This is a genomic window from Bacillus cereus group sp. BfR-BA-01524, from assembly GCF_022662595.1.
GTDB classification, from domain to species: domain Bacteria; phylum Bacillota; class Bacilli; order Bacillales; family Bacillaceae_G; genus Bacillus_A; species Bacillus_A thuringiensis_S.
The window spans coordinates 1-49,346 of the sequence record NZ_JAKUDW010000039.1; the positions used below are offsets into that span (position 1 = coordinate 1).

Sequence of the window (49,346 nt, forward strand, 5' to 3'; positions counted from 1 at the left end):
CCATATCAAATGCCATATCAGCAAGGAGCGCCGTTTGGACCACAATATACGTCTATGCCAAATCCGAATATGATGCCAATGGATAATAATATGCCGCCGCTTGTGCAGGGTGAGGAAGATTGTGGATGTGGAGGAGAAAGTAGACTATATAGTCCACAACCAGGTGGTCCGCAATATGCGAATCCTTTATATTATCAACCAACTCAGTCTGCATATGCACCGCAGCCAGGAACGATGTATTATCAACCAGATCCACCAAATGTATTTGGAGAGCCCGTTTCAGAAGAAGAGGACGAAGAAGAAGTTTAAAAAGGCGGGAGTATTCCCGCCTTTTTTGCATGCGTGTTAATTAAGAAAATGAAGTTTTTTTATGAAGTGCTAGAAAATTCCCAGTGAAATATTAACAGTGTAAAAACCTTCTCTGTTACTCATCATAAGAGGGAGCTTTTCAGTAGAGAAGCTCATTCTAACAGAGGGGGTTTTTGTATTGAATACGAAAGTAAAAGTAATTGCTGCTTCTTTGTTAGTTACCAGTGCATTAGCTGCATGTGGTACACCAAAAGATAACAATGCAATGGATGGACGTAACTACAATTACGAGCGTACATCTTATAATGATACACACCAGTATCGTGATAATGTAACGCGTAATGATCGTTATACAGATTATGTAACATATAGAAATGGTCGTAACGATACAGGATATAATAATTATTACCGCGATGTAAATTACAATGGACAAATTGCTAATCCACATCCAACACGTAATATTACAATGAACAATTCATACATTAACAATGATGGTAAAACAGCAGAAAGAATTACAAATCGTGTGAAACGTATGAATAACGTAGACCGTGTGTCTACAGTTGTATATGGAAACGATGTAGCGATTGCGGTAAAACCACGTAATCCAGTATCGAATGAAACAGCGCTTGCAAATGAAGTTCGTCAAGCTGTTGCAAATGAAGTTGGAAACAGAAACGTATATGTTTCTGTAAGAAATGATATGTTTACTCGTGTCGATGCAATGAGTACTCGTCTACGTAACGGTACAGTTACAAACGATTTTAATCGTGACATAGTGAATATGTTCCGAGACATTCGTTACGGTTTAACTGGTACAGTACGATAGCGAAATAAAAGAGGAAGGGATAGCCCTTCCTCTTTATTCATCGTTGTCTTGTAAACGACGTTTTTTAATAAAATAACTAACGGAGTAAGAAACTAAAAAGCATATGAAAAGAATACTACCTGTTAAAATAGCTTCAAACAGAGGTCTTTCTGGACTGAAAATAATATAAATAATAGCCATAACAATTCCTACAATAAGGGAGCGGAAGACAAGTTTATAATAAGGAGTTAACTTTATTTCCTTTTCACTTTCTTCTACATCAATTGAAACACTTAACTGTAAATAACTAAGGACGATACTTGTAAGAATAAATAATAGCCATAATGGAGATTTCGTAATTTGGTCCATTCCTTCAGTGAATCCGATATAACCTAAAATGCCAATTATACCAAGCGATTGAAAAAGAAAGGCAATACGTATGTTTTTTAATGTTTTCAGAATGAGACGTTCATCCTTTATTTTTTTCATAATATCCATCTCCTGTTTTATGATGATTTCGCTGTTACATTAATTGTAACATATATGTTACTTTTATCAATTTATAATTTACATATCGTTCGTTTGGATAACAAAGGAAATAAAATATTTTTATAAACATGTTGCACTTACACTTTATTAATGTTATATTAACAAAGCGATGAGCTAATTTACGTAAGACGAGAGATATGCTTAAGTGCTAAACACGCGAATGTGGTCGCCTGGTCTCTCGCCGTAAACGCATCAAGACGCCTGCTTTGCAGGCGTCTTTCATTTTGTATAAAAGTGAATGATACATGCAGATGAGGTAAACCCTTATCTGCATTTTTTATTTTTCGAAAGAAATGTAATATGGATAAAACCCCCATTTCCGGAAAAACTACTAATGAAAGTATGATCTTGCCTAAAAGAGGTGAACGGAAATGAAATGGATACTGATTGCGATGCAAGCTTTCGTTATGATGTTTTGTTTCGTTTATGGAACGAATGCGAAGGCGGAAGGGCCAGTACCAGAAGTAACGGAAAAAGAACCTGAGGTTACAATTTTATTAGAGCGTATGTATGTTGATGGCGAAGTAAGCGAAGAAATACTTACAGAAAAAGTGGCGTATTTAGAAAAGTTTTTACAGCAATATAAAGAATGGCAACTTGTTGATCGTGATGATGTACAAATTGTATTGCAAAAGAAAGTTGATGATATTTCTCCGTTATTGAAAACAAGTGGATATTTTGGTGTTTCAGAGGAAGGGATATTACAAATTTTCAAAGGTGTGCCGAAAAGTGATAATGCGATCCATTCTTTCTTTCAAATTGATATGAAAAAGCTTGAGAGTTATGAGCGTGCGAAATTGAAACGTGGTATTCGTATCAAATCAAAAGAAGGTTTTGTGAAGACGATTGAAAAAATGAAACAATACGCAGTGCAAAATAAGAAAAAAAGCAGCTCATGGTGAGCTGCTTTTTTCTTATTTATTCTTAGCTAAAATTTCTTTTGCGATTTCATCAATTAGCATATCTTTTCCAATTGGATTGAATGCTTTCGTATTGAAGACTTCATTTGATACTTCATATACGTGATTGTTCTTAACCGCTTTATTGTCTTTCCAAACAGCACTATTTTTGTAGTCTTCGTAAACTTTATCAGCTTCGCCGCCAAAGTTTACAATAAACATTTGGTCAGGCTGGAATGCAACTAGGCCTTCTAGTGATACTTGCGCCATTGTTTGTTTTAAATCCGTACCTTTTGTTGCAGGAAGTTTTAAGTCGTTAAAGATGATGTCACCGTATCCGAAGCTGCCGTATACACGGAAGTTTTGCGGTGTAACTGCAACGAACATAAAGTTCTCATCTTTTGTTTTCTCTTTAATTTTTTTAGATAAAGAGTCTGCTTTCTTATCGTAGTCTGCAATCCATTTGTCTGCTTTCTTCTCTTCGTCAAATAGCTTACCTACTTCTTTAAACTTACCACGCCAGTCTTCTAAGTTTGTTTCTAGAACAACTGTAGGTGCAACTTTTTCTAGTTGATCATAAATTTTTAATTGACGGTTGTTTAAAATAATTAAGTCTGGTTTTAAAGCAGTAACAGCTTCTAAATCAACTTTAGGTGCCCAGTACCAACCAACTGCTTTTACTCCATCTAACTTGTCTGTTAAATGATTTTGGATTTTATCTTTATATGTATTTGCTGTACCAACAGGTTTGTGTCCAAGAAGTAATAGTTCTTCTGTTGATCCAGATAAGTCAACAATTCTCTTTGGATTTACTGGAATTGTAGCTTCACCTTTAGCATGTTTTACAACTTTTGTTTTCGGTTGTTCTTTTACTTTCGATTCTTCTTTTTGAGAAGAACATCCAACGATAGAAAGAACAACAAGCATAATAGTAAATAAAATAAATAGTTTACGTTTCATCCTGATGTAACCCCTTTAATTAGTATTGATAATCATTATCGACTTCTGTATATTAAGGTGCTTTAAACTTTCTGTCAATGGAAAATAACAGAAGTTTCAAGTGGAGAACATTTGTTGGGGCAGTCTCGCTTTTCTATCATTAAATATGTTAAAATGGAATACATGATTTAAGAGGGAGAGATCGTATTTTGTTTGAATATGTTACAGGTTACGTGGAGCATGTAGGGCCGGAATATGTCGTAATTGATCATAATGGAATTGGTTATCAAATTTTCACACCGAATCCGTATGTATTTCAAAGAAGTAAGCAAGAAATCCGTGTCTATACATATCATTATGTGAGAGAAGATATTATGGCACTTTACGGGTTTAAAACACGTGAAGAGCGTTTATTATTTACAAAGTTGTTAGGCGTGTCCGGCATTGGGCCAAAAGGCGCTCTTGCAATTTTAGCTTCTGGTCAAACAGGACAGGTCGTTCAAGCGATTGAGCATGAAGATGAGAAGTTTTTAGTGAAATTCCCAGGCGTCGGAAAGAAAACAGCACGCCAAATGATTTTAGATTTAAAAGGAAAACTAGCAGATGTCGTACCAGATGCATTTGTTGATTTATTCTCAGATACAGAACGTTTTGATGAGAAGAAAGGTTCATCAGCGGAGCTTGATGAGGCACTGGAAGCTCTGCGCGCACTTGGATACGCAGAACGCGAGGTTTCTCGCGTTGTACCAGAGTTATTAAAAGAATCATTAACGACGGATCAGTATATTAAAAAGGCACTTAGTCTTTTACTAAATGGTAAGAGGTGAGTATAATGGACGAACGTCTCCTTTCAGGGGAATCTGCATATGAAGATTCGGATTTAGAATATTCATTACGGCCACAGACGCTCCGTCAGTATATTGGCCAAGATAAAGCGAAACATAATTTAGAAGTATTTATTGAAGCGGCGAAAATGCGTGAAGAAACGTTAGATCACGTGCTTTTATATGGACCACCAGGTCTTGGTAAAACGACGCTTGCGAATATTATTGCAAATGAGATGGGCGTTAATGTTAGAACAACTTCAGGTCCGGCAATTGAAAGACCAGGAGATTTAGCTGCTGTATTAACAGCGCTTCAGCCAGGGGATGTATTATTTATTGATGAAATTCATCGTTTGCATAGATCAATTGAAGAAGTATTGTACCCTGCGATGGAAGACTTTTGTCTTGATATCGTAATTGGAAAAGGGCCTTCAGCACGTTCTGTACGCCTAGATTTACCGCCATTTACATTAGTTGGAGCAACGACACGTGCTGGAGCATTATCGGCACCGCTTCGTGACCGCTTCGGTGTACTTTCAAGGTTAGAGTACTACACAGTAGATCAGCTTTCTGCGATTGTTGAACGTACAGCAGAAGTATTTGAAGTTGAAATCGATTCGTTAGCTGCATTAGAAATTGCAAGACGTGCTCGTGGTACACCTCGTATTGCGAATCGTCTTTTAAGACGTGTACGTGATTTCGCACAAGTTCGTGGTAACGGAACGGTTACGATGGAAATTACGCAAATGGCATTAGAGCTACTGCAAGTAGATAAATTAGGTCTAGATCATATTGATCATAAATTACTGCTTGGTATTATTGAGAAATTCCGTGGTGGTCCAGTTGGGTTAGAAACGGTTTCAGCAACAATTGGAGAAGAATCTCATACAATTGAAGATGTGTATGAGCCGTATTTATTACAAATTGGCTTTTTACAACGAACGCCACGGGGCCGAATTGTAACGCCGCTTGCGTATGAACATTTCGGAATGGAGATACCAAAAGCATGACGGAGATGCCCAAATTACTTATTACAGCGGGAATCTTGCTCATCGTTGTTGGATTAGCTTGGAAGTTCATTGGAAGGCTTCCAGGCGATATTTTTGTGAAAAAAGGAAACGTTACCTTTTATTTTCCTATCATTACATGTATTGTGTTAAGTATTGTATTATCTTTTATTATGTATATAATAAATCGATTTAAATAAGAAATAGGTGGATATAGCTATGGATATAAATCTGTTTGATTTTCATTTACCAGAAGAACTTATTGCGCAAGTCCCGTTAGAAGATCGTGAAACATCAAGATTAATGGTGTTAGACCGTGAAACAGGTGATATTGAGCATAAACATTTTACGGACATTCTTTCTTACTTACATGAGGGGGATTGCTTAGTTTTAAATGAAACGAAAGTTATGCCTGCTCGTTTGCATGGTGTGAAAGAAGATACAGGCGCGCACATTGAAGTACTTCTTTTAAAACAAGAAGAAGGCGATAAGTGGGAAACGCTTGTAAAGCCAGCGAAACGTGTAAAAGAAGGAACTGTTATCTCTTTTGGCGAAGGGAAATTAAAAGCAACTTGCACAGGAACTGCAGATCAAGGTGGACGTCAGCTTGAATTTTCATATGACGGCATCTTCTATGAAATTTTAGATGAACTTGGGGAAATGCCACTTCCTCCATATATTAAAGAGACGCTAGAAGATCGCGATCGCTATCAAACAGTATATGCGAAAGAAATCGGTTCAGCGGCAGCGCCGACTGCGGGACTTCACTTTACAGAAGAGTTACTTGAGAAGTTAAAGCAAAAAGGCGTTCAGTTAGCATTCATTACCCTTCACGTAGGACTTGGAACATTTAGACCAGTTTCTGCAGACACGATTGAAGAACACCATATGCACGCAGAATATTACCATATGTCTGAAGAGACAGCTGCATTATTAAATCGTGTGAAAGAGAATGGTGGACGTATTATTACTGTAGGTACGACATCAACTCGTACGTTAGAAACAATTGCAACAGATCATGACGGTAAGCTTTGCGCCGCTTCTGGATGGACAGATATTTTCATGTATCCGGGATATGAATTTAAAGCAATTGATGGTTTAATTACAAACTTCCACTTGCCGAAATCAACATTAATTATGCTTGTAAGTGCATTTGCAAATAGAGATAATGTACTTCATGCTTATAATGAAGCAGTAAAAGAAAAATATCGTTTCTTTAGCTTCGGTGATGCAATGTTCGTTGCATCTCACGCTAAAATGAGAAACAAATAAAAGGAGTAAGTTATGACAGCAATTCGTTATGAATTTATTAAGACATGTAAACAAACGGGTGCCCGTTTAGGTCGTGTGCATACACCGCACGGTTCATTTGATACACCAACATTTATGCCAGTTGGTACACTTGCGACAGTTAAGACAATGTCACCAGAAGAATTAAAAGCAATGGATTCTGGCATTATTTTAAGTAATACGTATCATTTATGGCTACGTCCAGGTCATGAAATTATTCGTGAAGCAGGCGGCTTGCATAAATTTATGAACTGGGATCGTGCAATCTTAACAGACTCTGGTGGTTTCCAAGTATTCAGTTTAAGTGACTTCCGTCGTATTGAAGAAGAAGGCGTTCACTTCCGTAATCACTTAAATGGAGATAAATTATTCTTATCACCAGAAAAAGCGATGGAAATCCAAAATGCATTAGGTTCAGATATTATGATGGCATTTGATGAGTGTCCACCATTCCCGGCTACTTTTGAATATATGAAGAAATCTGTAGAGCGTACAAGCCGTTGGGCAGAACGTTGCTTAAAAGCGCATGAACGTCCGCAAGATCAAGGTTTATTCGGTATTGTACAGGGCGGGGAGTACGAAGAGCTTCGTCGTCAAAGTGCTAAAGACCTTGTTTCAATGGACTTCCCTGGTTACGCTGTAGGTGGTTTATCTGTTGGTGAACCGAAAGATATTATGAACCGTGTGCTTGAGTTTACAACACCACTTCTTCCAGATAATAAGCCTCGTTACTTAATGGGTGTAGGTTCTCCTGACTCGTTAATCGATGGCGCAATTCGTGGTATTGATATGTTTGACTGCGTACTTCCAACTCGTATCGCTCGAAATGGTACATGTATGACAAGTGAAGGTCGCCTCGTTGTGAAAAATGCGAAATTCGCAAGAGACTTCGGTCCGCTTGATCCAAACTGTGATTGCTACACATGTAAAAATTACTCTCGTGCGTACATCCGTCACTTAATGAAATGTGATGAAACGTTCGGAATTCGTTTAACGTCTTATCACAACCTTCATTTTCTGTTAAACTTAATGGAGCAGGTGAGACAAGCTATTCGTGAAGACCGTCTTGGCGATTTCCGCGAAGAGTTCTTTGAACAGTATGGCTTTAATAAACCGAATGCTAAAAACTTCTAATACATAATTTAAAAGGAGGAACAAAAGATGAATGCAGGTATGATGAATATCGTTATGATTGTTGCGATGTTTGCGATTTTCTATTTCTTATTAATTCGCCCGCAACAAAAGCGTCAAAAAGCAGTTGCTCAAATGCAAAACGAATTAGCAAAAGGTGATGCTATCATAACAATTGGTGGTTTACACGGTACAATCGAATCAGTAGATGAGACGAAAATTGTTATTAAATCTGGTGGTTCACACTTAACTTTCGATCGCAATGCGATTCGTGAAGTTGTGAAAAACTAATGTGGAAGGCCCTGCATGAAATGTGCAGGGCCTTTTTTAGTTACTTTGCTTTGACATATTTACACCGAAAATACCACCGAGTGTACTCGCTCCCATTAATGCTAATTGATAAAGTAATTGTGAGTTCGATAAAGTTTGAGAAAAGCCTAAATAGTTAACTAGAAAAACGAGTATAGTGAATGTGAGACCTGTTGTGAGACCTACTAGCCACCCTTTCCCCTGCGCTTTTTTGCCAGCGATAAAACCAGACATAAGCATAGATAAAAGAGCGAGTATAAAAATAGTAACGGCTAATGTCCCTTCGTTTATATTCGTAAACTTTAATAAAAGAGCCATAATCATGCTAGTAAGAGATGCGAGAATTAATAGTGTAATAATACCGAAGCCGATTGCAGTGGATAATTTTTTCGTTCCATCCATTTATACATTCCCCCTTTTTAATACAAGCATATTTTCCTTTTGTCTAAGTTAGACTAGTTTCTTTTTTATAGGGGAGTCTATACGTAAAAAAGGAGATGTAGAAATGGAATGGATATCAATAATTGGACGAACAATGCTTTTGTATATCATCATCTTAATTATTTTTCGTCTTATGGGTAAACGTGAGATAGGAGAGCTAAGTGTATTAGATTTAGTCGTATTTATTATGCTTGGAGAAATGGCCGTAGTAGCAATTGAAAATACAGATAAATCACTTTGGCATCAATTAGTTCCGATGACTTTTCTTATGTGCATCCAAATTATTTTGTCAGTCATTTCCCTAAAGTATCAACGCTTTCGGCATTTAATAGAAGGTGAGCCGGCTATTCTTGTAAACGCGGGAAAGATTGATGAAAAGAAGATGAGAAAGCAACGTTATAATATAGATGATTTAATGATGCAATTAAGGGAACAAGGAGTTGGGGATATTCGGGATGTAGAATATGCTATTTTGGAACCGTCTGGGAAGTTATCTGTCTTTCAAAAACAAAAAAATAAACAAGATGCATTGCAGTTTACTCTTCCTCTTATTATTGATGGAGAAATTCAATCTAGTCATTTACAAATGATTGAACATACAGATGAATGGCTTATTGAGAAATTAAAAAACTTAGGTTATAACGATGTAAAACAAATTTTATACTGTAGTTTTCAAAACGGACAATTTTTTGTTGATGTAAAAGAAAATTAGAGATTTATCCTTTGAAAGAGTAAGAATGATTGGTTTAACTAATAATCAGTGGAGATTACCCCACTGATTAAAGTTTCAACTTATTTCAAAAATGAAAGTTTACGAATGATAGGGAGACGACTTAACTCTTCTTTTCGAATGAGTTTGAAAGTGAAGAGAAGTACGATATAAACAATTGTTGTTAAAGTGATTTCCCATAATGTTTGTATGCCAAGGGAATGAGAGAAAATAATATATTTATGAAGATAAAAACCGAAGGCGCCTGCGATACCGATGGCAAGTCCGCCGAAAATATAGTCTTTTGCGTAAATGGTAAATGTAATCTTTTTTAAAACAGTAGCGTAGTGAAGAAATGTTACTGTTACAATATTTGCAGCGATAGCAAGTGCAACTCCCATCATTTGAAATTCTGGCCTTGAGGCTAGTACAAAAATAACGATTAATTTCACGATGGCGCCAATAAATGTATTCATCATTGCAGCTCTTGCTAAGTTTAAAGCTTGCAAAACAGAGGTAAGTGGACTTTGGAAATAATGAAATAAAAAGCAAGGCGCAAGAAGTTGAATGAATGCTGTTGCGCTGTCTGATCCGTACATAAGAGTTAAAATAGGAGAAGCGAATACGTATAATATAACGACAGACCATCCGCCGGTAATTAATGAAATTCGAAGTGCTTGTTGTAAACGGTGCTCCACTAATTTATGTTGTCTTTTTGCCATTGCTTCACTAATAGAAGGGACGAGCGCTGTAGAAAGAGCGTATGTAATAAAGGCGGGTAGTGATAGAAGCGGGAATGCATAACCGTTTAATATACCGTATTGCTGGGTTGCAACAGAAGCAGCGACACCAGCGATTGCTAAGCTTTGCATAACGACAATAGGTTCAAAAAAATATGAAACGGAGCCGATTAAACGACTTCCTGTAGTTGGAAGGGCAATATCCATCAGAGAATAAAATGTCCCTTTGCTTTCCTTTACAGTAGTGAAAAATCCAGAGCGTATTGATAAATGTTTTTCTCGCTGAAATAACGTGAGTAAAAATAATAAGGATGCAACTTCACCGAGAACAGCTGATAACATAGCGCCGGCGGCAGCGTATTCTATGCCGTAAGGTAAAAATAATTGAATGCATATAGCGATAATGGTAATGCGGACGACTTGTTCTAGAACTTGCGCATAAGCGCTAGGTTTCATGTTTTGTTTCCCTTGAAAGTAACCACGCAAAACAGAAGAAACAGCAATAACGGGAACGACGGGCAAAATGGCCATTAATGGATAGTACGTTCTTTCGTCGGTTAATAATGTTTTTGCTAAAATAGGTGTGAGGAACATAATTCCGATTGTTAAAATGATACTAATAACGGATGTAACAGCTAGTGATACGGTTAATATTTTTTTAACTCTTTGTTTATCGTTCACAGCTTCCGCTTCTGCTACAAATTTTGCGATTGCGACAGGAAGACCAATTTGTGTCAATGTAATTGCTAAAATGAATGTAGGAACGGCCATCATATAAAGACCAACGCCTTCTTCTCCTAAAATACGTGCCATTACTATGCGGTTGATAAAGCCGAGTATTTTTGTAATAAAGCCGGCTATCATTAAAATAAATGCGCCTTTTAAAAAGCTTTGTCTCGTCATGTTCTTCTCCTACCTTCTCAAAATCAATGGAATGATTTACAATAATTTATATGCACGTACGAGACAAGAATGACAAGCATTTAAGAGAGTGAAGTATGATAGTGCTCTTGAAAGTAGTTATTGCTGTCCATTAGAGCGGGATTAAAGCGACTTTTTCGTGCTGAAATAAGAAGGAGATGTTATAGATGTTAGATAGAGAGGCTTTGGTAGAATCATACCGCGGACAGTTACAAGTCGTTTTAGAAAGTAAAGTAGAAGAGTTTCAAATGTTCGGTTACGACCGAGTGACAGATGATGACATTTGGAAGTTTCTTAAAGTGAAAAAGTGGAAGAAGTTAGACAGCGATGTTAGATTGTATGAATTAGTTAATGACGTATTAACAGTAAGTACTAATGAATATATGACATATTTAACTGTTGAAGCTTATCAAGCACCGCTTTGGTCATTTGATGAGTACGAAAATAAATAACCGACTGCAATTGGTTTGTTCTTCCTTTTGCAGTATAATGATATGTATTGATAAAGAGGAAATAATTGTGTCTAAGATTATATATAAAGGAGGTCGTGAAGAGGAAAATAAATGATGAAAGTGTAGGTAGTGTAAAAGCTTACCTATACAGCTAGTGATGAACTAGCAAAAATTATAGAAAGGAAGTCTACTAACTAGGCGTATGCACACGTATAGCAGTGAATCGTAAAAGATTTATTGAAAGTGTTAGTAGCAGAAAGAGGGTACATATGGCAAAGCGTGGTACGAGAATTGCCGCCTTTTTCCTCATCGTCTTATTAATCGGTGGAGTAATTGGTGCGGCAGGAAAAGACATAGCAAAAGGAATTAGTCTAGGACTAGACCTTCGCGGTGGTTTTGAAATTCTGTATGAAGTAAAACCAGCCAAAAAAGGTGATAAAATCGATCGAGACGTACTTGTAAGTACAGTAGGTGCTCTTGAAAATCGTGTCAATGTTCTCGGTGTAAGTGAGCCGAACATTCAAATCGAAGGGCAAGATCGAATTCGTGTACAGCTTGCTGGTGTACAAGATCAGCAAAAAGCACGTGAAATGTTATCAACACAAGCGAAATTAACATTCCGTGATGTGGATGATAACCTTCTTATGGATGGAACGGATTTAAAAGGCGGCGGAGCGAAACAAACGTTTGATGAGCAAGGCCGTGCGAGCGTAGGTCTTACACTGAAAAGCGCTGAAAAATTCCGTGCAGTAACTGAAAAGATTTCAAAAATGCCACCACCAACGAATTTAATGGTAATTTGGCTTGACTTTGAAGAAGGAAAAGATTCATATAAAGCAGAATCTGCAAAACCGAATCCGAAGTTCTTATCAGCGGCAACAGTAAGCCAAGTATTTAACCAAGCTGAAGTATCTATCGTAGGTGGAAACTTCACAGTTGAAAGTGCGAAACAACTTTCATCTTTATTAAATGCAGGTGCACTTCCTGTTGATTTAAAAGAAATGTATTCAACATCTGTTGGAGCGAAATTTGGTCAACAAGCGTTAGAGCAAACGATTTTCGCTAGTGCGATTGGTATCGCTCTTATCTTCTTATTTATGCTTGTATTCTACCGTTTACCAGGACTTGTAGCGGTTATTATGTTAGGTTTATACATTTTCGTTACATTACTTGTCTTTAACTGGATGCATGCTGTTCTTACGTTGCCAGGTATTGCGGCGTTAGTGCTCGGAGTAGGTATCGCAGTTGATGCGAATATTATTACGTACGAGAGACTGAAAGAAGAGCTGAAAATTGGTAAGTCAATGATGTCGGCATTCCGAGCTGGTAACCATCGTTCCTTAGCAACAATTCTAGATGCAAACGTTACGACTCTTGCAGCAGCTGGTGTGTTATTCGTTTATGGTAATAGCTCTGTAAAAGGATTCGCAACAAGTTTAATCGTAAGTATTTTAGTTGGTTTCATTACGAACGTATTCGGTACTCGTTTCTTACTAGGTTTACTTGTAAAGAGCCGTAACTTCGATAAAAAACCAGGGTATTTTGGTGTGAAACAAAAGGATATTATTCCATTAACAAAAGGTGTAGTACATCCGCCAACGAGATTTGATCGTATTAACTTCGTAAATATTGGTCATAAATTCCTTATCTTCTCGATTGTAGTTGTAATTGCGGGTGCAATTATCCTACCAATTTTCAAATTGAATCTTGGTATTGATTTTGCAAGTGGTACACGTATCGACTTGCAATCAAAACAAGCAGTCACTGTTGCTGATGTTCATAAAGATTTTAAAGAGTTGAACATTGATGTGAAGGAAGAAAATATTGTACCGACCGGGGATGACAATAAAGGTTTCGCAGTTCGTACATTAGGCGTCCTATCAAAAGATGAGATTGCGAAGACAAAAACATTCTTCCACGACAAATATGGTACAGATCCAAATATAAGCACAGTTTCGCCGACAATTGGGAAAGAAATTGCACGAAATGCATTTATCGCAGTATTAATTGCTTCTGCGGTTATCATTTTATACGTAAGTATTCGTTTCCGATTTACGTATGCGTTATCTGCAGTACTTGCATTATTACATGACGCATTCGTTATGGTTGTTATGTTTAGTATTTTCCAATTAGAGGTAGACTTAACGTTTATCGCTGCGGTGTTAACAATCATCGGTTATTCTATTAATGACTCGATTGTTACATTTGATAGAAACCGTGAATTATACAAACAGAAAAAACGAGTGCGCGATATAAAAGACCTAGAAGAAATCGTAAATGCAAGTATTCGCCAAACGCTTGGTCGCTCGATTAACACCGTATTAACAGTGTTATTCCCAGTAATTGCACTGCTTATCTTCGGTAGTGAGTCACTACGTAACTTCTCGTTTGCGTTACTTGTTGGATTAATTGTAGGTACGTACTCTTCTGTTTTCGTTGCCTCTCAAATTTGGTTAATGCTTGAAAACCGTCGTTTGAAAAGAGGTAAAAACAAGAAGAAGGTTGAGAAAGTAGAATCTGAACCGCAAGTATAGAAAAGATGATGTCTCTTTATGAGGCATCTCTTTTTTCGTTTGTGGATACAATAAGATAGCAACTTTTTGATGGGAAGAAGATGGAAGAAAGTGGTGGTGTTATCGCTGTTTTTGTTAAAATAAAAAGATAGGTTAAGAAAAGAAGGGATTTTAATTATGGAAAAAGATGAACGTTTTAAACAGGCCGAGTTTGGTGCTATTGTCGGGATCGTTGGTAATATTATATTAGCAATTGTAAAGGCGGTAATTGGTTATATTGGGAACAGTAAAGCACTGTTAGCAGATGCGGTGCATTCTGCATCAGATGTAATTGGTTCGCTAGCTGTACTTTTTGGATTGCGAGCGGCAAAGCAGCCACCTGATGAAGATCATCCGTATGGTCATGGTAAAGCGGAATCGATTTCAGCGATTATTGTTGCGGTATTATTATTTATTGTGGGACTTGAAATCGCGATTTCATCTATAAAAGCTTTTTCGCAAGAACTAGAACCGCCGAAAGGAATTACGATTTTTGCTGTTGTTCTTTCAATCGTCGTGAAAGAAGGAATGTTTCAATATAAATTCCGATTAGGGAAAAGGGTAAATAGTGATGCAATTATTGCAAATGCATATGAGCACCGTTCGGATGTATTTTCTTCAATTGCAGCTTTAATCGGTATTTGTGCAGCTATACTAGGTGGTAAGCTTGGTATAGACTGGCTTGTATATGCTGATCCGATTGCAGGATTAGTTGTTTCACTACTTGTTGTAAAAATGGCATGGAGCATTGGAGCGGAAGCAATTCATGCAACGCTTGACCATGTTCTTCATGAGGAGGATGTTATTCCGCTTAGAGAAGCGGTTCTTCAAGTAGATGGTGTGAAAAAAATTGGTTCTTTATATGCACGGGAGCATGGTCATTATGTTATTGTCGATATTAAAGTGTCTGTAGATCCATACATTACTGTAGAAGAAGGACACCGCATTGGAAAACATGTGAAAGAAATGCTTATGAAACAAGATAATGTACAAAATGTATTCGTACATATAAATCCGTATTCTCCAAATTAAACATCATTAACATTTTAGTATGTAGATATTGCATCATAGTTTGCATTATATTGTCACCCCTTAATCTGTCTTGTATAATGAACAGGTTAAGGGGTGATTTCGTGTTACAACCGAAGACGCGTTGGAAAGAAAAAGAATATAATGAAGAGCGAGTGAGTGAATTAGCAAGTAAATTACAGTTGTCGCCACTTGTCGTTTCATTATTCCTCGGTAGAGGACTAGATACAGAAGATAAGATTTTAGATTTTTTAAATACAGAAAATCAAGAATTTCATGATCCATTTTTATTAGAAGGAATGGATAGAACGGTAGAACGTGTAAATAAGGCGATTCAAAATGGAGAGCAAATATTAATATTTGGTGATTACGATGCGGACGGAGTAAGTAGTACGACGGTTTTATATCTTGCTCTTCAAGAATTAGGTGCAGAAGTAGAATTTTACATTCCAAATCGTTTTACAGAAGGGTATGGACCGAACGAAGAAGCGTTTCGTTGGGCGCATAGCGCAGGGTTCTCACTGATTATTACTGTCGACACTGGCATCGCAGCAGTACATGAAGCGAATGTAGCGAAAGAGCTTGGAATAGATCTAATTATTACAGATCACCATGAGCCACCGCCAGAATTGCCAGAAGCACTTGCGATTATACATCCGAAATTAGATGGCGGTGTATATCCGTTTCACTATTTAGCTGGTGTAGGTGTTGCGTTTAAAGTTGCGCATGCACTATTAGGCCGTGTACCAGAACATTTATTAGAGATTGCAGTAATCGGTACGGTAGCCGATTTAGTGTCACTTCATGGTGAAAATAGGTTGCTAGTGAAACGCGGTTTAAAACATATGCGTATGACGAAAAATATTGGTTTAAAGGCATTGTTTAAAGTTGCTAACGTTTCGCAAAGTGAAATTACAGAAGAGAGTATTGGCTTCTCAATTGCACCGCGTATTAATGCGGTCGGGCGTTTAGAAGATGCAACGCCGGCTGTACACCTTTTATTATCAGATGATCCTGAGGAAGCGAAAGAGTTGGCCGAAGAAATTGATGAGCTGAACAAACTGCGAAAAGATATTGTAAAGCAAATTACCGAAGAGGCTATCGCTGAAGTTGAAAATAACTTTCCGCCAGAAGAAAACAAAGTATTAGTACTTGCAAAAGAAGGTTGGAATCCAGGTGTAATTGGGATTGTCGCTTCTAAATTAGTTGAACGTTTTTATCGTCCGACTATTGTATTATGCATTGATCCTATAAAAGAAACAGCAAAAGGCTCAGCGCGTAGTATTGCAGGATTTGATTTGTTTGCAAATTTATCAGATTGTAGAGAGTTATTGCCGCACTTCGGAGGGCATCCGATGGCAGCTGGGATGACGCTACATATGAATGATGTAGATGAATTACGCCGTCGCTTAAATGAACAAGCAGATGCAATTTTAACAGAAGAAGATTTTATTCCAATTACAGCAGTTGATGTTTTTTGTAAAGTGGAGGATGTAACGCTAGCGGCAATTGAAGATATGCAGAAGTTAGCACCATTTGGTGTTGGAAATCCGAAACCACGTATTGCAGTGAAAGATGCAGAGTTAGAAAGTATTCGCGCAATCGGATCAGATGGCTCTCATTTAAAAATGGCTCTTCGTGATGGACAAGCAACACTGGATACAATTGGATTTGGTTTTGGTGCATATGCGAAAGAAATCTCTCCAGTTGCAAAAGTATCTGTAATAGGAGAAGCATCCATCAATGAATGGAACAATTTTAAGAAGCCACAATTAATGGTACAAGATATTGCTGTAGAGGCGTGGCAACTATTTGATTGGCGTAGTATGCGTAATGCGGAAGCAAATTTAGCAGAACTTCCGAAAGAAAAAATAACAATGGTGTATTTTTCTGAAGAGGTATTGAATAAATTTTCTTTAGAGGACTATAAAGAAAAGCTTATGCATGCGTCAGAAGTAACGCATTTAGATGATCAATACATCGTGTTACTCGATTTGCCAAACGGAACAGATGAATTACGTGAGTTATTTAAAGTAGGATTCCCAGCGCGAATTTATACGCTGTTTTATCAAGAAAATAACCATCTATTTAGTACAGTTCCTACGAGAGAACACTTTAAATGGTACTATTCTTTCTTAAGCCAAAAAACACCATTTTCTTTAAGACAATATGGAGAACAACTATGTCGCCATAAAGGCTGGTCAAAAGATACAGTAAATTTCATGACACAGGTGTTTTTTGAGTTAGAATTTGTTACAATAAAAGATGGCGTCATTTTTATGGCAGACAAAAAACAAAAGCGTGATTTAATTGAATCGAACACATATCGTGAGAAAATGAACCACTTACAATTAGAAAAAGAATTGGTTTATAGCACATATCAGCAACTATATACATGGTTTGAAACGATTCGTAATCATAAAGAAGTAGAACAGTTAGGGTAAAGGATTTGTATTTACAAACCTTTTAGATCTGAGGAGGATTCAGAAATATGGATTTCAAGCAACATATCGCAATTGTACCGGATTATCCGAAAGAAGGTATTGTGTTTAAAGACATTACACCTTTAATGAATGACGGTAAAGCATACAAAGCAGCAACAGATGCAATCGTTGAGTACGCAAAAGAAAGAGATATCGATGTTGTAGTAGGACCAGAAGCTCGTGGTTTCATTATCGGTTGCCCAGTTTCTTATGCGTTAGAAGTAGGATTTGCGCCAGTTCGTAAATTAGGAAAATTACCACGTGAAGTAATTACAGTTGATTACGGTAAAGAATATGGAACGGATGTTTTAACAATCCATAAAGATGCAATTAAGCCAGGTCAACGCGTATTAATTACAGATGATCTATTAGCTACAGGTGGAACAATCGAAGCGACAATTAAGTTGGTTGAAGAGCTAGGCGGAGTTGTAGCAGGGATTGCATTCTTAGTAGAGCTTACTTACTTAGATGGTCGTAAAATGTTAGATGGTTACGATGTATTAGTATTAGAAAAATACTAATCACTATATAGGTAAAACTACGGTGATAAAAAGTACCCGTGAATCTCTTGGAGAGGAGCGGGTACTTTTGTATAATTGAACAAAAAATCATGGTGAAATGTCAGTAAAATCTTTTCCTTTTCACAATTCACAATCATTGGGTTATAATGATAGAATATAATTTATTCTATTAAATAAAGATAAAGTCAATTTTCAATAAAAGGTGATTCGATGGCAAATGAGCAGGTACTAACAGCTGAACAGGTACTCGAGAAAGCAAGTCAATATTTAGCGGATGAAGATATTGAGCTAGTGGCACGTGCCTATGAATATGCACGTGATGCGCATAGCGAACAATATAGAAAATCGGGTGAACCGTATATTATTCATCCGATTCAAGTTGCAGGTATTTTAGTTGATTTACACATGGATCCAGCTACGGTATCAGCAGGTTTCTTACATGATGTAGTGGAAGATACAGAGATTACGTTAGAAGATATTGAACGGGAATTTAACAAAGAAATTGCTATGCTTGTTGATGGTGTTACAAAGCTTGGGAAGATTAAATATAAATCTCATGAACAACAACAAGCCGAAAACCATCGCAAAATGTTTATTGCAATGGCTCAAGATATTCGAGTTATTTTAATTAAACTAGCTGATCGTCTTCATAACATGCGTACATTGAAACATTTGCCTCAAGAGAAGCAGCGTCGCATTGCGAATGAAACGTTAGAAATCTTTGCACCTTTAGCACATAGACTCGGAATTAGTACTATTAAATGGGAGCTAGAGGATACGTCACTTCGCTATTTAAATCCACAGCAATATTACCGTATTGTAAATTTAATGAAGCGTAAACGTGCAGAACGTGAAGAATACTTAGACGAAGTAATGACTGGTATTCGTGAGAAATTAAAAGAAGTTGCAATTCAACCTGAGATTTCTGGAAGACCGAAACATATTTATAGTATTTATCGTAAAATGGCACTGCAAAATAAGCAGTTCAATGAAATTTACGATTTATTAGCTGTACGTGTCGTTGTAAATAGTATTAAAGATTGTTATGCGGTGCTTGGAATTATTCATACGTGCTGGAAGCCGATGCCAGGTCGTTTTAAAGATTATATTGCAATGCCAAAAGCAAATCTATATCAATCTCTTCATACGACTGTAATTGGACCGAAAGGTGATCCACTTGAAGTGCAAATTCGTACGAAAGAAATGCACGAAATTGCAGAATTCGGGATCGCGGCACACTGGGCGTACAAAGAAGGAAAAACAGCAGAAACAACAGGTACATTAGAGAAGAAACTCACATGGTTCCGTCAAATATTAGAATGGCAAAATGAAGCTTCTAATGCAGAGGAATTTATGGAGTCATTAAAAATTGATTTATTCTCTGACATGGTATTCGTCTTTACACCGAAAGGCGATGTAATGGAATTACCACTTGGATCGGTTCCGATTGATTTCTCGTATCGTGTCCATTCGGAAATTGGGAATAAAACAATTGGTGCAAAAGTAAACGGTAAAATGGTGACGCTGGATTATAAATTAAAAACAGGCGACATCATTGAAATTTTAACGTCGAAACATTCATATGGACCAAGTCAAGATTGGGTAAAACTTGCTCAAACATCTCATGCGAAAAATAAAATTCGTCAATTCTTTAAGAAACAACGTAGAGACGAAAATATTGAAAAAGGCCGTGAACTTGTTGAAAAGGAAGTACGTGGTCTAGAGTATGAGATGAAAGAAGTATTAGCGCCTGATAACTTAAAACGCGTCGCTGAGAAATTTAACTTTGCAAATGAAGAAGATATGTTTGCAGCAGTTGGGTATAGCGGAATTACAGCTTCGCAAATTGTTACGCGACTAACGGACAAGTTCCGCAAACAACGCGAAGAAGAAGAAATTGTTGAAGTTAAAGAAGTTCGTAAACCGATGAAAATTCGAAAATGGGATTCTGGTGTAAAGGTAAGCGGTGCTGATAATTTATTAATTCGTTTATCGAAATGCTGTAACCCAGTTCCGGGCGATGATATCGTTGGGTATATTACGAAAGGCCGAGGTGTATCGATTCACCGCCGTGATTGTGTAAATGTTCATACAGAAGAAGCTGTAGAACGATTATTAGAAGTAGAGTGGGAAGGTAGCCCTGAAAAAGAAATTGAGTATAACGTTGATATTGAAATTTCAGGTTACGATCGCCGTGGTTTATTAAATGAAGTACTGCAAGCTGTTACAGAGACGAAAACGTACATTTCAGCTGTTTCTGGTAGAAGTGACCGTAATAAGATGGCAACAATTAATATGTCAATCTCGATTCGTAACTTACAACACTTGAAAAAAGTAGTAGAACGCATTAAACGCGTTCCAGAAATTTATGCAGTACGACGCATGATGCATTAATAGGGAGTGTAGAAAGATGAGAGTTGTTTTACAACGATCAAAGGAAGCGTCTGTCACAGTAAATGGTGAGATTGTAGGGCAAATTCCGTTCGGTCTAACATTGCTAGTTGGCATTACGCACGAAGATACAGAAAAAGATGCAACTTACATTGCAGAAAAAATTGCGAACTTACGTATTTTTGAAGATGAGAGCGGAAAGATGAATCATTCTGTACTTGATGTAGAAGGACAAGTTCTATCTATTTCGCAATTTACATTATACGGAGATTGTCGCAAGGGAAGACGTCCAAACTTTATGGATGCTGCGAAACCTGACTACGCAGAGCGTTTATACGATTTCTTTAATGAAGAAGTTCGCAAACAAGGATTGCATGTGGAAACAGGGAAGTTCGGAGCAATGATGGACGTTTCTTTAATCAATGATGGTCCGGTGACCTTAATTGTAGAAAGTAAATAGTGTTGATAAAAAAAGAGAGGGTTATATAATCCTCTCTTTTTTTATACATTGTTGTATGTTTTGTTCATTTATCCCGCATTAACGGGCAGTAAGACCCTCCACCTCAAAATTCAGCGGAAGCAAAGAAGTTAGGTGAGGATCAACTGCCCGTAAAAGCCCGATTGGTTCAACTAATAATCAGTGGCGGATGAACAAAACCCCCACTGATTAAAGTTTCACTTTATCATAGGATTAATTTAAAGGGGAATAAAAGGAAAAGAAGGTGTAGTATGCTTCAAGAATTTAATATAGCTTTACGTTTTATGCTAGAGTTATGTATTCTTGGGATTGTTGGATACTGGGGATTTCGAGTAGGAACAACAACAGCTATAAAAATTACACTTGCTATTATTATTCCAATTGTTGTTGCTGTCATTTGGGGGCTATTTGGAGCTCCGCATGCAGAATGGGAAGTACAAGGTATATTACATGTATTACTAGAAATTATCGTATTTGGAGTAGGTGTTGCAGCGTTATATCATTTGAAGCATCATATGCTCGCAAGTGGACTGGCTATTGTTATTGTTGTAAATCGAATACTAATGTTTATTTGGAATCAATAGCAGTTTCGGTTATGTATAACTCTCTCATCAATATGGAACAATAAAAAGTAAAACATCCATATTGAATGTGAGGGATATACGTATGCGTATGAATGAAAAAGGGCATTCTGTTACAAATGGTGCAAATCAACTGTTTAACGTGAATTTTCATGATTTTATTTCAAAAGAGCAAAACAATACTTCAATGGAGCTTGCTTCCGAGTTTGGGATTTCTCTTCAAGATGTAAAGCGTTTAAAGAAGCAGATTGAACGTTCTTAGAGCACTTGACAATCCTACTTAACAAACGTATAGTAATTTTATATTTACATATGAATATAACCGTTGATAGAGAAGAGTAAATGAGACACACATGGAAAGAGAAGGAATGTCTTAGGCTGAAAACATTTCTGCATGATGACTGATTGAATGACACTCTAGAGGTTTCAACTTGAACGGCATATATGCTTAGTAGGGATGAACGCATATTTAAGCGTTATTAAAAAAGTGGAAGCATACGTGCTTCAATTAGGGTGGCACCACGGGTATAATACTCTCGTCCCTACTGTTTAAACAGTAGAGGCGGGAGTTTTTTATTTTTATTAAGATTAAAACAATTTGAGGAGGAACTGAATATGTCTATTCAAATCCCACGCGGAACGCAAGATATTCTTCCAGGCACTGTTGAGTTATGGCAGTATATCGAAGGGCAAGCACGCGAAATTTGCCGTCGTTACAATTATAAAGAAATTCGTACACCAATTTTTGAGCACACTGAGCTATTTTTACGCGGTGTTGGTGATACGACAGATATCGTACAAAAAGAAATGTACTCATTCCAAGATCGTGGAGAGCGCAGTTTAACATTACGTCCAGAAGGTACTGCACCTGTTGTACGTTCTTACGTTGAAAATAAAATGTTTGGTGATGCAACACAACCAACGAAATTATACTATATCGGTCAAATGTTCCGTTATGAAAGACCACAAGCAGGTCGCTATCGTCAATTCGTACAATTCGGTATCGAAGCAATCGGCAGTAATGACCCTGCAATTGATGCAGAAGTAATTGCACTTGCTGTTGAATTTTACCGCGGCATGGGCTTGAAAAATATTAAAGTTGTATTAAACAGTTTAGGTGACGCAGCGAGCCGTCAAGCACACCGTGATGCATTAATCGCACACTTTGAGCCACGTATCGGCGAATTCTGTTCTGACTGTCAATCTCGCTTAGAAAAGAACCCACTTCGAATTTTAGACTGTAAGAAGGACCGTAACCATGAATTAATGGCAACAGCACCATCTATTACAGAATACTTAAACGAAGATTCAGCAGTATACTACGACAAAGTTCAAGAACTATTAACGATGATGGATGTTCCATTTGAAAAAGATCCGAACTTAGTGCGTGGTTTAGACTACTACCAACACACTGTTTTTGAAATTATGAGTGAGGCAGAAGGTTTCGGTGCGATCACTACATTAAGCGGTGGTGGCCGTTATAACGGACTTGTACAAGAAATCGGTGGACCAGAAATGCCAGGTATCGGTTTTGCAATGAGTATTGAACGTTTAATTATGGCACTAAAAGCTGAAAACATTGAATTACCACTTGAACATAGCATTGATTGTTACGTTGTAGCGCTTGGTGAAAAAGCGAAAGACCATGCTGCAAAAGTTGCGTTCGATCTTCGTAAAGCTGGGTTATCAGTTGAAAAAGATTATTTAGATCGCAAAATGAAAGCACAATTTAAATCAGCAGATCGTCTAAAGGCGAAATTTGTAGCTGTATTAGGAGAAGATGAGCTAGATAAAGGCATCATTAACTTAAAAGATATGGCAACAGGTGAACAAGAAGAAGTAGCGTTAGATGTATTTGCTTCATACGTAGCAGAGAAATTAATATAGGGGGAACTTACAGTGGCTGAAAGAACACATGCATGTGGAAAAGTAACAGTAGAAGCTGTTGGACAAACAGTTCAATTAAAAGGTTGGGTACAAAAACGCCGTGACTTAGGTGGATTAATCTTTATCGATTTACGTGACCGTACAGGTATCGTACAAGTTGTATTTAACCCAGAAACATCAAAAGAAGCGTTAGAAGTAGCAGAAACAATTCGTAGCGAATACGTATTACACATAGAAGGTACAGTTGTTGAACGTGGTGAAGGCGCAATTAATGACAATATGGCAACTGGTCGTATTGAAGTACAAGCAACGAAAGTAAATGTATTAAACGCAGCGAAAACAACGCCAATTATTATTGCTGATGATACAGATGCATCAGAAGATGTGCGTTTAAAATATCGTTATTTAGACTTACGTCGACCTGTAATGTTCAACACATTCAAAATGCGTCATGACGTAACAAAAACAATTCGGAACTTCTTAGATACAGAAGAGTTTTTAGAAGTTGAAACACCAATTTTAACGAAGAGCACACCAGAAGGAGCTCGTGACTATTTAGTACCAAGTCGTGTACATGATGGTGAATTCTATGCATTACCACAGTCACCACAGTTATTTAAACAGCTTCTTATGGTCGGCGGATTTGAGCGTTACTATCAAGTAGCACGTTGTTTCCGTGACGAAGATTTACGTGCAGATCGTCAACCAGAATTCACGCAAATCGATATTGAAGCTTCATTCTTAACACAAGATGAGATTTTAGAAATGATGGAGCGTATGATGACGAAAGTTATGAAGGATGCAAAAGGTGTAGAAGTTAGTGCACCATTCCCTCGTATGAAATATGCTGATGCAATGGCTCGTTACGGTTCTGATAAGCCAGATACACGCTTTGAAATGGAACTAACAGACTTATCTGAGTTTGCAGCAGGTTGTGGCTTTAAAGTGTTTACAAGTGCTGTAGAAAGCGGCGGACAAGTAAAAGCAATTAATGCAAAAGGTGCTGCAAGTAAATACTCTCGTAAAGACATCGATGCATTAACTGAATTCGTGAAAGTATACGGTGCAAAAGGTCTAGCTTGGCTTAAAGTTGAAGAAGACGGCTTAAAAGGACCGATTGCGAAATTCTTTGGTGAAGAAGATGCAAACGTGTTAATGAGTACATTAGAAGCTACTGCTGGCGACTTATTACTATTCGTAGCAGATAAGAAGAGCGTTGTTGCAGATAGCTTAGGCGCACTTCGTTTACGTCTAGGTAAAGAGCTTGAGTTAATTGATGAAAGTAAATTTAACTTCCTATGGGTAACTGATTGGCCACTTCTTGAGTACGATGAAGATGCAGATCGTTACTTCGCAGCTCATCACCCATTCACAATGCCATTCCGTGAAGACGTTGAGCTATTAGAAACAGCGCCAGAAAAAGCGCGTGCACAAGCATATGACCTTGTATTAAACGGTTATGAGCTTGGTGGTGGATCACTTCGTATTTACGAGCGTGACGTACAAGAAAAAATGTTCAAAGCACTTGGATTCTCACAAGAAGAAGCGCAAGAGCAATTCGGGTTCTTATTAGAAGCATTCGAATACGGTACACCACCACACGGCGGAATCGCATTAGGTTTAGATCGTCTTGTTATGTTACTTGCAGGCCGTACGAACCTTCGTGATACAATTGCATTCCCGAAAACAGCAAGCGCAAGCTGCTTATTAACAGAAGCTCCAAGCCCAGTTGCAGAAGCACAGCTTGAAGAGTTAAACTTGAAATTAAGCTTGAAAGAAGAGAAGTAAGAATAGGGTCTAGATGGTTATACTATAACCATCTAGACTTTTTTTGAGGGGAAGTTTAAAAAGTCCGGTTCAGAGGGCAGTCGTATCTCATCGTTGCTTCGCCAGTCCGGTGCTCGAGTAGTTAAAGCTACACTGCGCTCCTCCTGGCATAAGCGCCTCGATCTGCTCGGTTCTTTAAATCCTCTTTTTTAAACGTGTATTTAGGAAGAAGTAAAATTCTGGTCTATGTTTTCATTCTCGAAATATGTATTTTTAGGAATTCTATAACTTTTTCTATACAAATAGTCGGAAAAACGCTAGAATACATGGTAGACCATTTTTGTAATAGGAGTGTAGAGCTGAATGTTACATCAATTTTCACGTAATGAATTAGCCTTTGGTAAAGAAGGACTTGAAATATTAAAAAATAGTACAGTCGGTATTTTAGGAATTGGCGGCGTAGGGTCATTTTCAGCTGAAGCGTTAGCGCGTTCTGGAGTAGGACGTCTCGTATTAGTTGATAAAGACGTTGTAGATATTACAAACGTAAACCGTCAAATTCACGCTTTAGTATCTACTGTAGGACATTCAAAAGTAGAATTAATGAAAGAGCGTATTGCAGACATTAATCCGGAATGTGAAGTAATTGGACTAGAAATGTTTTATACAGATGAAACATATGAAGAGTTCTTTAAACACGGTTTAGATTTCGTAGTGGATGCATCTGATACGATTACGTTCAAAATCCATTTAATTAAACAATGTTTACGTCGTAAAATTAAAATTATCTCATGTATGGGTGCAGCAAATAAAATGGACCCAACTCGTTTCCGTATTGCGGACATTTCTAAAACACATACAGATCCGATTGCGAAAGTAATTCGTACGAAGCTTCGTAAAGAGGGTATTAAAAAAGGTGTAAAAGTTGTCTTCTCTGACGAAAACCCAATCGTAATTCGTGAAGAAGTACGTAAAGAAATCGTACCAGACGAGAATGCAAAAATTCGTAAAGCGAAATTACCCCCTTCTTCAAATGCATTCGTACCATCTGTGGCAGGCTTAATTATGGCAAGTCACGTTGTACGTGAACGTATTAAAAATGTAGAAGTGAAACGTGTAGGGCAAGAATAAAAGAAAAGCATATATCCATTTTGGATATATGCTTTTTTATATGTATTAAAGAAATATGGATATTTGCATCACTACTAGTTCAAATGTAAGTAAGGTTAGTAAGTAATAATCATATTTATCTGATTTATAGGCGGATGTCTTTTTTAGACTGTTAATGGTGAAAAGAGCTAAAGTCAGGACGAGAAAGCCAAGAGTTATTTTGAAGATTATTAATGAAATAGCAACCATCTCCCTTTAAAGGTATATGTTTATAATAACATTTTAGTAAAAAATATCCAATTTGTTTTAGGAGTTTCCTTGTATGACAGGGAGGAATGTTATTGTCAATCTTTGTCGTTAAATCGTTGGTATAATGTCATTTACCGGTATATATATGGTTCACCGAAAACAAACAAGGATGTCACTTAGTTAAAAAAGTGACATCCTTGTTTGTTAATTCTCTGCAGAATATATAATATCTAAATTTCCATTTTGATCTGTCTTGAAAATGGGAGCAATCTGTTCTTCTTGTTCTTCAACCGAAACAAGTTTTCGAGCGCGATCCATAATTCGAACAAGCATCGCGTAATCTTCTTCGATTGCTTGTTGTTTTTTTGTGAGTACCGCTAATTTCGTTTCAAGTTCATGATTTGTTTTTTGCAGAGAAATGAGCTGAGCTTGTAATACATCATTTTCAGTTTGCAACTTTGCAAGTGAAGGATTTTTATGTTCTAAATTTTGTAAAAATGAGATGACATTTTGCATTGTAAGATCTTGTTTACTTGGCGTAATATCTTCTGAAAAATCGGCGTCAATTACGAGTTGCTTCGTTTTTGTGAACCGATCTTTTTCTATATTAGCTTCAGAACGTTTTAATTCTTTACGTTGTTTTTTTGCAAGCTGCACCGCATCTTCGTAATTCGGTCTTACTTCAGCATTCCATCTAAAACCACAAGCTGCGGAAGTGCGGTTTAAAGCGTCGCCGACTTCATCAAACGCTTTTATTTGTGTGCTTCCGCTGCGAATATGTCGCAAAACAGTTTCTGCTAAAAGGAGATCATCTTCTTTTGTCCATGCATCTTGACGTGTTTTCATAAGCGAAGCCTCCATAATGGTGACGTTTTCGTTTATGTTACCCTTTATTTTTCGTTTTATTCGAAGTTTGTAATCTTTCATAAACGGTAGAAAGTGCTTGCTCAAATTTTCCTGTCGTTTTTGGTTTATAATATTGCTTGTTTTTTATTTTATCAGGTAAGTATTGTTGCCTTACCCAGCCGTTTGGATGGTCGTGTGGATATAAATATCCAATGCCTCTTCCGAGTGATTCTGCGCCTTTGTAATGACTATCTTTTAAATGGCTTGGAATGTCACCTGTTTGACCGTTGCGTAAATCGTGTAATGCAGCATCAAGTGCTTTATAAGCTGAATTTGATTTTGGTGATAAGCATAGCTCTATAACGGCATTTGCAAGTGGGATGCGTGCTTCTGGGAATCCAACTCGTTCAGCTGATTCAATTGCAGCTAGTGTACGCGGTCCAGCTTGCGGGCTAGCAAGTCCAATATCTTCATAAGCCATAATAAGAAGGCGTCTGCCAATACTTTGTAAATCCCCTGCTTCAATAAGGCGTGCTAAATAATGGAGCGCTGCATTTACATCACTTCCGCGCACTGATTTTTGAAATGCTGATAATACGTCATAATGAGCATCGCCGCCTTTGTCGTGAACGAAGCTCTTCTTTTGTAAGCATTCTTCTGCAATCTCGAGTGTAATTTCAGCCGCTTGATCGTCTGTAGTAAAGCTAGATAATACAGCAAGTTCAAGTGCGTTATAAGCGGAACGCATATCACCACCAGAGGCGTTTGCAAAATGATGTAGTGCTTCATCTGTTACCGTTACAGCATATTCTCCAAGGCCTTTTTCTTTATCTTCTAAAGCTCTTTTTAACCCAATTAAAATATCATCTTCTGTTAGTGCGTGTAATTCGAAAATTTGACACCTGCTTCGAATAGCGGAGTTTATTGCATGGAATGGATTACTTGTCGTTGCACCAATTAAAGTAAGAAGTCCGCTTTCTAAGTGAGGTAATAGAAAGTCTTGCTTTGCTTTATCTAGACGGTGAACTTCATCTAAAATTAAAACGAGGTGTCGATGCATCTTTGCTTCTTGTACGACAACTTCCATATCTTTTTTATTGTGAGTAACAGCGTTTAATAGACGAAACGGGGTACCGGTACTTCCTGCAATTGCACTGGCAATGGATGTTTTTCCTGTACCTGGAGGACCGTATAAAATCATAGATTGAAAATGATTTGCTTGGACCATTCGCCATAAAATCTTTCCTTCACCAACTAAATGCTGTTGCCCAATAATTTCTTGAATATTTGTAGGGCGCATTCGATGTGCGAGTGGTTGTTTCATTTAGACCGTCTCCCTTAATATATAATCTCGTTCTATCGTATCATTTTTTTCTACGGAATTTGAAATAGGATGCTGTTTTATGGGAAAAATGAAGATAAATATTTTCATTTTTCTTTCAATTGTAATAATTTCCGAGTTTTTCAATGTGATTTTATGTTATCATTTTGATACACAAGTTGAAATTTCTTATAATACTATATTATGCTATAATTTCATAGGATTTTAAATTGTGTTCTTTTTATAAATAAGATATAACCAATAGAAGTGAAAATTTGAAAAGAGGTGCAAAATAGATGAAGATTTCAACAAAAGGCCGCTATGGCTTAACAATTATGATTGATCTTGCAAAAAAGTTTGGTGAAGGTCCAATTTCATTAAAATCAATTGCGCAGGCGCATGACTTATCCGAGCATTACTTAGAGCAATTAATTTCACCACTTCGTAACGCTCGTCTTGTAAAGAGTACGCGCGGGGCATATGGCGGATATGTATTATCTGATCAACCGGCTAACATTACAGCTGGGGATGTAATCCGTGTATTAGAGGGACCAATTAGTGTTGTAGAAATGATAGAAGAAGAAGAGCCAGCACAGCGCCAGTTATGGATGCGTGTTCGTGATGCGGTGCAAGAAGTGTTAGATAGTACAACGTTAGAAGATTTAGTACGTTATGAGGAAGAAAATCACGGGGGCTATATGTTTTACATTTAATTCCTTGTGAAACGATTTGGAAAGAAGGAGATTTAATGGAACGCATATACTTAGATCATGCTGCGACATCTCCGACTCACCCAGAAGTGGTCGAAAAGATGATTCCATATATGACAGAAATATTCGGGAACCCGTCTAGTATTCACTTTTATGGACGTCAAACTCGTCACACAGTAGATGAGGCGAGACGAGTGTGTGCACGCAGCATTCATGCGAATCCGAATGAAATTATATTTACGAGCGGTGGTACAGAAGCTGATAATTTAGCGCTTATAGGTGTAGCACGTGCGAACCGTCATAAAGGTAACCACATTATAACGACGCAAATTGAACATCATGCGATTTTGCATACGTGCGAATTGTTAGAGCGTGAAGGGTTTGAAGTGACATATTTACCTGTCGATGAAACAGGACGCATTCAAGTTACTGACATACAAAAGGCATTAACTGAAGAGACGATTCTTGTATCTATTATGTTTGGGAATAATGAAGTAGGGACAATGCAACCAATTGTGGAAATAGGAAAGCTGCTAAAAGAGCATCAAGCTTATTTCCATACAGATGCGGTACAAGCTTACGGTTTAGTAGAAATTGACGTGAAAGAGTTTGGTATTGATTTATTATCAATTTCAGCTCATAAAATTAATGGGCCAAAAGGTGTAGGGTTCTTATACGCTGGTGCAAATGTGAAATTTGAGCCGTTATTAATAGGCGGAGAGCAAGAAAGAAAACGCCGTGCTGGTACGGAAAATGTGCCTAGTATTGCTGGGCTTCAGCATGCAATTCTTATAGCTGAAAAAACTCGTGAGCAAAAAAATGCCCAATATGAAGAGTTTAAAGATATAATGGTATCTGTCTTCAAAAATGAAGGCATTACTTTCGAGGTAAACGGAAACTTAGAACATCGCTTACCGCATGTGCTTAATGTAAGTTTTACAGGAATGAACATTGAACCGTTTCTTGTGAACTTAGACCTAGCTGGCATTGCAGTATCAAGTGGTTCTGCTTGTACAGCTGGTTCGATTGATCCATCACATGTATTAGTAGCGATGTTTGGAAAAGACTCCGATCAAATACGTTCATCCGTACGCTTTAGTTTTGGACTTGGAAATACGAAAGAGCAAATTGAAAAAGCGGCGTACGAAACAGTGAAAATCGTGAAGCGATTAACACAAAATTAGCATGGGAGGTGACATGATGAACAAACTACCTCAAGAAACACGCGTTGTCATCGGAATGTCCGGTGGCGTCGATTCATCTGTAGCAGCACTTTTATTAAAAGAGCAAGGTTATGATGTAATCGGAATTTTTATGAAAAACTGGGATGATACAGATGAGAATGGTGTCTGCACAGCAACAGAAGATTACAATGATGTAATTGAAGTGTGTAACCAAATTGGTATTCCGTATTATGCAGTAAACTTTGAAAAACAATACTGGGATAAAGTATTTACTTACTTCTTAGATGAGTACCGAGCTGGTCGTACACCAAACCCAGATGTAATGTGTAATAAAGAAATTAAATTTAAAGCATTTTTAGAGCATGCAATTGCGCTTGGTGCCGATTATGTAGCAACAGGCCATTATGCACGCGTTGCTTATATGGACGGCGAATATAAAATGCTTCGCGGCGTTGATGACAATAAAGATCAAACATACTTCTTAAATCAATTAAGCCAAGAGCAATTATCAAAAACAATGTTCCCGTTAGGTGAATTAAAGAAACCGCAAATTCGTGAAATGGCGAAAGAAGCTGGCTTAGCGACAGCGGCGAAGAAAGATAGTACAGGTATTTGCTTCATTGGTGAGCGTAACTTTAAAGATTTCTTAAGTAACTACTTACCAGCACAACCAGGTGTAATGCAAACATTATCTGGTGAAGTGAAAGGAAAGCATGACGGTTTAATGTACTATACAATTGGACAACGTCATGGCCTTGGAATTGGTGGTAACGGTGATCCGTGGTTTGCTGTTGGGAAAAACTTGAAAGAAAACATTTTATATGTTGATCAAGGATTCCATAACGAACTTCTATATGGTGATGAAGTTATTGCTACGAATGTAGGATGGGTAAGTAACAAAGCAAAAGAAACAGAATTTAAGTGCACGGCGAAATTCCGTTATCGTCAAGAAGACAATAAAGTAACGGTTCAAATCGTTGATGAAAATACAGTTCGTATTCTTTGTGATGAGCCAATTCGTGCAATTACACCAGGACAAGCAGTTGTGTTCTATGATGGAGATGAGTGCTTAGGCGGTGCTACAATTGATGAAGTATACCGTAGTGGTAAGAAATTGGATTATTTAGGATAAATGAGAAGCCTCTGCCGATTAGCGGTTAGAGGTTTCTTTTACATAAAGCGAATTTTCGTTCGCTTGGAAAATACATTCTTTGTTATAATTTGTTGTAGAGGTGAAGGACATGTCAAACAAACTTGAAACAGGTATTCAATATATGCAAGAAGGAAACTGGGAAGAAGCAGCTAAAAATTTTACAGAAGCAATTGAAGAGAATCCGAAAGATGCGCTTGGATACATTAATTTTGCAAATTTATTAGACGTATTAGGTGATAGCGAGCGAGCGATTTTATTTTATAAACGTGCATTAGAGTTAGATGATAAATCTGCAGCTGCTTATTATGGCTTAGGAAACGTATATTATGGCCAAGAGCAATTTACTGAGGCGAAAGCTGTATTCGAACAAGCCATGCAAGCTGGATTACAATCAGCTGATGTAACATTTATGTTAGGTATTACACATGTACAGCTTGGAAATGATCGTCTTGCACTACCATTCTTACAAAGAGCAACAGAATTAGATGAAAACGATGTAGAAGCTGTATTCCAGTGCGGACTTTGCTTTGCACGACTAGAACATATTCAAGAGGCGAAACCTTATTTTGAAAAGGTATTAGAAATGGATGAAGAGCATGCAGATGCGTATTACAATTTAGGTGTTGCTTACGTATTTGAAGAAAATAACGAGAAAGCTCTCGCTTTATTTAAGAAAGCAACTGAAATTCAGCCAGATCACTTTTTAGCTGGTAATGGCGTTCGTTTATTAGAGCAAGAAGCTGAATAAGATAAAAATATAGTTTAATGGGTAGTTATCCCTCATCTAAAAAGGTGGGGGATGTACTGCTCATTAAAGTGAAAATATCGGAAAGGAGAGGAAAGATGGGAAATCAACATGCAATGGATTTGTTTGAGGAAGAGAAAAAATTTATAAAAGCGCAAGTTCTTCATACCATTTTCCACAACGAAGAAAACCTCTATTCCGTTGTCAGTATGAAAGTCATTGAAACGAATGAAACGTATGACGAAAAGAAAGTAATGATAAACGGTCATTTTCCCCGCATGCATGAAGATGAAGTGTTTACATTGACAGGTCACTTTAAGGACCATCCAAAGTATGGAAAACAATATATGGTTGAAACATTTAAAAAAGAATTGCCGCAAACAAAAGCAGGTATGGTGCAATATTTAGCGAGTGATTTATTTAAAGGGATAGGAAAGCGTACAGCGGAAAAAATTGTGGATCATCTCGGGGAACATGCTATTTCTAAAATTATGGATGACCCTGAGGTGTTAAATGGTGTTGTTAACAAACAAAAGGCTCAGGAAATATATGAGACAATTGTTGAACATCAAGGATTAGAGAAAGTAATGAGCTTTTTAAATGGTTACGGTTTTGGAACGAAACTTTCTATTAAGATTTACCAGCAATATAAAGAGATGACATTAGAAGTGATTCGTAATAATCCGTATCAACTTATTGAAGAAGTGGACGGGATTGGTTTTGGACGAGCGGATGATATAGGGCGTGCGTTAGGAATATCGGGTAATCACGACGACCGTGTACGAGCGGGATGTTTTTACACATTAGAGAATGTCTCATTGCAACTTGGTCACGTTTATATGAGGAAAGATCAACTTGTAAGAGAAACGATGTCACTTTTAAACAATCAAGAAGGAAGAGTGACTGAGGAAGATATTATAGGTTGTATTGAAACGATGCAAAGTGAAGGGAAAGTCATCATAGAAGAAGAACGAGTGTATTTAGCAACTTTATTCTACTCTGAAAAAGGTGTTGTAAAGTCTATTCGTCGATTGATGAATCAAGAGGAAACACCTTCATTTCCTGAAGCAGAAGTGTTAAAAACATTAGGTGAAATTGAAGAACAGTTGAATGTACAATATGCACCGTTTCAGCAAGAAGCGATTCAAACGGCACTTCATAAACCGATGATGTTATTAACAGGTGGACCAGGAACAGGGAAAACAACAGTTATTAAAGGAATTGTTGAAATGTACGCGTCTCTTCACGGATTATCGTTAAATCCTAATGAATACAGTGATGATAATCCATTTCCAATACTATTAACAGCTCCAACAGGAAGAGCAGCGAAGCGGATGAGTGAATCGACAGGACTTCCAGCTTGCACAATTCACCGTTTACTTGGCTGGACGCCAGAAGGATCTTTCCAGCGTAATGAAACGGATCCTGTCCAAGGTAAGCTCCTTATTATCGATGAATTTTCAATGGTTGATATTTGGCTTGCAAATCAGCTATTTAAGTCGCTGCCGACGAATATTCAAGTTATCGTTGTAGGTGATGAAGATCAGTTGCCATCTGTAGGACCTGGACAAGTATTAAAAGATTTATTAAATGCAGGCGCAGTTCCGACAGTGAAGCTTACTGAAATTTATCGTCAAGCAGAAGGCTCATCTGTTATTCAACTTGCCCATGCGATCAAAGACGGCACACTCCCGCCAGATTTAGCGCAAAATAAAAAAGATCGTTCGTTTATTAGCTGTACAGGGGCTCAAATTGTTGAGGTTGTGAAAAAAGTTTGCGAAAATGCTAAAACAAAAGGCTTTAGTGCAAGGGATGTCCAAGTATTAGCACCGATGTACCGCGGGCCTGCTGGTATTAATGTATTAAACGAAGCGCTGCAACAAGTATTTAACCCGAAAAGGGAAAAGAGTAAAGAAATCCAGTACGGTGATGTTGTATACCGAAGAGGCGATAAAGTATTGCAACTCGTTAATCAGCCGGAGAGCCAAGTGTTTAATGGTGATATCGGAGAAATTGTTTCGGTGTTTTATGCGAAAGAAAACGTTGAGCAACAAGATATGATTATCGTTTCATTTGATGGAATTGAGGTAACGTATACAAAGCCGGATTTAAATCAAATTACGCATGCATATTGTTGTTCCATTCATAAATCACAAGGTAGTGAATTTCCGATTGTTATTATGCCGATTGTGAAAAGTTACAACCGTATGTTACGCCGTAATTTAATTTATACGGGCATTACAAGAAGTAAGAAGTTCCTTATTATTTGCGGGGAGGAAGTAGCTTTCCAATCTGGTGTAAATCGCCTTGATGATGCAATGCGCCAAACAACTTTAGCTAGTCGCTTGCAGGAATCACAAGGAGAAGTACAGATGGTCACAGTTAATGGCGAGGAAATGGACGTGGAAAACATTTCACCGTATGATTTCATGTAACAAGGTGAAATTATATAGTGAAACTTTCAAACGCATAGCGTTGAAAGGCTCCAGCAATGTATAAATGAATGCGGTTTGGACATAATGGCGAATAGAATCTGGGAGACTGTAAGGAGATGAAAGCCATATGTTCATTTGTCCAAATTGCAAAGGGAAAGACATTGGGAAAATAGGTGTCAACCAATTTTATTGCTGGAATTGTTATATCGAATTATCGGTTTCAAAGGGGAAAATCCATACGCATCAAGTTGAGGAAGATGGTTCATTAAGCTCTCTTGATGATTTATTTGATGAGAATGAAAGAACGATCGGATAACGAAAAGGGGGATTTACTTTGAATCTACGCAATTCATTAATCGCATTAGGTGTTGGAGCCGCAGCATATCAATATGCTCGTAAGCAAGATGTATTTTCAAAACGCAATATGAAAAAAGCACGTAAGATGATTAAGTCTTACTTATAATCATTTCGATAAAGTGAAAAACTCCCTTATAGACGAGGGAGTTTTTTTATGCACTCATATGCAAATAAAAAAGTCCAATTTCTGAGAAAAGATAAGATAGACCGTAACAGCCAACGCCAAGTATTCCATACTGCCATAATTGCTTCGCTTTTTCTTTACGTGAGGAACGAATAAAGAACCCCTTCCAAATACCAAAGCCGATACAAATCCATTCAAGAATCATAAAAAGTGCTGATAATCCAAGCATAAACAAAACCATAATTAGCCCTCCTGATTACATTATTTCATGCTGTATTCTCAGGGGTGGTTGTCCTTGTTATGTTATTTATATGTACGTCTTTAAAAAACAGTATGGTCCGTATGAAAAGATTTTAAAAGTTTCACACATAACCTAACCCATTTATTTTCAAAATAAAGGTGGAGGAGGTTTTTCATGTGAAGAATCTTAAAATCATTTGGATATATCGTTTAGGATTATTGTTACTTGTTTTTCTTTGTTTGCTCGTCTTTTTAAAAATTAAGCCACTATGGGCACCGATTATTTTTGTATTTAAAGTAGCAATTACGCCGTTTCTTATCGCCTGTTTTATTGCGTATTTATTGCACCCTTTAATTGAAAAAATCCATAAGGAAGGAATGCCACGCACACTTGCTATTTTGCTCATTTACATTCTTTTCTTTGGCGGAATTGGTTATGGAATTTATAAAGGAACGCCAGTCGTTATTAAACAGTTACAAGAGATTAATGAACAATTTCCGCAGTTTACAAAGATGTACGATTCGTGGATGGATGGTGTTACAGAACAAACAGCGAATTTCCCGTCGTTTATTCATGAAAAGGTGAAACAAATTTTTGGTGGTGTAGAAACGAAGATTCAAGCACTTTTAAATAAAGTGATGAGTACAGCGCGTGGTGTACTCGATTCATTGCTCATTATTTTCTTAATACCGTTCATTGTATTTTACATATTAAAAGATTATGGTGAGTTTTATCATATCTTTTGGAAAGTAGTCCCAAGTAAATGGCGAGGTACGGGGCAAATGCTTGCAAAAGAAATTGATAAGTCACTTGGAAGTTATATTCGAGGGCAGTTATTTGTTTGCTTAGTATTAGGGAGCGTATCAGCTCTTTCTTTTTGGTTTATCGGTATGAAGTATCCATTATTGCTTGGTATTATTATTGGGGTAACGGATATAATCCCATACTTTGGTCCTATTTTAGGAGCAATCCCTACGTTAATGATTGCAGCAACGGTATCAACGAGTTTACTTATTAAGGCGGGGATTACGATTGCTATTTTGCAATTTGTGGAAAGTAACATTTTATCGCCTTACATTGTTGGTAAGTCACTTCGTATGCATCCTGTTATTATTATGCTTGCATTACTAGTTGGGGGGGAAGTAGCTGGTATTGTAGGATTACTAATATCGGTTCCGATTTTAGCAGTTATTCGTACTGTCATTGTTCATGTGAGACCTCTCTTGAAAAAAGAAGATGTGTAAGTATAGAAGCCCTCTATGTAAGAAATGGAGGGCTAATCATATATTTATTTAGAAAGCTGCTCGTGTATCTTTTGGACGAGGGAGCTCACATCATTTGTTTGAATATGTTTTATTTTTTTCCATTCATTATCATACATAAATACAATTTGATTGTTGAAAAGACGCTTTTGTTCTTTTAGATTAGAAATTTTTGCAAAAGAGTACTCTTCAAATATTGGATTCTTACTTACATCTGGTCCATAAAAGAATAGCCTTTTGTTCGTTAAAATCAATAGGCCTGGCCTTGCGACGGAACGATAAATAAATATGTCTAATGAACATGCTGCGTAAAATAATATCGTTTCGTCAGTCGCTAATATGTTTTTAGCTTTGTTAAGTAAGGTTGTCATTGTAATCGCTCCTTTATTTTGTTAATAACAATTTAATTATAGAAAAAAAGTAATATTTAGAAAATTTTATAAATTATTATTGTAAGGAGATTCCAATTTATTAATAAACGCATAATATATGAAAAGGCTGTTAAGAATGAATAGTAGAATACCTATGATTAATAAGCGATTAATACAATATAAATGATTATCTACATTGACAAACTTAAGAGAATTCTATTATATTTAGTCATATAATACATTAAATCAATGACGGAACAAGTACGTTACAGTCCATTTATAGAGAGAAGCTTCCATATGGCTGAAAGAAGCTTTAAATGAAGGGTAACAGAAAGCTAATCCTGAGAGCAGCTAATCACTGCCGTCTTGCCACGTTACGGCACCATGAGGTGATGAATTGATTGTTATTGTAATCAATTCATAATTAGGGTGGTATCGCGAGTTAACTCTCGTCCCTTTTATAGGGGCGGGAGTTTTTTATATTTAAGGAGGAAAATACAATGAAACAACTAACAGGCGCACAAATTCGTCAAATGTTTTTAGACTTTTTCCAAGAAAAAGGACATGCAGTAGAACCTAGTGCATCACTAGTTCCACATGAAGATCCATCTCTTCTATGGATTAATAGTGGTGTAGCAACATTAAAAAAATATTTTGATGGGCGTGTAATCCCACAAAATCCACGTATTACAAATGCTCAAAAATCAATTCGTACAAACGATATTGAAAACGTAGGGAAAACAGCTCGTCACCATACATTCTTTGAAATGTTAGGAAACTTCTCAATTGGTGATTACTTCAAAGAAGAAGCAATTACATGGGCTTGGGAATTCTTAACGAGCGACAAATGGATCGGATTCGATAAAGAATTACTATCAGTTACAATCCATCCAGAAGATGAAGAAGCATTTACAATTTGGAATGAGAAAATGGGTGTTCCAAAAGAGCGTATTATCCGTTTAGAAGAAAACTTCTGGGATATCGGTGAAGGGCCAAGTGGACCGAATACAGAGATTTTCTATGACCGCGGAGAAGCTTACGGTAATGACTTTAGTGACCCAGAATTATATCCAGGCGGAGAAAACGAGCGTTACTTAGAAGTATGGAACCTTGTATTCTCTCAATTTAATCATAATCCAGATGGTTCATATACACCACTTCCTAAGAAAAACATTGATACAGGGATGGGTCTAGAACGTATGACATCTATCGTTCAAGATGTGCCTACGAACTTTGATACAGATCTATTCATGCCGATGATTGGTGCAACAGAATCAATTTCTGGTGAGAAATACCGTAATGGCGATTTAGAAAAAGATATGGCATTTAAAGTAATTGCTGACCATATCCGTACAGTAACATTTGCTGTTGGTGACGGTGCTCTTCCTTCTAACGAAGGCCGTGGTTATGTATTACGTCGTTTATTACGCCGCGCTGTTCGTTATTCGAAGAAATTAAACATTAACCGTCCATTCATGTTTGAATTAGTACCGGTTGTTGGAGAAGTAATGAAAGACTTCTATCCAGAAGTACTTGAAAAGAAAGATTTCATTGCGAAAGTTGTGAAAAACGAAGAAGAGCGTTTCCATGAAACACTTCATGATGGTGAAGCGATTTTAGCTGAAGTTATTACAAAAGCAAAAGAAGAAAAAACAACTGTTATTTCTGGAGTAGATGCGTTCCGTCTATATGACACATACGGTTTCCCAATCGAATTAACAGAAGAATATGCAGAAGAAGCTGGTATGACAGTTGATCATGAAGGCTTTGAAAATGAAATGGAAAAACAACGTGAGCGTGCACGTGCTGCTCGTCAAGACGTTGACTCAATGCAAGTTCAAGGCGGTGTACTTGGAGAAGTTAAAGTAGCGAGTGAGTTCGTTGGTTACGGTACAGTTGCAACAGAAAGTAACGTTGTTGCACTTGTGAAAAACGGCGAATACACAGACAGTTTACAAGCTGGTGAAGAAGGACAATTAATGCTTGATGTAACACCATTCTATGCTGAGAGCGGTGGACAAATTGCAGACCGTGGTTACCTTCTTGCGGATGGTGTGAAAGTTCTTGTAAAAGACGTACAAAAAGCACCAAACGGTCAAAACTTGCATAAAGTTGTTGTTGAAGAAGGTACATTAACGAAAGATGCGGCTGTAAAAGCTATTATCGATACGAAAAACCGTAGTAGCGTTGTAAAAAATCATACAGCAACTCACTTACTACACCAAGCATTAAAAGACGTACTTGGAACACACGTTAACCAAGCAGGTTCTCTTGTAACTTCTGAACGTCTACGCTTTGACTTCTCTCACTTCGGTCAAGTACAAGCTGACGAATTAGAAAAAATTGAGCGTATGGTAAACGAGAAAATTTGGGAAAGTATTGATGTTGAGATTTCTCAAAAAGCAATCGAAGAAGCGAAAGAAATGGGCGCAATGGCATTATTCGGTGAAAAATACGGAGATGTTGTACGTGTTGTACAAGTTGGCGATTACAGCTTAGAGCTTTGTGGTGGTTGTCACGTTGATAATACAGCTTCTATCGGTATTTTCAAAATCGTTGCTGAGTCTGGTATCGGTGCAGGAACTCGTCGTATTGAAGCAGTAACTGGTAAGTCTGCATACGAATTAATGAACGATCAAGTAGGTTTATTAAAAGAAGCAGCAGGAAAAATGAAAACAAATCCGAAAGATATTTTAACAAGGGTTGATGGTCTATTTGCTGAAGTGAAACAACTGCAAAAAGAAAATGAATCTCTTGCTGCGAAATTAAGCAATATCGAAGCTGGAAACTTAACTGATTCTGTAATGACAGTTGATGGTGTGAATGTATTAGCAGCGAAAGTAAATGTTGCAGATATGAACAACTTACGTACGATGATGGATGATCTAAAAAATAAATTAGAGTCAGCAGTTGTTGTATTAGCGTCTGTTAATGACGATAAAGTAAACATCCTAGCAGGTGTAACGAAAGACTTAATTAGCCAAGGTTACCATGCTGGTAAGCTTGTGAAAGAAGTAGCTTCTCGTTGCGGCGGTGGCGGTGGCGGCCGTCCTGATATGGCACAAGCAGGCGGTAAAAACCCAGCTCAAGTCGAAGAAGCTTTAGCATTTGTACAAGAGTACGTTAAATCTGTTTCAAAATAAAGAGATAGTAGTGTACAATGGTAGGGAGAGGAGAAGTTCTTCTCCCTATACTTACTATATAAGTGAGGTGCTTGAAATGGACGGTTTTGATAAAACAATGAAGTTTAGCATTCAAGATGAAAAACAGAGTGTCCATGTAAATGATGTACTTTTAACTGTGTATGATGCACTTCAAGAAAAAGGCTATAATCCGATTAACCAAATCGTCGGTTATTTATTAAGTGGAGACCCAGCATACATACCTCGCCATAAAGATGCACGTAGCATCGTTCGCAAGCTTGAACGTGATGAAATCATTGAAGAGCTTGTGAAGTCTTACTTGAAACATCATCGTGAGGAGTAGTTTATGCGGATATTAGGTTTAGATGTAGGTACAAAAACAGTCGGAGTTGCAATTAGCGACGAAATGGGCTGGACAGCACAAGGATTAGAAACAATTAAGATTAACGAAGAACGAGGTCACTTTGGTTTTGATCGTATTTCTGAGTTAGTAAAGCAGTACGATGTGGATAAAATAGTAGTAGGTTTACCTAAAAATATGAATGGTACAATTGGCCCACGTGGTGAAGCGTGCCAGCAATTTGCAGAAAACCTACGAGAGCTGTTACAATTAGACGTTGTAATGTGGGACGAGCGTTTGTCAACGATGGCAGCGGAACGTCTACTCATTTCAGCTGATGTAAGCCGTAAGAAGCGAAAGCAAGTAATCGATAAGATGGCTGCAGTCGTAATCTTACAAGGATTTTTAGATAGAAAATAAGAGGTGACCAAAATGGAAGAACGTCAAATTACAATTGTAGACGAAAAAGGTAACGAACATTTATGTGAAATTATTTTCACTTTTGATGCTGAAAAATTTGGTAAAAAATCATACGTAATCTTCTCTCCAATCGGTGAAGTAGATGAAGATGGAGACCCAATTTATGATGCAATGGCTTATGAGCAAAATGAAGAAGAGGGCGGAGTTTTACTTCCAATCGAATCTGAAGAAGAGTGGGAAATGGTACAAGAAACGTTCAACACTATTGCTGATGAGCAAGAAGCTGAATAATAAGTACTGAAAAGATGGACGATATACAGTCCATCTTTTTTTGTATTTATATGTAAAATGAAAGATTTTTTGTCGAAACTGTGTAAGTCTTTGTAGTATAATGAGACGGATTGTAGAAAAATAAAGTGTCTATTAAAAAAGATAAGTGAATTTGTTGCATTTTTACATCGTGCTGTATAGAAAGGTGTACATACGGTCTACAATTAAGTAAGGAGGAAATGTTTTGATAGAGAATCAAGTGAAAAAGAAGCGTAGACGCATCTTTTTATTTTCGATTATTGCACTGCTTTTAGTTTGTGGTTCAGTCTATGCGTATATTTCATCCGCATTAGGACCAGTTGATAGCGGGAATAAAAAAGAGATTGAAGTAGAAATTCCGAAAGGATCATCTACAAGTAAAATTGGAGAAATTTTAGAAGAAAAAGGCGCTGTGAAAAACGGTACAGTTTTTAGTTTTTATACAAAGGCTAAATCGAAAAGTTTACAAGCAGGTACATATTTATTAAATCCTTCGATGAATGCTAAAGATGTTATTGAACAAATGTCATCTGGCAACGTGCATCGTCCAGCTCTTTATAAAGTGACGATCAAAGAAGGAGCGCAAGTAACTGAAATTGCAGAAACGATTGCGACAGAACTAAAGTGGAATAAAGACGATGTTACGCGTCAATTAAACGATAAAGCATTTATTCAAAAAATGCAGCAAAAGTATCCGAAGTTATTAACGGATAAAATCTTTGATAGTAATATTAAATACCCATTAGAAGGTTATTTATATCCTGCGACGTATTCGTTTTATAAGAAAGATACGACGTTAGAAGAAATCGTAATTCCGATGCTTGAGAAAACAAATGCAATCATTGTTCAAAATGAGGCGAAAATGAAAGCGAAGAACTGGGATGTTCATCAGCTTTTAACATTATCTTCACTTATTGAAGAAGAGGCAACTGGTTTTACAGATCGTCAAAAGATCTCTAGTGTCTTTTATAATCGTTTAGCGAAAGGTATGCCGCTTCAAACGGATCCAACGGTATTATATGCACTTGGAAAGCATAAACAACGTGTATTATACGAAGATTTAAAGGTCAACTCACCGTACAATACGTATGTTGTAAAAGGATTGCCGGTAGGGCCGATCGCAAACTCTGGTAAACATTCAGTGGAAGCTGCGTTAGAACCTGCGCAAACAGATTATTATTATTTCTTAGCTGCACCAAGTGGTGAAGTGTACTATGCAAAAACATTAGAAGAGCATAATGCATTAAAGCAAAAATACATTACGAAAAAACAGTGAAATGGGGAGGGATAGCGAAAAAGGTCGCACATCCCTCTTTTTTGTGGTAAAATATATCGGGTTAAAAACTGGCAGAAGAATCGTTTTTAATATCAAAACGGAACGTACAAGCTAAGGGTAAAACTGGCTTGTATTTTTATTGCATTCTATGTGGGAAAAGACGTCATAGAGGCACTTCTCCATGTAAATAAGGAGGACCATTTATGGAGGATGCAGTTAACGAGTACCTATTATCATTTATTGATCCGAAAGATAAATTAATTCTTGAAATGGAAGAATATGCAACAGAAAATCATGTGCCGATTATGGATCGACTTGGAATGGAATTTATGCTGCAATTTTTACGTTTAATTGGACCGAAAAGCATTTTAGAACTTGGAACAGCAATCGGTTATTCTAGTATTCGTATGATGCAAGCTATTCCAAATTCACGTATTGTGACAGTTGAGCGCAATCGTGAGCGATATGAAAAAGCACTTGAATATATAGAACGTTCCCCAGTAACAGATCGTATTTCAGTTATTTACGGTGATGCGTTAGAGACAGGTGAACAAGTAAAAGAACACGGGACATTTGACGTTATTTTTATTGATGCAGCAAAAGGACAGTATCGTCGCTTTTTTGACTTATATGAACCGTTATTAAATCCTGGTGGCGTAATTATTTCAGATAATGTTATGTACCATGGTCTTGTAACGACAAAAGAGAAAATTGAAAACAGACGTACACGTGGTTTAATCCGTCGTATTAAGACGTACAATGAGTGGCTTATGAACCATGAAGGATATGATACAACGATTTTCCCAATTGGTGATGGAGTAGCTGTTAGTAAAAAGAGAGGGTGACCAAGGTATGAAGAAACCTGAATTGTTAGTAACGCCAAGAGCGGTGGCGGATATCGAACTTCTTGCGAAAGCAGGAGCAGATGCGGTAATGATCGGTGAGCAAAAGTTTGGTTTACGTTTAGCAGGGGAGTTTTCACGTGAAGATGTAAAACAAACTGTGAAGATTGCGCATGAAAATGGTGTGAAAGTATACGTAGCAATGAACGCTATGTTCCACAACGATAAAGTAGAAGAATTAACAGATTACGTTTCATTTTTAAATGAAGTAAATGTAGATGCAATTGTTTTCGGAGATCCAGCAGTATTAATGGCTGTTCGCGAAGTAGCGTCAAATATGCAGTTGCACTGGAATACAGAAACGACAGCAACAAACTGGTTCACTTGTAATTACTGGGGACAAAGAGGAGCGAAGCGTGCTGTATTAGCTCGTGAGCTGAGCTTAGATGAAATTGTTGATTTAAAAGAAAATGCTGAAGTGGAACTAGAAGTACAAATTCACGGTATGACTTGTATGTTCCAATCGAAGCGATCATTAGTAGGAAACTACTTTGAGTATCAAGGACGTAATCTTGACATTGAAAAGAAAAAATATGAAGAGAATATGTTCTTATATGACCCAGAGCGTAACAATAAATATCCAATTTATGAAGATGAAAATGGTACTCACATTATGAGTCCGAACGATATTTGTTTCATCGATGAATTAGAGGAACTAATCGAAGCTGAAGTTGACAGCTTAAAAATCGATGGTGTACTAAAAAGCTCTGAATACATTATTGAAGTAACGAAGAAATATCGTCAAGCGATTGATTTATGTGTGGAAGATCGTGATGCATATTATGACGTGAAAGATGCTCTATATAAAGAAATAGAAGAAATGCAACCAGTAAATCGTCCGTTAGACACAGGATTCTTCTTTAAAGAAACGGTTTACTAAACGAGGAGGGTGTAGGAAATGACTGTACAAGAAATTTCACGAGTAATCGATGGCAAGCGCGTTATTGTGAAGAAACCTGAACTGTTAATCCCTGCGGGTAACTTAGAAAAATTAAAAGTAGCTATCCATTATGGGGCAGATGCTGTATATTTAGGTGGACAAGAATTTGGTCTTCGTTCGAATGCAGGTAACTTTACGCTGGAAGATATGGCAGAAGGCGTTGAATTTGCAAAGAAATATGGAGCGAAAATATATGTAACAACAAATATTTTCGCACATAATGAAAATATGGACGGGCTAGAGGAATATTTAAAAGGGATTGAAAAAGCTGGCGTAACGGGAATTATCGTTGCCGATCCGCTTATTATTGAGACGTGTAAACGTGTAGCGCCTTCTGTTGAGGTGCATTTGAGCACACAGCAATCACTATCCAACTGGAAAGCAGCACAGTATTGGAAAGAAGAAGGTTTACATCGTCTTGTATTAGCTCGTGAAGCAAGCTATGAAGAAATGAAAGAAATTAAAGACAAAGTGGATATTGAAATTGAAGCATTCGTCCATGGTGCAATGTGTATCGCATATTCAGGAAGATGTACATTAAGTAACCATATGACAGCGCGTGACTCTAATCGTGGCGGTTGTTGCCAATCTTGCCGCTGGGATTATGATTTAGTTCAAACAGTATCACAACATAAAGATGCAAAAGAGCTTCCTCTATTCCAAGAAGAAGATGCTCACTTTGCGATGAGTCCAAAAGATTTAAATTTAATTTTATCAATTCCGAAAATGATTGAAATTGGAATCGATAGTTTAAAGGTAGAAGGACGTATGAAATCAATCCATTACGTAGCGACTGTAGCAACTGTATATCGTAAAGTAATTGATGCTTATTGTGCGGATCCGGATAACTTTGAGTTTAAACAAGAATGGTTAGATGAGCTTGATAAATGTGCAAATCGTGATACAGCTCCTGCATTCTTTGAAGGGGTTCCAGGACATCAAGAGCAAATGTTTGGAAATCATAGTAAGAAAACAACGTATGATTTTGCTGGTTTAGTGTTAGATTATAATGAAGAAACGGGCATCGTAACGCTTGAGCAACGTAATCATTTCAAACCAGGACATGAAGTGGAGTTCTTTGGACCAGAAATAGAAAACTTTACGCAGACGGTGGAGAAAATTTGGGATGAGGATGGAAACGAATTAGATGCAGCGAGACATCCGTTGCAAATCGTGAAATTCAAAGTGGATCAACCAGTGTATGTGAATAATATGATGCGCAAAAGCATACTTCAATAAGAAAGAGTGGTAGTCGAATGGGGACGAATAAGCCTGTTGTAATTGGAATCGCTGGTGGTTCAGGATCAGGAAAAACAAGTGTAACGAAAGCGATTTTTGACCATTTTAAAGGTCATTCCATTTTAATCTTGGAGCAAGATTATTATTACAAAGATCAAAGCCATTTACCAATGGAAGAGCGTTTAAAAACAAATTATGATCATCCGCTTGCGTTTGATAATGATCTGTTAATTGAACATTTGCAGCAGTTGCTTGCATATGAGCAAATTGATAAGCCTGTATATGACTATACATTGCATACGCGTTCAGAAGAAATTATTCCAGTTGAGCCGAAAGATGTAATTATTTTAGAAGGGATTCTTATTTTAGAAGACCCACGTCTTTGTGAGTTGATGGACATTAAGTTATTCGTTGATACAGATGCTGACCTTCGTATTCTGCGCCGCATGCAGCGTGATATTAAAGAGCGCGGTCGTACGATGGATTCAGTTATTGATCAGTACGTAACTGTTGTACGTCCAATGCACAATCAATTTATTGAGCCTTCTAAGAAATTTGCGGATATTATTATCCCTGAAGGTGGACAAAACCATGTTGCAATTGATATTATGGTGACAAAAATTGCAACAATTCTTGAACAAAAAGTAAATTTGTAATAGCATAGTAAAAGATGTACGGTAGGAAGGGATTTTTTCCCTTCCCATCGAATACAATGAAACATGCAACCTCATCTATATATAGGTGAGGGCATATTTATATCAACTTTCCATACATATCTTCTTTATATAAAGAAGAATTGGAAATACGGGGTTGTATGTGACAACTCCGCTAGTGCAAGGGTACTAGAAACCTCCGCTAACAATGGAAGCGGAGGAGTTTTCATATGGAACTCCTCTTTTTTTCGGGGGATTGGTATATAAAAGGAGTGGAAAATATGTCAACAGAAAAAACATACCCTATGACGCAAGAGGGTAAGCAAAAACTAGAGAACGAACTTGAGCAATTAAAAACAGTAAAACGTAAAGAAGTAGTAGAACGTATTAAAATCGCACGTAGCTTCGGGGACCTTTCTGAGAACTCTGAGTACGATGCAGCAAAAGATGAGCAAGCGTTCGTAGAAGGACGTATTACACAATTAGAAAATATGATTCGTAACGCAGTTATCATTAAAGATAATGGCGAAGTATCTACTGTTGTTACATTAGGTAAAACAGTAACATTTAAAGAATTACCAAACGGAGATGAAGAAGCGTACACAATCGTAGGTAGCGCGGAAGCTGATCCATTTGAAGGAAGAATTTCTAACGATTCTCCAATCGCAAAAAGCTTATTAGGTAAGCAAATTGGTGAGAAAGTAACAATCCAAACACCAGGCGGAGAAATGCAAGTAGAGATTGTCTCTGTAAAATAATAAAAAAATCACTCGTGTAAAAACGAGTGATTTTTTTATTTGTATAAAAGATGAAACACTCCGTCCAAACTATAATAGACGAGGTGTTTTTTTATGAAAATAAAACGGAGAATTACAATTGTTTTAATTTGTTTTATGGGCATTATGTTTTTATTGCTTTGTCGTTTAATTCAAATCCAAATTATAGATACAGAATCATTTACTGATCGCAAAATAAATTTAATTGAAAAAAGTGTTACGCAACGTACGCAATCCATTGCAGTAGACGATGGACGTGGGCAGTTTATAGATCGTCATGGTAAAGAAATAGGTGAGGAAAAGTATCCTGTTTTAATTGTTTTTCCATTTTTACAAATAAAAAATGACATGTTAGAGAAAATCGCGCATATCATTGGTGTGTCGAGACAAGAGATCAGAAGACAAATGAAAAATAAAAAAAATGCATTTATACTGCAAGGGGAAACTGTTCCATTTCGAGTGACACGAGAGCAGATGGAGAAGGTAAATCAATTACATGTATTAGGTATTGTAGCAGCTGAAGTACGATTAAAACAAACTGGAGAGATAAATCATTTAATTGGTGATGTAGGGGAGAACGAAAGAGAATTTCAAAATCGATATGGAGAAGTGAAAAAAATTTCAAAACAAACGCCGATAGGTATTTCAGGATTGCAGCAATCATTTGATGAATTTTTATTGACTGATGGAGAGGCAAAAGTATTGTATCAAGTAGATCGGCAAGGAGAACCGATTTTTGGAAATCAAGCGAAATATACTTCACCAGGAAATCCATTTTACCCAGTTAGGATTCAAACTACTTTACATAAAGGATTGCAGCAAAAAGCAGAAGAAGTGATTGAAGCAAACGAAATAAAGAAGGGGGGATTAGTATTACTTGATGTAAAGACAAATGAAATATTAGCGATGGTCAGTAAACCGTCTTTACAAGTAAGAGATAAGAATTTATATAAGACTACACTTGAAAATCAAATGTTAACGCCACATTTTCCAGGCTCTGTTTTTAAAACAGTAGTTGCAGCGGCAGTCATTGATCAAAAAGTGAATTTGTTTAATCGGACATTTAACTGTAATAAAGATTTATATGGTGAAAACGACCCACAAGTTATGATGGGTACGCTTAACTTCAAAGAGAGCTTTGCTAGGAGCTGTAACAGGACATTTTCTGAGTTAGGTAACGAGCTATTACAAAAGGATAGGACGGTGCTAGAAACATACGTAGCAGCTTTAGGAGCAAATGAAAAGGTTGGATGGAAAGGTTCGGTATTTCATACACCTCATTTTGAGCAAATGCCAGAAGAGAAAGGCACTACTATTTGGGGGAATGAAGAAAATAAAAATAGTAAAAAAGCGGTAGAGCAAACAGCGATTGGACAGAAAGATGTACGTATATCACCTCTAGCAATTGCAAATATGATGGCGACGATTGCGAGGAATGGAGAAAAGATGGAAGTGAAAGCTGTTGAAAAAATAGTATATAAAAATGGAGTGGATTTCTTTACATTTGAGAACCATACGTTACATGGAAAACAGCTTTCGTATGAAACAGTGAAAACATTACAAGAGTTATTAAGAGGTGTTGTAACAAGGGAGAAAGGTACAGGAACGGCATTCCGCTCGTTGCCGCTCAGTGTCGCTGGAAAATCCGGAACAGCGCAAACAGGGAAAGAGACGAGGGTGAATCGCTGGTTTGCAGGTTACTTTCCGTATGAGAATCCAAGATATGCTTTAGTTGTTGTTGATCTAGAGACAGATAGCAAAGTGAATAAAGTTACACCTATTTTTAAAGATATGGTAGGAGCAATCTATCAATTGGAGAATGAAAAGTAATCTTGCAATTTATAGTGAATTGTTTTCATTTCATGAAAATATCATTGTAAATGTTCAACCTTTCTAGATTTAATGTTACAATAGCAATTAGGAAAAACTGCATGGAGGTTTGGAGAATGGCAGGAGGATCAAGATTCCAACAGAAACAACAAAAACGTCGTCAAAACGGTGTTTTAAATATTGCAATCGCTATTGTGTTACTATTAGTAGCTATTGTAGCATATCAATTGTTCGTTCCTAATACGAAAGAGCAAGCATCTTCTAGTGATAAGAAAGTCTCTCAACAAACAACAAAGAATGAGAAAGCTGGAAAATCAGAAGATAAAGCATCTGCTAAGAAAAAAGAAAAAGAGCAAGAGCAAGCAGAAGCTAAGCAAAAAGCTGAAGAAGAGAAGT

48 protein-coding genes, 2 pseudogenes and 2 other annotated features are annotated in these 49,346 nt (G+C 37.2%); of the genes and pseudogenes, 42 read left to right on the top strand and 8 right to left on the bottom strand.

The genetic code is table 11. The features are described from left to right. Positions 1-309: pseudogene (locus MR170_RS15615) on the top strand (peptigoglycan-binding protein LysM); the annotation flags it as partial. Positions 310-487: 178 nt separating this feature from the next. Continuing rightward, a complete protein-coding gene (locus MR170_RS15620; RefSeq protein ID WP_016080194.1) occupies positions 488-1,135 on the top strand; it encodes a YhcN/YlaJ family sporulation lipoprotein in 648 nt (215 codons plus the stop codon). A 33-nt stretch (positions 1,136-1,168) separates the two neighbouring features. Here the strand turns inward: MR170_RS15620 and MR170_RS15625 are convergent, their stop codons facing one another. Beyond that, positions 1,169-1,603, bottom strand: a complete 435-nt coding sequence (locus MR170_RS15625) for a hypothetical protein (protein ID WP_023523099.1) — start codon at positions 1,601-1,603, stop codon at positions 1,169-1,171. Positions 1,604-2,034: 431 nt separating this feature from the next. Between MR170_RS15625 and MR170_RS15630 the strand changes: the two genes are divergently transcribed. Continuing rightward, entirely contained in the window at positions 2,035-2,565 is a 531-nt protein-coding gene (locus tag MR170_RS15630; RefSeq protein ID WP_029443357.1) for a BofC C-terminal domain-containing protein, read from the top strand. Positions 2,566-2,577: 12 nt separating this feature from the next. Here the strand turns inward: MR170_RS15630 and MR170_RS15635 are convergent, their stop codons facing one another. Next, positions 2,578-3,522 (bottom strand): iron-hydroxamate ABC transporter substrate-binding protein, encoded by a 945-nt coding sequence (locus tag MR170_RS15635; protein WP_029443356.1) that lies wholly within the window; start codon positions 3,520-3,522, stop codon positions 2,578-2,580. A 188-nt stretch (positions 3,523-3,710) separates the two neighbouring features. On the opposite strand from MR170_RS15635, the gene ruvA reads away from it, so the two are divergent. Genes ruvA through yajC form a run of 6 tightly spaced genes read left to right on the top strand, consistent with a single transcriptional unit; the run spans position 3,711 to position 8,044 of the window. Continuing rightward, on the top strand, positions 3,711-4,328 hold the full coding sequence (gene ruvA / locus MR170_RS15640) for a Holliday junction DNA helicase RuvA (RefSeq protein ID WP_016080199.1): 618 nt from the start codon (positions 3,711-3,713) through the stop codon (positions 4,326-4,328). Between the two features lie 5 nt (positions 4,329-4,333). Continuing rightward, complete coding sequence (gene ruvB / locus MR170_RS15645) at positions 4,334-5,335, top strand: Holliday junction branch migration DNA helicase RuvB (RefSeq protein WP_029443355.1); 1,002 nt, start codon at positions 4,334-4,336, stop codon at positions 5,333-5,335. Beyond that, positions 5,332-5,532 carry a DUF2905 domain-containing protein gene (locus MR170_RS15650; protein ID WP_000138162.1) on the top strand — a complete coding sequence of 67 codons (201 nt, stop codon included), beginning with the start codon at positions 5,332-5,334 and terminating at the stop codon, positions 5,530-5,532. The genes ruvB and MR170_RS15650 overlap by 4 nt, the downstream gene beginning before the upstream one ends. 19 nt (positions 5,533-5,551) lie before the next feature. Next, positions 5,552-6,604 carry a tRNA preQ1(34) S-adenosylmethionine ribosyltransferase-isomerase QueA gene (gene queA / locus MR170_RS15655; RefSeq protein WP_000354014.1) on the top strand — a complete coding sequence of 351 codons (1,053 nt, stop codon included), beginning with the start codon at positions 5,552-5,554 and terminating at the stop codon, positions 6,602-6,604. A gap of 12 nt (positions 6,605-6,616) precedes the next feature. Next, positions 6,617-7,756 (top strand): tRNA guanosine(34) transglycosylase Tgt, encoded by a 1,140-nt coding sequence (tgt, locus tag MR170_RS15660; RefSeq protein ID WP_000125365.1) that lies wholly within the window; start codon positions 6,617-6,619, stop codon positions 7,754-7,756. 27 nt (positions 7,757-7,783) lie between these two features. Beyond that, complete coding sequence (gene yajC / locus MR170_RS15665) at positions 7,784-8,044, top strand: preprotein translocase subunit YajC (RefSeq protein WP_016080201.1); 261 nt, start codon at positions 7,784-7,786, stop codon at positions 8,042-8,044. A 36-nt stretch (positions 8,045-8,080) separates the two neighbouring features. Here the strand turns inward: yajC and MR170_RS15670 are convergent, their stop codons facing one another. Continuing rightward, the gene (locus tag MR170_RS15670) at positions 8,081-8,464 is read right to left on the bottom strand and encodes a TIGR04086 family membrane protein (protein ID WP_000349141.1); all 384 of its coding nucleotides are present in this window, start codon (positions 8,462-8,464) and stop codon (positions 8,081-8,083) included. A gap of 103 nt (positions 8,465-8,567) precedes the next feature. On the opposite strand from MR170_RS15670, the gene MR170_RS15675 reads away from it, so the two are divergent. Next, a complete protein-coding gene (locus tag MR170_RS15675) occupies positions 8,568-9,215 on the top strand; it encodes a DUF421 domain-containing protein (RefSeq protein ID WP_029443354.1) in 648 nt (215 codons plus the stop codon). Between the two features lie 80 nt (positions 9,216-9,295). Here the strand turns inward: MR170_RS15675 and spoVB are convergent, their stop codons facing one another. Continuing rightward, complete coding sequence (spoVB, locus tag MR170_RS15680; RefSeq protein WP_029443353.1) at positions 9,296-10,855, bottom strand: stage V sporulation protein B; 1,560 nt, start codon at positions 10,853-10,855, stop codon at positions 9,296-9,298. 185 nt (positions 10,856-11,040) lie between these two features. Here spoVB and MR170_RS15685 point away from each other — a divergent pair, with 185 nt between their 5' ends. The 12 genes from MR170_RS15685 (at position 11,041) to MR170_RS15740 (ending at position 26,145) form a co-directional block, all read left to right on the top strand. Continuing rightward, complete coding sequence (locus tag MR170_RS15685; RefSeq protein ID WP_050844543.1) at positions 11,041-11,325, top strand: post-transcriptional regulator; 285 nt, start codon at positions 11,041-11,043, stop codon at positions 11,323-11,325. A 269-nt stretch (positions 11,326-11,594) separates the two neighbouring features. After that, positions 11,595-13,859 (top strand): protein translocase subunit SecDF, encoded by a 2,265-nt coding sequence (secDF, locus tag MR170_RS15690; protein WP_016080205.1) that lies wholly within the window; start codon positions 11,595-11,597, stop codon positions 13,857-13,859. A gap of 156 nt (positions 13,860-14,015) precedes the next feature. Beyond that, positions 14,016-14,909 (top strand): cation diffusion facilitator family transporter, encoded by an 894-nt coding sequence (locus MR170_RS15695; protein WP_016080206.1) that lies wholly within the window; start codon positions 14,016-14,018, stop codon positions 14,907-14,909. A 101-nt stretch (positions 14,910-15,010) separates the two neighbouring features. Beyond that, positions 15,011-17,350 carry a single-stranded-DNA-specific exonuclease RecJ gene (recJ, locus tag MR170_RS15700; protein WP_226604905.1) on the top strand — a complete coding sequence of 780 codons (2,340 nt, stop codon included), beginning with the start codon at positions 15,011-15,013 and terminating at the stop codon, positions 17,348-17,350. A gap of 47 nt (positions 17,351-17,397) precedes the next feature. Then, a complete protein-coding gene (locus MR170_RS15705; protein WP_000346217.1) occupies positions 17,398-17,910 on the top strand; it encodes an adenine phosphoribosyltransferase in 513 nt (170 codons plus the stop codon). 210 nt (positions 17,911-18,120) lie between these two features. After that, on the top strand, positions 18,121-20,304 hold the full coding sequence (gene relA / locus MR170_RS15710; protein ID WP_016080208.1) for a GTP diphosphokinase: 2,184 nt from the start codon (positions 18,121-18,123) through the stop codon (positions 20,302-20,304). 16 nt (positions 20,305-20,320) lie between these two features. After that, positions 20,321-20,761, top strand: a complete 441-nt coding sequence (locus MR170_RS15715; RefSeq protein ID WP_098640241.1) for a D-tyrosyl-tRNA(Tyr) deacylase — start codon at positions 20,321-20,323, stop codon at positions 20,759-20,761. A gap of 269 nt (positions 20,762-21,030) precedes the next feature. Further along, on the top strand, positions 21,031-21,363 hold the full coding sequence (locus MR170_RS15720; RefSeq protein WP_242308617.1) for a YrdB family protein: 333 nt from the start codon (positions 21,031-21,033) through the stop codon (positions 21,361-21,363). Between the two features lie 82 nt (positions 21,364-21,445). Continuing rightward, a complete protein-coding gene (locus tag MR170_RS15725; protein WP_001242605.1) occupies positions 21,446-21,622 on the top strand; it encodes a hypothetical protein in 177 nt (58 codons plus the stop codon). Positions 21,623-21,676: 54 nt separating this feature from the next. Beyond that, positions 21,677-21,907: a binding site (T-box leader), on the top strand. A gap of 68 nt (positions 21,908-21,975) precedes the next feature. Then, positions 21,976-23,247, top strand: coding sequence for a histidine--tRNA ligase (gene hisS / locus MR170_RS15730; RefSeq protein WP_000027079.1), 1,272 nt, complete (start codon positions 21,976-21,978; stop codon positions 23,245-23,247). A gap of 12 nt (positions 23,248-23,259) precedes the next feature. Beyond that, positions 23,260-25,035, top strand: a complete 1,776-nt coding sequence (aspS, locus tag MR170_RS15735; protein WP_000840885.1) for an aspartate--tRNA ligase — start codon at positions 23,260-23,262, stop codon at positions 25,033-25,035. Positions 25,036-25,377: 342 nt separating this feature from the next. After that, on the top strand, positions 25,378-26,145 hold the full coding sequence (locus tag MR170_RS15740; RefSeq protein WP_242308618.1) for a tRNA threonylcarbamoyladenosine dehydratase: 768 nt from the start codon (positions 25,378-25,380) through the stop codon (positions 26,143-26,145). A 432-nt stretch (positions 26,146-26,577) separates the two neighbouring features. On the opposite strand, the gene MR170_RS15745 is transcribed toward MR170_RS15740, so the two are convergent. Continuing rightward, the gene (locus tag MR170_RS15745; RefSeq protein WP_029443348.1) at positions 26,578-27,219 is read right to left on the bottom strand and encodes an RsfA family transcriptional regulator; all 642 of its coding nucleotides are present in this window, start codon (positions 27,217-27,219) and stop codon (positions 26,578-26,580) included. A gap of 37 nt (positions 27,220-27,256) precedes the next feature. Beyond that, entirely contained in the window at positions 27,257-28,543 is a 1,287-nt protein-coding gene (locus tag MR170_RS15750; protein WP_000812919.1) for a replication-associated recombination protein A, read from the bottom strand. A gap of 293 nt (positions 28,544-28,836) precedes the next feature. On the opposite strand from MR170_RS15750, the gene cymR reads away from it, so the two are divergent. The 7 genes from cymR to MR170_RS15785 all read left to right on the top strand — a co-directional run bounded on the left by cymR (position 28,837) and on the right by MR170_RS15785 (position 35,230). Then, entirely contained in the window at positions 28,837-29,253 is a 417-nt protein-coding gene (gene cymR / locus MR170_RS15755) for a cysteine metabolism transcriptional regulator CymR (RefSeq protein WP_000704116.1), read from the top strand. Positions 29,254-29,288: 35 nt separating this feature from the next. Further along, positions 29,289-30,434: a cysteine desulfurase family protein gene (locus MR170_RS15760; RefSeq protein ID WP_016080212.1), complete on the top strand. Its 1,146-nt coding sequence runs from the start codon at positions 29,289-29,291 to the stop codon at positions 30,432-30,434. Between the two features lie 16 nt (positions 30,435-30,450). Next, positions 30,451-31,566: a tRNA 2-thiouridine(34) synthase MnmA gene (gene mnmA, locus MR170_RS15765; protein ID WP_016080213.1), complete on the top strand. Its 1,116-nt coding sequence runs from the start codon at positions 30,451-30,453 to the stop codon at positions 31,564-31,566. Positions 31,567-31,675: 109 nt separating this feature from the next. Further along, entirely contained in the window at positions 31,676-32,335 is a 660-nt protein-coding gene (locus MR170_RS15770; RefSeq protein ID WP_000066406.1) for a tetratricopeptide repeat protein, read from the top strand. A 95-nt stretch (positions 32,336-32,430) separates the two neighbouring features. Further along, a complete protein-coding gene (gene recD2 / locus MR170_RS15775; RefSeq protein WP_242308619.1) occupies positions 32,431-34,767 on the top strand; it encodes an SF1B family DNA helicase RecD2 in 2,337 nt (778 codons plus the stop codon). Between the two features lie 127 nt (positions 34,768-34,894). Beyond that, entirely contained in the window at positions 34,895-35,083 is a 189-nt protein-coding gene (locus tag MR170_RS15780) for a hypothetical protein (protein WP_000469281.1), read from the top strand. Positions 35,084-35,101: 18 nt separating this feature from the next. Further along, positions 35,102-35,230 (top strand): YrzQ family protein, encoded by a 129-nt coding sequence (locus tag MR170_RS15785; RefSeq protein WP_001053553.1) that lies wholly within the window; start codon positions 35,102-35,104, stop codon positions 35,228-35,230. 46 nt (positions 35,231-35,276) lie between these two features. Here MR170_RS15785 and MR170_RS15790 read toward each other — a convergent pair whose 3' ends face one another. After that, the gene (locus tag MR170_RS15790) at positions 35,277-35,489 is read right to left on the bottom strand and encodes a hypothetical protein (RefSeq protein ID WP_000242539.1); all 213 of its coding nucleotides are present in this window, start codon (positions 35,487-35,489) and stop codon (positions 35,277-35,279) included. Between the two features lie 176 nt (positions 35,490-35,665). Here MR170_RS15790 and MR170_RS15795 point away from each other — a divergent pair, with 176 nt between their 5' ends. Further along, a complete protein-coding gene (locus MR170_RS15795) occupies positions 35,666-36,733 on the top strand; it encodes an AI-2E family transporter (RefSeq protein ID WP_016080214.1) in 1,068 nt (355 codons plus the stop codon). Positions 36,734-36,777: 44 nt separating this feature from the next. Here the strand turns inward: MR170_RS15795 and MR170_RS15800 are convergent, their stop codons facing one another. Continuing rightward, positions 36,778-37,122, bottom strand: coding sequence for a PH domain-containing protein (locus MR170_RS15800; protein ID WP_000209466.1), 345 nt, complete (start codon positions 37,120-37,122; stop codon positions 36,778-36,780). 240 nt (positions 37,123-37,362) lie between these two features. Further along, positions 37,363-37,582, top strand: a binding site (T-box leader). Positions 37,583-37,622: 40 nt separating this feature from the next. Between MR170_RS15800 and alaS the strand changes: the two genes are divergently transcribed. From alaS to MR170_RS15860, 12 genes and pseudogenes are all read left to right on the top strand, one after another. After that, positions 37,623-40,265, top strand: a complete 2,643-nt coding sequence (gene alaS, locus MR170_RS15805; protein WP_016080215.1) for an alanine--tRNA ligase — start codon at positions 37,623-37,625, stop codon at positions 40,263-40,265. A 76-nt stretch (positions 40,266-40,341) separates the two neighbouring features. Next, entirely contained in the window at positions 40,342-40,608 is a 267-nt protein-coding gene (locus tag MR170_RS15810) for an IreB family regulatory phosphoprotein (protein ID WP_000348591.1), read from the top strand. A 3-nt stretch (positions 40,609-40,611) separates the two neighbouring features. After that, a complete protein-coding gene (gene ruvX / locus MR170_RS15815; protein ID WP_001221190.1) occupies positions 40,612-41,025 on the top strand; it encodes a Holliday junction resolvase RuvX in 414 nt (137 codons plus the stop codon). Between the two features lie 12 nt (positions 41,026-41,037). Beyond that, positions 41,038-41,316, top strand: a complete 279-nt coding sequence (locus MR170_RS15820) for a DUF1292 domain-containing protein (RefSeq protein ID WP_000392731.1) — start codon at positions 41,038-41,040, stop codon at positions 41,314-41,316. A gap of 223 nt (positions 41,317-41,539) precedes the next feature. Next, the gene (gene mltG / locus MR170_RS15825; RefSeq protein WP_016080216.1) at positions 41,540-42,610 is read left to right on the top strand and encodes an endolytic transglycosylase MltG; all 1,071 of its coding nucleotides are present in this window, start codon (positions 41,540-41,542) and stop codon (positions 42,608-42,610) included. Between the two features lie 203 nt (positions 42,611-42,813). Continuing rightward, a complete protein-coding gene (locus MR170_RS15830; RefSeq protein WP_000389102.1) occupies positions 42,814-43,455 on the top strand; it encodes an O-methyltransferase in 642 nt (213 codons plus the stop codon). A 7-nt stretch (positions 43,456-43,462) separates the two neighbouring features. Next, positions 43,463-44,392: a peptidase U32 family protein gene (locus tag MR170_RS15835; RefSeq protein ID WP_016080217.1), complete on the top strand. Its 930-nt coding sequence runs from the start codon at positions 43,463-43,465 to the stop codon at positions 44,390-44,392. Positions 44,393-44,410: 18 nt separating this feature from the next. Continuing rightward, on the top strand, positions 44,411-45,691 hold the full coding sequence (locus MR170_RS15840; protein WP_000217961.1) for a peptidase U32 family protein: 1,281 nt from the start codon (positions 44,411-44,413) through the stop codon (positions 45,689-45,691). 17 nt (positions 45,692-45,708) lie between these two features. Continuing rightward, the gene (gene udk / locus MR170_RS15845) at positions 45,709-46,347 is read left to right on the top strand and encodes a uridine kinase (RefSeq protein ID WP_000537080.1); all 639 of its coding nucleotides are present in this window, start codon (positions 45,709-45,711) and stop codon (positions 46,345-46,347) included. A 278-nt stretch (positions 46,348-46,625) separates the two neighbouring features. Beyond that, positions 46,626-47,102: a transcription elongation factor GreA gene (gene greA / locus MR170_RS15850; RefSeq protein WP_080117279.1), complete on the top strand. Its 477-nt coding sequence runs from the start codon at positions 46,626-46,628 to the stop codon at positions 47,100-47,102. A 93-nt stretch (positions 47,103-47,195) separates the two neighbouring features. After that, positions 47,196-48,950, top strand: coding sequence for a peptidoglycan D,D-transpeptidase FtsI family protein (locus MR170_RS15855; RefSeq protein ID WP_043938437.1), 1,755 nt, complete (start codon positions 47,196-47,198; stop codon positions 48,948-48,950). Between the two features lie 116 nt (positions 48,951-49,066). Next, positions 49,067-49,346: pseudogene (locus tag MR170_RS15860) on the top strand (YrrS family protein); the annotation flags it as partial.

Coding starts and splice junctions, on each gene's coding strand:
- MR170_RS15630 (WP_029443357.1), top strand. CDS start 2,035: ATGAAATGGATACTGATTGCGATGCAAGCTTTCGTTATGATGTTTTGT.
- MR170_RS15830 (WP_000389102.1), top strand. CDS start 42,814: ATGGAGGATGCAGTTAACGAGTACCTATTATCATTTATTGATCCGAAA.
- MR170_RS15855 (WP_043938437.1), top strand. CDS start 47,196: ATGAAAATAAAACGGAGAATTACAATTGTTTTAATTTGTTTTATGGGC.
- MR170_RS15715 (WP_098640241.1), top strand. CDS start 20,321: ATGAGAGTTGTTTTACAACGATCAAAGGAAGCGTCTGTCACAGTAAAT.
- tgt (WP_000125365.1), top strand. CDS start 6,617: ATGACAGCAATTCGTTATGAATTTATTAAGACATGTAAACAAACGGGT.
- MR170_RS15635 (WP_029443356.1), bottom strand. CDS start 3,522: ATGAAACGTAAACTATTTATTTTATTTACTATTATGCTTGTTGTTCTT.
- alaS (WP_016080215.1), top strand. CDS start 37,623: ATGAAACAACTAACAGGCGCACAAATTCGTCAAATGTTTTTAGACTTT.
- MR170_RS15720 (WP_242308617.1), top strand. CDS start 21,031: ATGCTTCAAGAATTTAATATAGCTTTACGTTTTATGCTAGAGTTATGT.
- MR170_RS15780 (WP_000469281.1), top strand. CDS start 34,895: ATGTTCATTTGTCCAAATTGCAAAGGGAAAGACATTGGGAAAATAGGT.
- queA (WP_000354014.1), top strand. CDS start 5,552: ATGGATATAAATCTGTTTGATTTTCATTTACCAGAAGAACTTATTGCG.
- cymR (WP_000704116.1), top strand. CDS start 28,837: ATGAAGATTTCAACAAAAGGCCGCTATGGCTTAACAATTATGATTGAT.
- relA (WP_016080208.1), top strand. CDS start 18,121: ATGGCAAATGAGCAGGTACTAACAGCTGAACAGGTACTCGAGAAAGCA.
- MR170_RS15670 (WP_000349141.1), bottom strand. CDS start 8,464: ATGGATGGAACGAAAAAATTATCCACTGCAATCGGCTTCGGTATTATT.
- MR170_RS15750 (WP_000812919.1), bottom strand. CDS start 28,543: ATGAAACAACCACTCGCACATCGAATGCGCCCTACAAATATTCAAGAA.
- MR170_RS15675 (WP_029443354.1), top strand. CDS start 8,568: ATGGAATGGATATCAATAATTGGACGAACAATGCTTTTGTATATCATC.
- udk (WP_000537080.1), top strand. CDS start 45,709: ATGGGGACGAATAAGCCTGTTGTAATTGGAATCGCTGGTGGTTCAGGA.
- ruvB (WP_029443355.1), top strand. CDS start 4,334: ATGGACGAACGTCTCCTTTCAGGGGAATCTGCATATGAAGATTCGGAT.
- hisS (WP_000027079.1), top strand. CDS start 21,976: ATGTCTATTCAAATCCCACGCGGAACGCAAGATATTCTTCCAGGCACT.
- ruvX (WP_001221190.1), top strand. CDS start 40,612: ATGCGGATATTAGGTTTAGATGTAGGTACAAAAACAGTCGGAGTTGCA.
- MR170_RS15835 (WP_016080217.1), top strand. CDS start 43,463: ATGAAGAAACCTGAATTGTTAGTAACGCCAAGAGCGGTGGCGGATATC.
- MR170_RS15745 (WP_029443348.1), bottom strand. CDS start 27,219: ATGAAAACACGTCAAGATGCATGGACAAAAGAAGATGATCTCCTTTTA.
- MR170_RS15770 (WP_000066406.1), top strand. CDS start 31,676: ATGTCAAACAAACTTGAAACAGGTATTCAATATATGCAAGAAGGAAAC.
- yajC (WP_016080201.1), top strand. CDS start 7,784: ATGAATGCAGGTATGATGAATATCGTTATGATTGTTGCGATGTTTGCG.
- greA (WP_080117279.1), top strand. CDS start 46,626: ATGTCAACAGAAAAAACATACCCTATGACGCAAGAGGGTAAGCAAAAA.
- MR170_RS15840 (WP_000217961.1), top strand. CDS start 44,411: ATGACTGTACAAGAAATTTCACGAGTAATCGATGGCAAGCGCGTTATT.
- MR170_RS15650 (WP_000138162.1), top strand. CDS start 5,332: ATGACGGAGATGCCCAAATTACTTATTACAGCGGGAATCTTGCTCATC.
- MR170_RS15760 (WP_016080212.1), top strand. CDS start 29,289: ATGGAACGCATATACTTAGATCATGCTGCGACATCTCCGACTCACCCA.
- MR170_RS15790 (WP_000242539.1), bottom strand. CDS start 35,489: ATGGTTTTGTTTATGCTTGGATTATCAGCACTTTTTATGATTCTTGAA.
- MR170_RS15725 (WP_001242605.1), top strand. CDS start 21,446: ATGCGTATGAATGAAAAAGGGCATTCTGTTACAAATGGTGCAAATCAA.
- MR170_RS15810 (WP_000348591.1), top strand. CDS start 40,342: ATGGACGGTTTTGATAAAACAATGAAGTTTAGCATTCAAGATGAAAAA.
- MR170_RS15695 (WP_016080206.1), top strand. CDS start 14,016: ATGGAAAAAGATGAACGTTTTAAACAGGCCGAGTTTGGTGCTATTGTC.
- spoVB (WP_029443353.1), bottom strand. CDS start 10,855: ATGACGAGACAAAGCTTTTTAAAAGGCGCATTTATTTTAATGATAGCC.
- MR170_RS15705 (WP_000346217.1), top strand. CDS start 17,398: ATGGATTTCAAGCAACATATCGCAATTGTACCGGATTATCCGAAAGAA.
- MR170_RS15625 (WP_023523099.1), bottom strand. CDS start 1,603: ATGAAAAAAATAAAGGATGAACGTCTCATTCTGAAAACATTAAAAAAC.
- MR170_RS15740 (WP_242308618.1), top strand. CDS start 25,378: ATGTTACATCAATTTTCACGTAATGAATTAGCCTTTGGTAAAGAAGGA.
- secDF (WP_016080205.1), top strand. CDS start 11,595: ATGGCAAAGCGTGGTACGAGAATTGCCGCCTTTTTCCTCATCGTCTTA.
- mnmA (WP_016080213.1), top strand. CDS start 30,451: ATGAACAAACTACCTCAAGAAACACGCGTTGTCATCGGAATGTCCGGT.
- recD2 (WP_242308619.1), top strand. CDS start 32,431: ATGGGAAATCAACATGCAATGGATTTGTTTGAGGAAGAGAAAAAATTT.
- MR170_RS15800 (WP_000209466.1), bottom strand. CDS start 37,122: ATGACAACCTTACTTAACAAAGCTAAAAACATATTAGCGACTGACGAA.
- MR170_RS15820 (WP_000392731.1), top strand. CDS start 41,038: ATGGAAGAACGTCAAATTACAATTGTAGACGAAAAAGGTAACGAACAT.
- MR170_RS15685 (WP_050844543.1), top strand. CDS start 11,041: ATGTTAGATAGAGAGGCTTTGGTAGAATCATACCGCGGACAGTTACAA.